Origin of the sequence: Sorangium sp. So ce131 (genome assembly GCF_051519095.1) — a bacterium.
In the GTDB taxonomy this organism is placed as follows: domain Bacteria; phylum Myxococcota_A; class Polyangia; order Polyangiales; family Polyangiaceae; genus Sorangium.
The window spans coordinates 2,535,819-2,593,489 of the sequence record NZ_CP150455.1; the positions used below are offsets into that span (position 1 = coordinate 2,535,819).

42 protein-coding genes (2 of these 42 cut by a window edge) are annotated in these 57,671 nt (G+C 71.7%); 11 read left to right on the forward strand and 31 right to left on the reverse strand.

From position 1 onward, the window contains the following. From WMF43_RS09365 to WMF43_RS09375, 3 genes are all read right to left on the reverse strand, one after another. Nucleotides 1-949, reverse strand: partial view of a GMC oxidoreductase gene (locus WMF43_RS09365; protein WP_437679137.1) — the 5' portion only. It extends 653 nt beyond the left edge of the window; only the first 949 of its 1,602 coding nucleotides appear in the window; the start codon lies at nt 947-949; the stop codon falls past the left edge of the window. A gap of 128 nt (nt 950-1,077) precedes the next feature. After that, a complete protein-coding gene (locus WMF43_RS09370; RefSeq protein WP_437679138.1) occupies nt 1,078-1,830 on the reverse strand; it encodes a hypothetical protein in 753 nt (250 codons plus the stop codon). 122 nt (nt 1,831-1,952) lie between these two features. Then, nucleotides 1,953-2,843 (reverse strand): hypothetical protein, encoded by an 891-nt coding sequence (locus WMF43_RS09375; RefSeq protein WP_437679139.1) that lies wholly within the window; start codon nt 2,841-2,843, stop codon nt 1,953-1,955. Nucleotides 2,844-3,014: 171 nt separating this feature from the next. On the opposite strand from WMF43_RS09375, the gene WMF43_RS09380 reads away from it, so the two are divergent. Further along, nucleotides 3,015-3,770, forward strand: a complete 756-nt coding sequence (locus WMF43_RS09380) for a ferritin-like domain-containing protein (RefSeq protein WP_437679140.1) — start codon at nt 3,015-3,017, stop codon at nt 3,768-3,770. Nucleotides 3,771-3,791: 21 nt separating this feature from the next. On the opposite strand, the gene WMF43_RS09385 is transcribed toward WMF43_RS09380, so the two are convergent. Then, nucleotides 3,792-5,036, reverse strand: coding sequence for a PAS domain-containing protein (locus tag WMF43_RS09385; RefSeq protein ID WP_437679141.1), 1,245 nt, complete (start codon nt 5,034-5,036; stop codon nt 3,792-3,794). Nucleotides 5,037-5,333: 297 nt separating this feature from the next. On the opposite strand from WMF43_RS09385, the gene WMF43_RS09390 reads away from it, so the two are divergent. Further along, complete coding sequence (locus WMF43_RS09390; RefSeq protein ID WP_437679142.1) at nt 5,334-5,717, forward strand: hypothetical protein; 384 nt, start codon at nt 5,334-5,336, stop codon at nt 5,715-5,717. A 171-nt stretch (nt 5,718-5,888) separates the two neighbouring features. Here the strand turns inward: WMF43_RS09390 and WMF43_RS09395 are convergent, their stop codons facing one another. The 9 genes from WMF43_RS09395 to WMF43_RS09435 all read right to left on the reverse strand — a co-directional run bounded on the left by WMF43_RS09395 (nt 5,889) and on the right by WMF43_RS09435 (nt 18,797). Further along, nucleotides 5,889-9,920, reverse strand: coding sequence for a serine/threonine-protein kinase (locus WMF43_RS09395; protein ID WP_437679143.1), 4,032 nt, complete (start codon nt 9,918-9,920; stop codon nt 5,889-5,891). Between the two features lie 7 nt (nt 9,921-9,927). Next, nucleotides 9,928-10,815, reverse strand: a complete 888-nt coding sequence (locus WMF43_RS09400; protein ID WP_437679144.1) for a hypothetical protein — start codon at nt 10,813-10,815, stop codon at nt 9,928-9,930. A 330-nt stretch (nt 10,816-11,145) separates the two neighbouring features. Continuing rightward, nucleotides 11,146-11,292 (reverse strand): hypothetical protein, encoded by a 147-nt coding sequence (locus WMF43_RS09405; RefSeq protein ID WP_437679145.1) that lies wholly within the window; start codon nt 11,290-11,292, stop codon nt 11,146-11,148. A gap of 72 nt (nt 11,293-11,364) precedes the next feature. Beyond that, nucleotides 11,365-12,339 (reverse strand): leucine-rich repeat domain-containing protein, encoded by a 975-nt coding sequence (locus WMF43_RS09410; protein ID WP_437679146.1) that lies wholly within the window; start codon nt 12,337-12,339, stop codon nt 11,365-11,367. 406 nt (nt 12,340-12,745) lie between these two features. Then, the gene (locus WMF43_RS09415) at nt 12,746-13,717 is read right to left on the reverse strand and encodes a leucine-rich repeat domain-containing protein (RefSeq protein WP_437679147.1); all 972 of its coding nucleotides are present in this window, start codon (nt 13,715-13,717) and stop codon (nt 12,746-12,748) included. 406 nt (nt 13,718-14,123) lie between these two features. Then, nucleotides 14,124-15,320 carry a leucine-rich repeat domain-containing protein gene (locus tag WMF43_RS09420; protein ID WP_437679148.1) on the reverse strand — a complete coding sequence of 399 codons (1,197 nt, stop codon included), beginning with the start codon at nt 15,318-15,320 and terminating at the stop codon, nt 14,124-14,126. A gap of 93 nt (nt 15,321-15,413) precedes the next feature. After that, on the reverse strand, nt 15,414-16,475 hold the full coding sequence (locus tag WMF43_RS09425; protein WP_437679149.1) for a leucine-rich repeat domain-containing protein: 1,062 nt from the start codon (nt 16,473-16,475) through the stop codon (nt 15,414-15,416). A 350-nt stretch (nt 16,476-16,825) separates the two neighbouring features. Next, nucleotides 16,826-18,289 (reverse strand): hypothetical protein, encoded by a 1,464-nt coding sequence (locus WMF43_RS09430; RefSeq protein ID WP_437679150.1) that lies wholly within the window; start codon nt 18,287-18,289, stop codon nt 16,826-16,828. Between the two features lie 181 nt (nt 18,290-18,470). Next, the gene (locus tag WMF43_RS09435) at nt 18,471-18,797 is read right to left on the reverse strand and encodes a hypothetical protein (RefSeq protein ID WP_437679151.1); all 327 of its coding nucleotides are present in this window, start codon (nt 18,795-18,797) and stop codon (nt 18,471-18,473) included. Nucleotides 18,798-18,869: 72 nt separating this feature from the next. Between WMF43_RS09435 and WMF43_RS09440 the strand changes: the two genes are divergently transcribed. Further along, on the forward strand, nt 18,870-19,652 hold the full coding sequence (locus tag WMF43_RS09440; protein ID WP_437679152.1) for a phosphotransferase enzyme family protein: 783 nt from the start codon (nt 18,870-18,872) through the stop codon (nt 19,650-19,652). Nucleotides 19,653-20,199: 547 nt separating this feature from the next. After that, entirely contained in the window at nt 20,200-25,731 is a 5,532-nt protein-coding gene (locus WMF43_RS09445) for a DUF4215 domain-containing protein (RefSeq protein WP_437679153.1), read from the forward strand. A 297-nt stretch (nt 25,732-26,028) separates the two neighbouring features. Here the strand turns inward: WMF43_RS09445 and WMF43_RS09450 are convergent, their stop codons facing one another. The 4 genes from WMF43_RS09450 to WMF43_RS09465 all read right to left on the reverse strand — a co-directional run bounded on the left by WMF43_RS09450 (nt 26,029) and on the right by WMF43_RS09465 (nt 29,542). Then, the gene (locus WMF43_RS09450) at nt 26,029-27,192 is read right to left on the reverse strand and encodes a M20 metallopeptidase family protein (RefSeq protein WP_437679154.1); all 1,164 of its coding nucleotides are present in this window, start codon (nt 27,190-27,192) and stop codon (nt 26,029-26,031) included. A 37-nt stretch (nt 27,193-27,229) separates the two neighbouring features. Further along, nucleotides 27,230-28,021, reverse strand: a complete 792-nt coding sequence (gene ribA, locus WMF43_RS09455) for a GTP cyclohydrolase II (protein WP_437679155.1) — start codon at nt 28,019-28,021, stop codon at nt 27,230-27,232. 273 nt (nt 28,022-28,294) lie between these two features. Continuing rightward, a complete protein-coding gene (locus tag WMF43_RS09460) occupies nt 28,295-29,086 on the reverse strand; it encodes a VOC family protein (protein ID WP_437679156.1) in 792 nt (263 codons plus the stop codon). A gap of 102 nt (nt 29,087-29,188) precedes the next feature. Next, entirely contained in the window at nt 29,189-29,542 is a 354-nt protein-coding gene (locus tag WMF43_RS09465) for an ArsR/SmtB family transcription factor (RefSeq protein ID WP_437679157.1), read from the reverse strand. 339 nt (nt 29,543-29,881) lie between these two features. Between WMF43_RS09465 and WMF43_RS09470 the strand changes: the two genes are divergently transcribed. After that, the gene (locus WMF43_RS09470) at nt 29,882-31,483 is read left to right on the forward strand and encodes a DUF1592 domain-containing protein (RefSeq protein ID WP_437679158.1); all 1,602 of its coding nucleotides are present in this window, start codon (nt 29,882-29,884) and stop codon (nt 31,481-31,483) included. Nucleotides 31,484-31,559: 76 nt separating this feature from the next. Continuing rightward, on the forward strand, nt 31,560-33,137 hold the full coding sequence (locus WMF43_RS09475) for a DUF1552 domain-containing protein (protein WP_437679159.1): 1,578 nt from the start codon (nt 31,560-31,562) through the stop codon (nt 33,135-33,137). Nucleotides 33,138-33,200: 63 nt separating this feature from the next. Here the strand turns inward: WMF43_RS09475 and WMF43_RS09480 are convergent, their stop codons facing one another. After that, nucleotides 33,201-34,283, reverse strand: coding sequence for a hypothetical protein (locus WMF43_RS09480; protein WP_437679160.1), 1,083 nt, complete (start codon nt 34,281-34,283; stop codon nt 33,201-33,203). Between the two features lie 120 nt (nt 34,284-34,403). Here WMF43_RS09480 and WMF43_RS09485 point away from each other — a divergent pair, with 120 nt between their 5' ends. The 5 genes from WMF43_RS09485 to WMF43_RS09505 all read left to right on the forward strand — a co-directional run bounded on the left by WMF43_RS09485 (nt 34,404) and on the right by WMF43_RS09505 (nt 40,041). Next, nucleotides 34,404-35,423, forward strand: a complete 1,020-nt coding sequence (locus WMF43_RS09485; protein WP_437679161.1) for an AraC family transcriptional regulator ligand-binding domain-containing protein — start codon at nt 34,404-34,406, stop codon at nt 35,421-35,423. Between the two features lie 80 nt (nt 35,424-35,503). Further along, nucleotides 35,504-36,754, forward strand: coding sequence for an AAA family ATPase (locus tag WMF43_RS09490; protein ID WP_437679162.1), 1,251 nt, complete (start codon nt 35,504-35,506; stop codon nt 36,752-36,754). 5 nt (nt 36,755-36,759) lie between these two features. Beyond that, on the forward strand, nt 36,760-37,461 hold the full coding sequence (locus WMF43_RS09495) for a hypothetical protein (RefSeq protein ID WP_437679163.1): 702 nt from the start codon (nt 36,760-36,762) through the stop codon (nt 37,459-37,461). A 142-nt stretch (nt 37,462-37,603) separates the two neighbouring features. Continuing rightward, a complete protein-coding gene (locus tag WMF43_RS09500) occupies nt 37,604-38,938 on the forward strand; it encodes a cytochrome P450 (RefSeq protein WP_437679164.1) in 1,335 nt (444 codons plus the stop codon). Between the two features lie 167 nt (nt 38,939-39,105). Then, entirely contained in the window at nt 39,106-40,041 is a 936-nt protein-coding gene (locus WMF43_RS09505) for a DUF808 domain-containing protein (RefSeq protein ID WP_437679165.1), read from the forward strand. Between the two features lie 488 nt (nt 40,042-40,529). Here the strand turns inward: WMF43_RS09505 and WMF43_RS09510 are convergent, their stop codons facing one another. From WMF43_RS09510 to WMF43_RS09570, 13 genes are all read right to left on the reverse strand, one after another. Continuing rightward, nucleotides 40,530-41,948, reverse strand: a complete 1,419-nt coding sequence (locus tag WMF43_RS09510; RefSeq protein ID WP_437679166.1) for an MFS transporter — start codon at nt 41,946-41,948, stop codon at nt 40,530-40,532. After that, nucleotides 41,945-43,483, reverse strand: a complete 1,539-nt coding sequence (gene pqqE / locus WMF43_RS09515) for a pyrroloquinoline quinone biosynthesis protein PqqE (protein ID WP_437679167.1) — start codon at nt 43,481-43,483, stop codon at nt 41,945-41,947. The genes WMF43_RS09510 and pqqE overlap by 4 nt, the downstream gene beginning before the upstream one ends. A 7-nt stretch (nt 43,484-43,490) precedes the next feature. Next, nucleotides 43,491-44,192: a pyrroloquinoline-quinone synthase PqqC gene (gene pqqC / locus WMF43_RS09520; protein ID WP_437679168.1), complete on the reverse strand. Its 702-nt coding sequence runs from the start codon at nt 44,190-44,192 to the stop codon at nt 43,491-43,493. Next, nucleotides 44,189-45,106, reverse strand: a complete 918-nt coding sequence (pqqB, locus tag WMF43_RS09525) for a pyrroloquinoline quinone biosynthesis protein PqqB (protein ID WP_437679169.1) — start codon at nt 45,104-45,106, stop codon at nt 44,189-44,191. Before pqqB ends, pqqC begins: the two co-directional genes overlap by 4 nt. 22 nt (nt 45,107-45,128) lie before the next feature. Continuing rightward, nucleotides 45,129-45,269, reverse strand: a complete 141-nt coding sequence (locus WMF43_RS09530; protein ID WP_437679170.1) for a hypothetical protein — start codon at nt 45,267-45,269, stop codon at nt 45,129-45,131. A gap of 227 nt (nt 45,270-45,496) precedes the next feature. After that, nucleotides 45,497-46,846, reverse strand: a complete 1,350-nt coding sequence (locus WMF43_RS09535) for an MBL fold metallo-hydrolase (protein ID WP_437679171.1) — start codon at nt 46,844-46,846, stop codon at nt 45,497-45,499. 70 nt (nt 46,847-46,916) lie between these two features. Continuing rightward, nucleotides 46,917-47,759 carry a carbohydrate ABC transporter permease gene (locus WMF43_RS09540; protein WP_437679172.1) on the reverse strand — a complete coding sequence of 281 codons (843 nt, stop codon included), beginning with the start codon at nt 47,757-47,759 and terminating at the stop codon, nt 46,917-46,919. Further along, nucleotides 47,752-48,750, reverse strand: coding sequence for a carbohydrate ABC transporter permease (locus WMF43_RS09545; protein WP_437679173.1), 999 nt, complete (start codon nt 48,748-48,750; stop codon nt 47,752-47,754). Before WMF43_RS09545 ends, WMF43_RS09540 begins: the two co-directional genes overlap by 8 nt. Next, nucleotides 48,750-50,132, reverse strand: coding sequence for an ABC transporter substrate-binding protein (locus WMF43_RS09550; RefSeq protein ID WP_437679174.1), 1,383 nt, complete (start codon nt 50,130-50,132; stop codon nt 48,750-48,752). Before WMF43_RS09550 ends, WMF43_RS09545 begins: the two co-directional genes overlap by 1 nt. A gap of 353 nt (nt 50,133-50,485) precedes the next feature. Then, entirely contained in the window at nt 50,486-55,834 is a 5,349-nt protein-coding gene (locus tag WMF43_RS09555; RefSeq protein ID WP_437679175.1) for an AAA family ATPase, read from the reverse strand. A gap of 72 nt (nt 55,835-55,906) precedes the next feature. Then, on the reverse strand, nt 55,907-56,260 hold the full coding sequence (locus WMF43_RS09560; RefSeq protein ID WP_437679176.1) for a hypothetical protein: 354 nt from the start codon (nt 56,258-56,260) through the stop codon (nt 55,907-55,909). Continuing rightward, complete coding sequence (locus tag WMF43_RS09565; RefSeq protein ID WP_437679177.1) at nt 56,253-56,606, reverse strand: hypothetical protein; 354 nt, start codon at nt 56,604-56,606, stop codon at nt 56,253-56,255. The genes WMF43_RS09560 and WMF43_RS09565 overlap by 8 nt, the downstream gene beginning before the upstream one ends. A 546-nt stretch (nt 56,607-57,152) precedes the next feature. Next, a protein-coding gene (locus WMF43_RS09570) for an alpha/beta fold hydrolase (RefSeq protein WP_437679178.1) crosses the window boundary here: on the reverse strand, nt 57,153-57,671 show its 3' portion. 324 nt of this gene lie beyond the right edge of the window; the window shows 519 of its 843 coding nt (coding positions 325-843); the start codon falls outside the window, past its right edge; the stop codon is at nt 57,153-57,155.

A 57,671-nucleotide genomic window follows, 5' to 3' on the forward strand; every position in this document is an offset into this window, starting at 1 on the left:
GCGAGTAGTCCACCCGATCGTCCCTGGCCGTGACCCCGAGGATGACCTCGCTGTTCGTGCGCACATAGTTGCCCAGCTGCCGCGACAGCCGGGGCAGCCGGCCCTCCGCCCTCGCGGCGAGCAGGAGCTTCACCGTGCCGAGCACGCCGGCGCTGAGCACAACCCCCCGCGCCCGGAGCTTGCGGCGCCGCTTCCTCCAGAGCGCGGTCGAGCGCTCCAGGGTGAGCTCGTACCCTCCGCCCGGCAGCGCGTCGATGGCGGTGACCATCGTCTCGGGCTGGATGGTGCAGCCCTTCTTCTCGGCCAGGTAAAGGTAGTTGAGGTCGAGCGTGTTCTTGGCGCCGAAGCGGCAGCCCACCATGCAGCCGCCGCAATGCACACACGTCGCGCGCTCCGGGCCCTCGCCGCCGAAGAACGGGTCGGGCACGCGCTGGCCCTCCTCTTCGCCCTCCTTCGCGAAGAGCACGGCCACGTTCGTGACGTGAAACGTGTCCCCGCGGCCCATCTCGTCGGCGATCTGCCGGAGCTGCCGATCCGCCGGCCAGAGCTTCGGGTTCGCGGTCACGCCGAGCATGCGCCTCGCGATCTCGTAGAACGGCATCAGCTCGTCGCGCCAGCTCCTGCCGGCCGGCCAGCCCGGGCTGGTGAACGCCTCGGGCGGGGGAACCAAGAGGGTGCTGGCATACACCAGCGAGCCGCCGCCCACGCCCGCGCCCGAGAGGATGAGCGTATCCCGGAGCAAGGTCAGCCGCTGGATCCCGTGACAGAGCAGCCTGGGCGCCCAGAGGAACTTCCGTACATTCCAGTTGGTCTTCGGGAAATCCTCCTTCTGCCAGCGCTTGCCGCACTCGAGCACGGTGACCTTGTAGCCCTTCTCGGTCAGGCGCAGCGCGGACACGCTGCCCCCGAAGCCCGAGCCCACGATGGCGAAGTCGACGTCGAACTCCATGTGCACCTGCTCCTCGAGGAGGAGTATGGCGCAGCGCTCCTCGGGAGCACACCGCCGCGCGGGGCCCGCGCGCGCCGGGCCCCGGCGCTGCACGCCGCTGCGCCCGCGCCCCGAGCGCGGGCCGGCGCTCAGGGCGTCCGCGCGGCGCTGACGATGTACTCGACCGAGAGGCCGAAGTTGCAGGCGCCGCCGAGGTTGTACTTCTCGATGTAGAAGTCGTTGGTGACGGTCAGCTCGCCGACCTCGGCGCTCTCTCCGTGGGCGATCGAGACCGTGGGCCCTCCGTCCGCCGCCACGGTCATCGCGAGCTCCTCGGTGCCGCAGGCGCCATAATCGTTGTAACACTCGGGCTCGCCCTGGCCGATGGTGAGGCCGATGGGCTCGTTCTCGCCCACGGCGACCACGAGCTCTCCGCCCCGCTCGACGCGGAGATGGCCGATCGTCTCTCCCCAATCGAACTTCTTCTCGGTGGAGAAGTCGACGTCGAGGAGGTCGCCGACGGCGACAGCGCTGGACGCGAAGCCCGGGGCCGCGAGGCCCAGGGTGAGCGCGTTCCCGGTCGCGTCGGCGAGGTCGATCATCACCCCAGGCGCGGCGCGTCCGAGCCTGTACCGGTAATTGCTGTCACCCGCGCAAGGCTCCTCCGCGCCGGGCGGGCGCACGGCCGTCACCGTCCCGGAGAACGCGAGCGCCCACGGCGCGCTCGTGTCCTCCTCCTCCGGAAGGTCCCGGTAGGCGCACGCGAAGACCTTGTGCTCATGCGCTTCGCAGGCAGGCCCGCCGGGGTCGTCGCCGCCGCCGCCGTCGTCTTTGCACGCGGAGAGGGCGACGAGGAACGTCAGGAGTGTCGCAAGGAGAGGTAAGCTGGTTCGTTGGTGCATTGCTTCATCCGAGGCACAGCGTGTGCCAGGTAATAGGGGGTGCCGTCACGCTGCCTGTTTCTTGCCGTACAAGGTCAAGAACAACGCTCCCGAGCGCCCGCGCGCCGGCGGCGGGCCGGCGCTCAGAGCGTGGGCACGGCGCCGACGATGTACTCGACCGAGAGGCCGAAGTTGCAGGCGCCGCTGATGTCGTAGTGCTTGATATAACGGTCGTTGGTGACGGTCAGGTCGCCGACCTCGGCGCTCTCGCCGTTCTCGATCGAGACGGCGGGCTCGCCTCCCGCCGCCACGGTCATCGCGAGCTCCTCGGTGCCGCAGAAGCTATCGTACTCGCTGTAACAAGCGCTCTCGCCCTGGCCGATGGTGAGCCCGATAGGATCGTTCTCGCCCGCGGCGACAACGAGCTCTCCGTCCCGCTCGAGGCGGAGATGGATGAGCTTCTCTCCCCACTCGAACTGCTCGTCGGAGGTGAAGTCCACGTCGAGGGCGTCGCCCACGGCGACAGCGCTGGACGCGAAGCCCGGGATGGCGAAGCCCACGGTGAGCGTCTTCCCGTCCGCGTCGGCGAGGTCGATCATGACCTCGGGCTCGGCGCGCCCGACCTGGTACCGGTAATTGCTGTCGCCCGCGCAGGGCTCCTCCGCGGCGGGCGCTCGTACGGCCGTCACGGTCCCGGAGAACGCGAACGTCTGCGGCCTGCTCGCGCCGTCCGCCGGCACATCCCGGTAGGCACACGCGAAGACGCTGGGCTCCCGCGCTTCGCAGGTTATCCCTTCGACGGGGGGCCCGCCGCCCACGCCGCCGCCGTTCGTGCTGCTCGTGCTGGTGCTGCCGCCGCCGGTGCCGGTAGCGCCAGTGCCGCCGGTGCCGGTGCCGCCACCGCCAGTGGCACCGGTGCCATCGCCGCCAGCGCCGGTGCCGCCGCCGTCGTTGATGGTGACGTTGCACGCGGACGCGGTGACGAGGAACGTCAGGAGTGTCGCAAGGAGAGGTAAGCTGGTTCGATGGTGCATTTCTTCACCTGGAGCACAGCCTGTGCCAGCCCGGACGGTGTGCCGTCACGTTGGCCCTGTCCTTGCCATGCAGAGCCAAAAACAGCGCCGGGAACCGCGTGGCTCCACGGCGCCGGCCAGGGTCGATCTGTGCCATATTGAGCAACCTGACACACCCCGCGAAGGTAGAGCATGCCCCCGACGCCGACCGACTCCGCCATCGATTTCGCCGCCCTCGACGTGGGCGTGTTGCCGCCCGCGCTCGTCGAGCAGGCGCGCCTCGTCTGGGCCGACCGCGTGCGCACCGAGTACCAGTCCATCCAGATCGCGGCGCGTTTCCTCGGCGAGTGCCTCGCGGCGGGCGAGCCGCTCGACGTCTCCCGCGCGGTCGCGGAGACGATCGACGAGGAGGTCCGCCACGCGGAGCTCTGCGGCCGCATGTGCGCGGCGCTCGGGGGGCGCGTCCCCGCGCCGCGCGAGGTGGCCGCGCCGCTCGCGGATCTGCGCGAGGTGCCGCTCGACGAGCGCGTGCTCGCGAGCGCCATCTCGCTCTTCCTGGTCGCCGAGGCGTTCTCGGTCGGCTACCTCCTGGACCTCGAGGCCCGCGCGGATCACCCGGTCACGCGCGCCGTGCTCGGCGCGATCGCGGGCGACGAGGCGGAGCACGAGGCCTTCGGCCCCGAGCTCGTCGCGCGCAAGCTCCGCGATCTCCCCCCGGCCAAGCGGTCCGCCTGGCGCGGGTTCACGGGGCGGATCGTGCGCGGGCACCTCGACCGCGCCGAGCAGGTCCTCTCGCGCCTCCCGGCCGAGGACCGGTCGCTCGACCGCTGGCCCGAGCCCGAGCGGGCCACGCTCGGGCTGCTCGGCGAGGCCCGGCTCGCGCTGCTGTGCCAGCGGACCTACAAGGAGCGGCTCGCGCCCACGCTGGAGAAGCTCGGCCTCGGCTGAAGGGCCGCGCGCGCCCGCGCCTCACTTCGCCGGCGCGCCGCCGGCCCCGCCCGTCGCGGCCATGCGCCGCATGCAGAGCTTGAGTCCGGCGCGGAGGTTGCCCACCGTCGTGACGCCGGAGAGGTCGACCCCGAGCGCGATCATCGTCTGGGCGACGTTCGACCGGATCCCCGTGACAATCCCCTCCGCGCCGAGGAGCCGGATGGCGTCGATCATCTCGATGAGGTGCCGGGCCGTCTCCGTATCGACCGCATCGACGCCGGTGAGATCGAGGATGGCATACCGCGCGTCCTTGTTCACGATCGCCGAGAGCAGGTTGTCCATCATCTCGGAGAGCCGCAGGCTGTCCACCACGCCCACCACGGGGAGGGTCAGCACCTTGTCCCACACCTCGATGATGGGCGTCGAGAGATCGCGGATGACCTTCTGCTGCTTCTCGATGAGCTGGAGCTTCGCCCGGAGCTCGATCTCCCTCTGCCTCGCCTCGGTGGCGTTCAGGGTGATGCTGATCGCGCCGTCGGGCTCCCCGCGCGCGTCGCGCACCGGGAGATACCATGTCTCCCAGCTCGCGCCCTGCACGTCGGAGACGTCTCGCGCGGCTTCCCCTGCGAGCGCGCGGCGCATTCCCCACGAGGCCTCCATGTCGCTGCCGTAGAGCTCGAGGATGTTCGCGCCGAGGAGCTGCCCCGGCCTGACGCCGGCGGCCTCCGTCCCCTTGCCGTCATGGAACGTGAAGACACCCTCGCGATCGTACTTGCACACGACGATCGGCAAATGGTCGAGGATGGCCCGGAGGAGCTCCTGCACCACCCCGGGCTCCGCCCCGGCCGGGGCCCGCGCCGAGGTGTCCTGTCCGACGTGACGCTCAACGTGACGCTCGATGTGACGCTCGACGTAGCGCCCCACGTAGATCGCGCGCGCCGGCTGCCCGGACCCGTCGCGGAGGGGATGCTGGGCCCACGCGACGACGACCTCGCTCCCGTCCTTCCGCGCGCTCTCGCAGGGGTGCGGCGCGCCGCTCTCGTCCTCGGCGAGGCGCCGGAATGCCTCCCGTCCGCCGGGGCCCGACAGCGTGCCGAGCAGGCTCCGCCCGAGGACCTCCTCCGCCGTGTACCCGAAGAGGCGCTCTGCGCCTTCGCTCCATCCGGCGATCACCGGATCGCGGAGATCGCCAGAGGCCTCGATGATCGCGAGCGGCGCCGCCTCCCCGTGCGCGGCGCGGAGCTCCGCCCGAGCCGCCTCGACCGGCTTCTCATCCCCCGTCATGAGACCTTTCTACCGCGCGCGCGCGCCGCGCGTCGAGGGTTAGATCAACCTTACCGCGAGGCAGGGTGAGCCACGAGGGCCATGGGCCCACATCCCAGAAGAGCTCGCCTGAACGCCTCGTGCGCGGCCTCTCGGCGAGGGCGGCAGTCTTGCCGTCGCCGCTCGGACCGCGCGCCTCGCGAGGGGAGCGCGTGAAGCGCGCGAGGCGAGCGCGTGAAGCGGCTCACCCGCGCGGGGGCCCGCGCCGCGGGAGCGCCTGAGCTTGCGGGGGCCGGCCGGCCCCCATAGGCTCTCGTCGTGAAGTACTGTCCTTATCGCGCCTGCCCGCACCGGCAGCGCGTCGGCGCGCCCGCGGAGTTCATGGAACACGTGTCGACCTGCAGCGACTGCAAGACGCCGCTGGTCGACTCCGAGCGTGAGGCGATCGAGGGCATCGCCTCCGCGTCCGGCGATCCTTATCGAGGTTCGGCCGAGCGCACGGAGGCCGCGTCCGGCCGGCGGGAGAGACCCGGCCGGAGCGACCTCGCGATCGGCGCCGCCCTCCTGCTCGTCGGCCTCTGGCTCACCGGCTTCACGTACATGTACCGGCCCAGCCAGGGGACGTACATCGTCGCCCTGGGGCCGATGATCTACGGCGCGATCCGCCTCTTCCGCGGGCTCCGCGCAAGAAGCGCAGGCTGAGCCCGCCCGGTCCGCCGGCGCAAAGGCGCAAAGCGGGCAAGAGGGGCAAGGGGGTTCAAGAGGGCAAAAATACACAAGAAATTCTGGTTTGCGCCTTTGCGCCTTTGCGCCTTTGCGTTGAAATCTCTCTTCTCTCTCCGCGATCCCTGCCAAGGCTCCTGACAGCCGGAACTAGGCCCCTCGCTGCCGCTCGAGCCGCCCCCGCATCACGTTGGGGATCCTCCCCGCCGCCTCGATCGCCCTCGCGAGCGCCTCCTTCGCCGCCGCCTCGAGGCCACGCCGGGCGCGCGCCCGCGCCCGCGCCTCGATGACCTCGATCTGCTCCTGGCCGACCGAGTGGAGGGCGGACCGCGCCTCGAGCTCGTCCCACGCCGCGTCGCTCGCCTCGCACGTCGCGAGGTCGATCATCGACCACTGCACCTCCTCGGCGGGCGCCATCGCCGCGCCCTCGCGCCCCGCGGCGGCGGCCCGCGCCTGCTGGACCCGGATCGCCTCGATGATCTCCCGCGCCCGCTCCTCCTCGCCCCGGTAGAGCAGCAGCCTCGCCAGCAGGAGCTGCACCACCGGCCGCGCGTCCTCCCCGCGCTGCTGGCGCTCCAGCGACATGGCCCGCTCCACGTGCGGCGCGGCCGCGGGGAGGTCGCCCATCAGGTAGAGGTACTCTCCCAGGTTGAACTCGCCCACGAGCTCCAGCATCCCGAGGCCCAGCTCGCGCGCGATCGCGAGCAGCCGACGCAGGTCCGAGACCATCCCCGGGCTGTCCCCGAGGCAGGCCCGGAGCAGCGCCCGGCCGTTGATCGCCGGCCCGAGGTGCAGCAGGTCGCCGCGCTCCTCGCACATGCGGATCGCCCGGTCGAGCGCCGCGCCCGCCTCGTTCAGCTTCCCGAGCCCCGGGTAGATGAAGCCGAGCAGGAGCAGCGAGACCACCAGCGTCTCGTACCCCTCGTCGCCCAGACCCTCGGCCTGCGCCGCCGCGCGCTCGAACTCCCGCGCCGCCTCCTCCTCGCGGCTCTCGCGGTGCAGCGAGCGCGCGACCGCCATCGACAGGCGCGCCGAGACCGGAGGCGGCAGCTCGCCGCGCGCGAGCGCCCGCGCCTCCTCCACCCGCCGCTTCGATCGCCCGTAGTCGTCCATCCAGTCGAGCGCCGTGGACTCGTCGAGCAGGATCTCGATCTGCTCGATCACCGAGCCCTCCTCGATCGCCATCACCCGCGCGCGATCGAGATCCCCGAGCGCGTCGTGGTACCGGCCGAGCCGGTAGCGCATCAGCCCCCGGCCGCGGTACGCCGCCCTCCGCCGCGGGCCGCGCGCCGCGATCGGCTGCGCGAGCGCGCGGCTGTAGTGGAGCTCCGCCTCGACGTAGGCGTGCCGCGCCCGCGCCCGCTCCGCGAGCTCCAGGTAGGCCTCCTCCGCCACCGCCGCGAGGCCCGCCTCGTCCGCGTGGTAGGCGATCTTGAACCGCCGCTGCTCCCGGCCCTCGCCGGCCGCCTCGCGGTGGTGCTCGTACGCCGCCAGGTGGATCCGCCGCCGCTCGGCCTGGGCGACCCCCTGCGCGATCGCCTCCCGCACGAGCGCGTGCCGGAAGCCGAGCCGCCCCCGCCGATCGCCGACGAGAACGCCCGCCTCGAGGAGCCGCTCGGTCCCGACCCGCGCGTCGAGCGGATACGCCCCGCCGCGGCCGCGCTGGTCCAGGTGGCGCAGCACGCCCGCGATCTCGTCGATCGACACCTCGGCGCCGAGCAGCGCGACGAGCCGCGCGTGGGCGGCGAGCGCCGGCCCGAGCGACGAGAGCTCGGCCCGCGCCAGCGGCTCGATGAGCGGCAGCGCGGGGAGGCGGTCGAGCTCGTCGGTCGCCAGGTACCACGCGTCGCCGCGCCGGTGCCGGCGCAGGATCCCCTCGCGCTTGAGCCCGTGCACGAGCTCCACGAGCAGGAGCGGCACCCGCTGCGAGCGCTCGAGCAGCCGATCCAGCGCCGGCTCCGGCACGTCCCGCGCCGGCAGGAGCAGCCGCCGGCACAGCGCCCGCGCGCTCTCGGCGTCGAGCGGCCCGAGCTGCACGGCCTCGCGCCGCGCCGCCCGCTCGCCCCAGGAGGGGTGCGCCTCGGCGAAGGCGGGGCGCCCCATCGCGCAGATCCAGAGCGGCGCCGCCCCGTCCGCGAGCGCCGCGTACTCGAGCGCCGCGAGCGTCGCGTCGTGGGCGAAGTGCGCGTCGTCGAGCAGCACGACGACGGGCGCGTCCGCCGCGCGCCGGCGCAGGCACTCGCCCGCGGCCCGCACGCGCGCCGAGCGGAGCGCGCCGGGCGCGGCCTTCCGCGCCTCGAGCCCGGGGAACGCCTCGACGCCCGTCCGCTCGTCCACCCACCCGAGCGCCATCGCCAGCCCGGAGCCGTGCTCCTCCTCGAGCGCGGGGCCGAGCCGCTCCGCGAGCGCGGCGCGCGCCCCGCTCTCCGGGGGCGCGTCGGGCACGCCGAGCGCCTCGCGCACGATCTCGTGGAGCGTCGCGTCCAGGGCGCCGCTCGTCGGCTCCTGCGCGTGCAGCTCGATGATCCGGGCCTCTGGCAGCCGCGCGCGCAGCCGCCTGCCGAGCTCGGCGAAGAGGCGGCTCTTGCCGTAGCCGGGCTCGCCGATGACGGAGACGACCGTGGGCTCGCTCCGGCAGAGCGCCCGCTCGGCGCCGCCGAGCAGCTGCTCGAGGATCTCGCGGCGGCCGACGAACGCGCCGGCGCCCGCCGCGCCCGCCGTGTCCTCCGCGTCGGCGCCGGCGCCCGCCGCTGCCGGGCGCCCGCGCCCGGGCGCCGGGCGCGGCGCCTCCACGGGCAGCGCCGCGGAGGCCTCCGGCGTGAGGAACGGCCCCGGCGGCCCGGAGGCGGGCGGCCACCGCTCGGCGCGGGAGAAGAGCGCGCTCAGGAACCGCCGCGCCCCGCCCGGGCGGGGCTGGATCGACACGGGCGCGAGGTCGATGAGGACCCGCGCGCACAGGCCGGCGCGCAGGAGCTCGTCGGCCGCGCGCCGCGCGCTGCGCGCGGGGTTCGCCGCGCCCTCGTGGGCGAAGGCGGCCACGTACCGCGAGCCGGACGCGTACGCGAGCTCGCCGCCGAGCGCCGCGAGCTTGCGCTGCACGACCATCCGATCGGCCGCGCCCTCGAAGAACAGGAGCCCCACCGCGCGGCGCTCGAGGCCGCCGAGGGAGCGCGGGGGCTCGCGCTCGGTCGCGGTGAGCTCGTCCCCGAGCGCGCGCTCGAGCGCCGCGCGGAGCTCGGTCGCGCTCGCGAACCGCTCGGCGCGATCCTTGGCGAGGCACCGGTGCACCACCTCCTCGACCGCCCGCGGCACGGCCACGCGCGCCGACAGCCGCGGGGGCCGCCGGCTCCGGTGGTCCTCCAGCACGGCCGCGCGCGGCCCCCAGAACGGGGGCCGGCCGGCGAAGAGCTCGTACAGGAGGACGCCCATCGCGTAGATGTCCGCGCGCGCGTCGAGATCCGCCGCGCCGTCGGACTGCTCCGGGGCCATGTACTCCGCCGTCCCCAGGGCCGCATCCTCGGCCTCCGCGCCGCGCCGTCGGCCGACGACGCGCGCGATGCCGAGGTCGATGAGCGTCGCCCCCGCGGCGTCGACGAGCAGGTTCTCGGGCTTCAGGTCGCAGTGCACGTAGCCGCGGGCGTGCACGGCCTCGAGGGCCGAGAGCGCGGCGAGGCCGATCCGGGAGGCCTCCTCGAGCCGCGGCGCGGGGCGCGCGGCGAGGCGCGCGGCGAGCGTGGGCGCGGCGATGCGCTCGAGCACGGCGTAGGGCGAGCCGTCGTCGAGCGCCCCCCACGCGTGCACGGCCGGCACGTGGGGCGGGCCGACGGCGGAGAGCGCCTCGACCTCCGCCTTGAGGCGCTCGCCTGCGCCGCGCCGGTCGGCGCGCGCGAGCTTGATGGCGACCGGCGCCCCGCCGCGCTCGGGCGCGGCCTCGAACACGAAGCCGAAGCCGCCCCGCCCGAGCGTCCTCTGGACGGCGTAGCCCGGGAAGCGCGGCAGCGACGCGGCGACGACCTCCGTCACGTCCGTCGCGTCCGACGAGCGCGCCGCCTCGGCCGGCGGCGCGTGCGGCGGCCTGCACTCGGGGCACGACCCCTGGTTCCTGCGCCCGCAGGACGGGCAGCGACAGGCCTCCGGGGACGCGCCGTCGGGATCCTGGGCTCGCGAGGCGTCCGGGCGCATCGAGCTCCTAGCGGGTCAGGTAGGACGTGATCACCACGTCCGTGCGCACCCAGGGCGAGCTCAAGGGGTCGTCGAGGCAGTTCGAGTAATAGCCGCCGTTCATGTCCACCCGGGTGCAGAGATCGTCGCACGATCCCGCGATCAGGATGGGGCCACACGGCTCCACGATCTTGGCGCCGGTCGCGGGATCGACCTCGACGTGCCCGGCCGCGCAGTCGCGCTGCGCCTTGCGCGCGTGGTCGACGCCCTGCGGCGCGTAGCAGGCGCGGGCGTACGGCGTCTCGCCGAACAGGTTCCCCCAGAACGCGCCCTCCCTCACCGGGAAGATCGCGCGCTCCATGTCCTGCGAGCCGAGCGGCGTCTCTCCGTTGCGCAGGGAGATCATGACCGAGACACCGTACCAGTTCGCCCGCGCGGCGATGCAGGCCGTGATCAAGCGCTGGTGATGTCCGTCCCCGAGGCCGTCGGTGGCCCACCAGGGCGCGAGGCCGAGCTCACCGCGGTACGTCTCGCGGTGGATGAGCCCTCTGCCCTCGATCCACGAGAACGAGAACGTCTGGTCCGGCTGGAGCGCACAGCCCACGATGTACCGCAGGAGCTCCCGCGCCAGGTCGCCGCGCTCTCCCGGGTTCTTGATGACCGCGAGCGCGCCCGGGCTGAGGGCGCCCGGGCTGAGGGCGTTGGGGCTGAGGGCGCTCGGGCTGAGGGCGTTGGGGCTGAGGGCGTTGGGGCTGAGGGCGTTGGCCAGGTAGCCGTTCGTCGTCTGGACGGTGTTCCCGGACGTGTCGACCTCATCCTCCGGCGCCTCGTCGACCTCGGCGCCGATACAGCCCGTGGTGGCCAGAGATCCCGCGAGGAGCGCAACGAACCACACGCAGCGACGATGCATCATCATCCCCCTTCCGGCGCCCGATCCCTGCTTCGGCGTCGAGTGGTGGCAAGTCTAATTATTCGATCGATGATGCCCTCCTCTACGGATCTGATCAAGCCAATACTTCTCTCGCGGGACCACAAACCACGCTCGAGCGAGGGTGATTTATCGCTCGATCGGCAAAACACGCCGGCAGTGCAATTGGTGTGCCGTGTTACAAACCTCGTGCCAGTCGGCGCCGGGGCGGCCGGTCGTCTACCTGGCCGCGCTGGCCGGCCAGCGCGGCGCGGCGGGGGCCGGCGTCAGCGACGGCGAAGCCGCTCCTGCGGGAGCCTCCGTCGGCCGGCTGTCCGGCTACGGGAGCCCGAGCGCTTCCCTCATCACGCTGTCGTCGACCAGCGGCGCGAGCTCGGCGCGGGTGCGCGGGGTGCGGCCGGTCTGCGCGGCGACCCAGGGCTCTTCTTCCTCGAGTTCCTCGAGCACGTCCAGGATGTCGGGCACCAGCGTGCCCGCGGTCTCGGCTGGCCCGGGCCGACGGTCATCGGCGCTGCGCTGCGGACCGTGGCCTCAGGGCTAGAAGGTCGCCCATGGTAGTTGCACGCAGTCGACGGTGACCTGGGCGCCACGCCGCCTGAGCGCCGCGAGGTTGAACCTCTGGAAGGTGCAGTTGATCGGGTTGCCGGCCAGGGACACGGAGTCTCTCAGGCTGATGCCCGGGTTGGAGACGAGGGGAGAGAGGTCGCGGATACGGTTGTCGTCGAGGACCACCCATCTCAAGCTGGTCATGGTCGACAGGGCTGAGATCTCGGTGAGCTCCGCGTTGCTCGCCACAAGGACGTCGAGCTTCGAAAGGCCCGAGAGCGGCGCGAGCGTCGCGACGGACGTGCTGTTGAGGTACAGCTGATCGAGCTCGACCAGCCCGCCGAGCGGACTGACGTCGGTGATCGGGTTGAGGCTGAGCGCCAGGTAATACAGGTTGGTCAGCGAGCCGAGGGGGGTGACGTCCGAGATGGCGTTCACCTTCAGATCCAGCTCTTCCAGCTGGACGAGCGAGGACAGCGGTCCGACGTCGACGATCCGGTTGACCGACGCGTCCAGGCCGCGCAGCTCCGTGAGCGAGGACAGCGGCGAGAGATCCGCCACGAGGTTGTGGCCCATGTACAGCTGCCTGAGCGAGGTGATGCACTCGATGCCGGAGAGCGATTCGATGCCACGGCTGCCGACATTGATGTAATCGAGCGAGGAGAAGTCGTCGGGGTAGAGCGGGCCGGTCGGCTTCCCCGCGGCCTCGCGCAGCGCAGCCTCGAGCGCCGGGTCCGCGATCTGGAGCGCTCCTGTGCACGCCGCGGCGTCGATGCCGTCGGCGCCGCCGGTCTCCTGCGCCTGCCCGGGATCCGACGGCGCGGCCGCGCCGTCCGCGAGCGGGGAGACATGGGCTCCGGTCGCGTCGAGCTCCGGGTCCAGGGCGGCGAGCTCGCACCCGGTGCCCGTCGCCCCTGCCAGGAGCGCGATTCCAAACCATCGGCTGATGCTGTTTGCGTTGCGCATATACCCTCGTGTCATCAAAGATGAAAGACAACGTGCCTTCTTGGAACAGGACTTGTTGACAAGCAAGATGTGGGTGGAGGAAGAGCAGCTCTCCCACACATGAGGCCTAGCAGGAGGGATGCCAGGGACGTCCGTGGCTTTGTTGCGCTCCGGGCCCGGTCCCACGATGGCTCGGACGTGGGGAATCGCGCGTGGCACCCGGGCGTGCCAGCGTGCCAGCGTGCCGCGATGTCGCGGACCGCGGGGGCGAAGGCGCCGGCGGCCGCGGGGCTCTCGGCGTTACGGGCAGCCCGTGGCGACGTGGACGCCGCGCGCCCTGAGCGCCGCGATGTTGCGCGCCTGGGCGGCGCGGTTGATCGGGTTGTCGACCACGGTCACGGAGTCTGCAGCGCCGATATTCGGGTCCTCAGGGCAACCAGGGTAGTTCCACGCAGTCGCCGCTGACCTGGACGCCACGCCTCCTGAGCGTCTCGATCTTGAACCTCTCGGAGGTGCATAAGAGCGGGTTACCGTACACGAACACGGAGTCTCCCAGGCCGATGCCCGGGTTGGAGACGAGGGGAGAGAGGTCGCGGATACGATTGTCGCGGAGGACCACCCATCTCAAGCTGGTCATGGTCGACAGGGACGAGATATCGGCGATCTTCGCGTTGCTCGCCATGAGGGCGTCGAGCTTCGAAAGGCCCGAGAGCGGCGCGAGCGTCGTGACGGACGTGTCGCTGAGGTACAGCTGATCGAGCTCGACCAGCGCGCCGAGCGGGCTGATGTCGGTGATCGGATTCAGGCTGAGCGCCAGGTAAAACAGGTTGGTCAGCGAGGCGAGGGGGGTGACGTCCGAGATGGCGTTCACCTTCAGATCCAGCTCTTCCAGCTGGACGAGCGAGGACAGCGGTCCGACGTCGACGATCTGGTTGCTCCCCGCGTCCAGGCCGCGCAGCTCCGTGAGCGAGGACAGCGGCGAGAGATCCGCCACGAGGTTGTGGCCCATGTACAGCTGCCTGAGCGAGGTGATGCACTCGATGCCGGAGAGCGATTCGATGCCACGGCCGCTGACATCGACGTAATCGAGCGAGGCGAAGTCGTCGGGGTAGAGCGGGCCGGTCGGCTTCCCCGCGGCCTCGCGCAGCCCAGCCTCGAGCGCCGGGTCCGCGATCTGGAGCGCTCCTGTGCACGCCGCGGCGCCGATGCCGTCGGCGCCGCCGGTCTCCTGCGCCTGCCCGGGATCCGTCGGCGCGGCCGCGCCGACGTCGAGCGCGGAGCCATGGGCCCCGAGCGCGTCGAGCTCCGGGTCCAGGGCGGCGAGCTCGCACCCGGTGCCCGTCGCCCCTGCCAGGAGCGCGATTCCAAACCATCGGCCGATGCTGTTTGCGTTGCGCATATACCCTCGTGTCATCGAAGAGAAGGACAGCGTGTTTTTCGCTTGGAACCCCACACATGAGGCCTGGAGCGACAAACGGGTTGAACCAGCCTGAAACGAGCAGGATTCGAAGCGCCAAGGACGCCAAGGCGCCAAGGACGCCAAGAAGAAGAGAATATCTTGGCGTCCTTGGCGCCTTGGCGTCCTTGGCGCTTGATTTCTCGCTCGATCAACATGATTGCTGCCCTAGCAGGATGGATGCCAGGGATGTCCGTGGCCTCGTTGCGCCCCGGGCCCGGTCCCACGATGGCTCGGACGTGGGGAATCGCGCGTGGCACCCGGGCGTGCCAGCGTGCCAGCGTGCCAGCGTGCCGCGATGTCGTGGACCGCGGGGGCGAAGGCGCCGGCGGCCGCGGGGCTCTCGGCGTTACGGGCAGTCCGTGGCGACGTAGGCGCCGCGCGCCCTGAGCGCCGCGATGTTGCGCGCCTGGGCGGCGCAGTTGATCGGGTTGTCGAGCACGGTCACGGAGTCTGCAGCGCCGATGTTCGTGTTGGCGACGAGGGGCGACAGGTCGGACACCGCGTTGTTCGTGAGCACGACGTCGGACAGGTTAGGGAGGTTCGCGAGGGGGGACAGGTCGGAGAAGAGGTTGTCCCTGAGGACCACGTAACGCAGGCTGGTCATGGTCGAGAGGGCCGAGATGTCGGTGATGCCCGCGTCGCTCGCCACGAGGACGTCGAGCGCCGAGAGGCCCGAGAGCGGCGCGAGCGTCGGGATGGACGTGCCGCCGAGGTACAGCTGATCGAGCTCGACCAGCGCGCGGAGCGGGCTGACGTCGGCGACCGGGTTCAGGTTGAGCGCCAGGTACTCCAGCTGGGTCAGCGAGCCGAGGGCGGTGACGTCCTCGATGGCGTTGTTGTTCAAGGCCAGATGCTCCAGCTTGACGAGCGAGGACAGCGGCGAGACGTCGGCGATCCGGTTGTCCGTCGCGTTCAGGAGGCGCAGCTCCGTGAGCGAGGACAGCGGCGTGAGATCCGTCACGCGATTGCCGTTGATGAGCAGCGCCGGGAGCGGGGTGGCGCACTCGATGCCGGAGAGCGATTCGATACGACGGTGACTGGCGTCGACGTAATCGACCGAGGCGAAGTCGGCGGGGAAGAGCGGGCCGTTCAGCTTCCCCGCCGCCTTGCGCAGCGCATCCTCGAGCGCCGGGTCCGCGATCTGGAGCGGTCCTGTGCACAGCACGGTGTCACTGCCGCCGGTGCTGCCGGTGCTGCTGGCGGCGCCGGTGCCGCCGGTGCTGCCGGTGCTGCCGGCGGCGCCGGTGCTGCCGGTGCTGCTGGCGGCGCCAGTGCCGCCGGTGCTGCCGGTGCTGCCGGCGGCGCCAGTGCCGCCGATGCCGCCGGTGCCGCCGGTGCCGCCGATGCCGCCGGTGCCGCCGGTGCTGCTGGCGCCGCCGATGCCGCCTGTCGCCGCACCCTGCCCGGGTTCCGTCGACCCGCCCACACCGCCGCCACCCGGGGAGCCAGGGGAATGCCCGGTTCCGGTCGAGCCGAGCTCCGGATCGATGACGACGATTCCGCATCCGGTGCACGCCGCTCCTGCCAGGAGCGCGATCCTCAACCATTCGCTGATGCTGCTTGCGTTGCGCATATCCCCTCGGCTGTCAAAGAGACGGACAGAGCGCGTCCCGCTCGGGACCGGAGTGTCTCGGCGTTACGGGCAGTCGGTGGTCACGTAGGTGCCGCGCGCCCTGAGCGCCGCGATGTTGCTCGCCTGGGCGGCGCAGTCGATCGGGTTACCGAGCACGGTCACGGAGTCCCCCGGGCCGATGTCCGGGTTGGCGACCAGGGGCGACAGGTCGGATATCGCGTTGTTCGCGAGCTCGAGGCCGGACACGTTAGGATGGCTCGCGAGGGGAGACAGGTCGGAGAAAGGGTTGTCCGTGAGGGCCACGTAACGCAGGCTGGTCATGGTGGACAGGGCCGAGATGTCGGCGATCCCCACGTCGATCGCCACGAGGACGTCGAGCGCCGAGAGGCCCGACAGCGGCGCGAGCGTCTCGATGGACGTGCCGCCGAGGTACAGCGTCTGGAGCTCGACCAGCGCTCCGAGCGGGCTGATGTCGTCGATCGGGTTCAGGGCGAGCGACAGGTGATATAGCTGGGTCAGCGAGCCGAGGGCGGTGACGTCCGAGATGGCGTTGATCTTCACGTCCAGAAACTCCAGCTGGACGAGCGAGGACAGCGGCGAGACGTCGACGATCTGGTTTTGTGGCGCGTCCAGGAAGCGCAGCTCCGTGAGCGAGGACAGCGGCGTGAGATCCGTCACGAGGTTGCCGCCGATGCTCAGGCTCGTGAGCGAGGTGATGCACTCGATGCCGGAGAGCGACTCGATGCCACGGCGGTCGGCCGCGAGGTGGTCGATCGAGGTGAAGTCGGCGGGGAAGAGCGGGCCGGTCGGCTTCCCCGCGGCCTCGCGCAGCGCAGCCTCGAGCGCCGGGTCCGCGATCTGGAGCGGTCCTGTGCACTGTGCGGCGTCACCTCCGCCGGTGCCGCCGGTGCCGCCGGTGCCGCCGGTGCCGCCGGTGCCGCCGGTGCCGCCGGTGCCGCCGGTGCCGCCTGTCGCCGCATCCTGCGCGGGGTCCGTTGACCCGCCCACGCCGCCCCCGGTCGGGGAACCAGGGGGATTCCCGGCTCCGCTCGAGCCGAGCTCCGGATCGACGAAGACGACTCCGCACCCCGTGCACGCCGCTCCTGCCAGGAGTGCGATCCCCAACCATCGGCCGATGCTGTTTGCGTTGCGCATATCCCTCGTGTTGTCAAAGAGACGGGAAGAGCGTCTTCCGTTCGGAACAGGAAGTGTCGTCAAGCAAGAATGTAGGTGAAGGAAGCGTGGCTCTCGTAGCACGAGGGGTGCCATGCATGTCTGCTGTCCAATCGACCCTGGGCCGGGTCCCACCGAGCGCGCTCGGGCGTCGAACATCGCGCGTGCCAGCGTGCCAGCGTGCCAGCGTGCCAGCGTGCCAGCGTGCCAGCGTGCCAGCACGTCGCCTGGCCGAGCGCCGGCTTGCCGGTCGCGCGCTCGCTCGCGCGCAGGCGCACGCGCAGGCGCAGGCTCGCGTGTGGTTACGGCGCAGCGACCGCGGTGATCTCGCCGGTCGTGTACAGCGCGGAGGTGTCCCAGGCGAGCCCGGGCGCGATCGGCAACGTGATCTCGACGGCGGCGAACGCGCCCGAGAGCTCGCCGCTCCAGCCGAGCAAGGCGACGGTATCGCCTTCTTGAAACGGCGTCGCTCCGTCCGCCGCTCGGACCTCCAGCGCGCCGTCGAGGTCCACGTCGCCGTCCACGTCGAGGAGCGGCGCGGCGCCCGGACCCGCGACCGCAATGCGCAGCGCGGCGTCCGGGCCCTGCCGGTAGCTCCCCGCGACGGCGGTCGCCGGGTGGCTCCCGCCCACGAGCAGCGCGCCGCGCTGCGTGTTGACGAGGTCGCCCGCGAAGCTGCCGGTGCTCAGGCGCCCGCCGGCGAAGTCGAGATCGCCCTCGTCGACCTCGATCGCGCCGGCGATCAGGTCGCCGCGCACGAGGCGCACGGAAGGTCCCAGGTACGGAGAGCTCCCGCCCTCGACCAGCGGCGCGGTCCGGAGGAGGCCCCCGATGTGGACCAGGCCGCCCCGGTCGACGAGCAGCGACGGAGAGGAAGAGAGCGACGCGAGCACCGCGACGTCGCCGCGGTTGATCCAGGACGCGTACGGCGCGTTCACCTGGACGAAGGACGCGCCGAGCTCCGAGCGGATCACGACCTCGTCCGTCACGAGCGCGCCGTACGCGCCGACGCTGAGGCCGGCGAAGCTGCCGGCCCCGACGCGCAGGAGCCCCTGGTTGGTCCAGGCGGCGCCCCAGCCGCTCACGCTCACCTGCGCGACCGGATCCAGCCAGTCGCCGCGGGGGGACCCGAGCGCCGCGCCCACGGTGGTGAGCTCGGCGCCGTCGCGCACGACCAGCGCCCCGCGCACGCCGACGACGAAGTCCCCCGTGCTGATCCACCTCGTGTGGGCGCCGGCGGCGGTCGCCGAGCCCCCGCAGACGGGGCAGTCGCCGATGTAGACATGGTTCGAGAAGAAGCTCGCGCCCTGCCGGACCTCGAGCGCGCTGAGCGCCTCCGAGCGGCCGATGCGGGCGTTCGTGCGGCTCGTCAACGTGGCGTCGTAGCCCTCGACCAGCACGCGGCCCTCGGCCACGTAGCCGCGGGCGCCGACCACGAGATCGTCCGTGGTGACCCGCGCGCCCCTGCGCACGACGAGCGCGCCGCTGCTGCCGGCGCCCAGGGCGAGCTCGAGAGGGCCGTTGTTGATCCACGAGGAGCCGTACCCGATGACCTCCACCGTCCCCGTGCCCTGGTCGTACCCCACCCGGGCCCCGGCGCTGACCAGCCGCCCCCGGTTCGTGACGAGCACCTGCCCGACCTGCTCGATCCCCGCGCCCACCACCAGCGTGTCGGAGGGGGAAGGATCCGCGGGCGACACGCTGCCCACGAAGGTGACATCCGCATACGCCGGCCGCGCCGCGCTCATCAGCGCTGTTGCGAGCACGGCCCATGAAACGCGTCGAGATTGCTGGTTCATGCATCACTCCCGCGGTGTGAACCCGCCCAGAGCAGGGTCCTCGATGGGTTGTAGAAGAGGCGCCTGGCGCTCGATATCGGGCAGATCCCGCTCGTCGCGGATGGACAGGTCCCCCCGGCGCGGCACGTCGCCATGCCGAGGTCGCACCTCACGTCGGCGGAGGTGTACCTCGGCTCATCGCGACGTCGCCCGTGACGTCGCCCATCGAGCCGCCGACGTCCGACGTCGGTTCTCCGCTCTCCTGCATCGGTTCTTCGATGTCCCGCATCGGTTTTTCGATGAGGCGCGTCGATTCTTCGGTGTCCCCCATCGGTTTTTCGATGTCCCCCATCGGTTTTTCGATGTCCCCCATCGGTTTTTCGATGTCCCCCATCGGTTTTTCGATGATGCACGTCGATTCTTCGATGGGCGCCCTTGACAGAGGCGCCGGCGTGGCGCTCCTGGGAACGCCGATCCGGCGGGCGATCCGCCTCACCAGGCTGCTCCGGCTGCAAAAGTGAACACGACCGGCGGTCGTGGGACGACAACCTCGAGACGAGGGCGCGACATGGTCGAAGAGACGGTACTCCACGGCGGCGTGAACACCGTGCGCCGGCGCGGCGACAGGGTGCACCGCCCCGCGACGGCGGCGTCGCCGGCGATCCACCGGCTGCTGCAACACCTGCGGGCGGCGGGCTTCGACGCGGCGCCGGAGCCGATCGGGTACGACGACGAGGGGAACGAGGTGCTGTCGTACCTCGACGGCGACGTGCACAACCCGCTCCCGGCCGCGCTGCGCACGCCCGAGCTGCTGACGTCTGCCGCGGTCTTGCTACGCCGCTTCCACGACGCGAGCGCCACGTTCGTGCGCTCGCCGGAAGACCGATGGCAGCTGCCGGCCCGGTCGCCGGCCGAGGTGATCTGCCACGGCGACCTCGCGCCCTACAACTGTGTCGTCCGCGACGGCCGGGTGGTCGGCTTCATCGACTTCGACACCGCCCACCCGGCGCCGCGCGTCTGGGACCTGGCCTATGCCGTGTACCGGTTCGCGCCGCTGCACGCGCCGACGAACCCGGACAGCGCCGGCAGCCCGGAGGAGCAGGGGCTGCGCGCAGCCCGGTTCTGCCGCGATTACGGCCTCGCCCCGGGGGCCTTCTTGCTCGACGCCATCGCCGACCGGCTGACGGCGCTCGTCGCCTCCATGCGCGAGCGGGCCGAGGCGGGCGAGGCCGCGTTCCAGGCGCACATCGCGGCCGGCCACCCCGCGCTGTACGAAGAGGACATTCGCTACGTGCGGGGCGAGCGCGAGCGGCTGCTGCGCGCCTTCGCCGCGGCGGCGCGCGCCGGGTAACACGGCCGATCCAGGAGGCGACGCCGCGCAATCACCACGTCGCGCCGCGCGGCCGCGCCGCCCTCCGGCCGCCGCCGGGCGCGCCTCGGGGCCGCGCCGCGCCGGCGCGGGATCGTTTGGACCCAAAACATCTCGAGACCCCGCCAAGGAGCCCGAATGTCAAGGCCCTGTGGGGGCGCGACGCCCGGCCCTCGCCGGGCGGACACCCGCGCTGACTCGGAGCTGCCGAGTTCGCCCTTCGCCGCGTCGCGCTACGCGCGTCAATCGCGCGTTGTCCGCAGAAAGCGCGCGTCCGTCTCCCGGAGGGCTCAGGAGAGCTTTCGCGGAATCCGCAGCAAACGGACTCCATGGTCGCGAGTGTCCACCCGCGGCGGCCAGCGGCGGTCACGTAGAGGCGGCGTGGCGCAGGATGGAGTCATTTTCGTCTAGAGGTGCGATGGGCGGCTGATCTACCCTGGAACAAGGGTCGTCGGCCTTTCTGCGCGAGCGCATCCGCTCGTGCTCGTCGAGGTGTGTCGTGAGGGTGAGAGCGTCTTATTTGGCTTTGATGGTGGGGCTACTCCAAGTCGCCGCCGCCTGCGGAGGGGGGTCGCCGTCTACAGGCGAGACCGGCTCAGGCGGCGCGGGGAGCGGCGCGGGGGCCGGTCCAGGGGCCGGCACCGGCGGAGACGACGGCTGGGGCCTGGGCGGCGGCCCCGGCTTCGGCGGGCAGGGCGGCGGCGAGCCGGACCCCTGCGACGTCGACGACCCGCCCCCCGAGTGTGAGTTTCCGCAGGAACCTGCCTGCGGCGACGGCGAGATCAACCAGGCCAGCGAGGCGTGCGACGACGGCAACACCCTGCCGGGCGACTGCTGTTCCGGGCTGTGCGAGATCGAGCCCTACTGCGAGTGTCCCACGCCCGGCGCGCCGTGCGTGTTGACCATCGCGTGCGGCGACGGCGTGCTCGATCCGGGCGAGTTCTGCGACGACGGCAACACCACGAACGGCGACGGCTGTAGCGAGGACTGCTACTACGTCGATCCCGCGTACGTCTGTCCCGTGCCGGGCCAGCCCTGCAGGCTGCTCTACGACTGCGGCGACGGGCGCGTGAACGGCGACGAGCGGTGCGACGACCGCAACAAGGTGTCCGGCGACGGCTGTAGCGCGACGTGTATGCCCGAGGAGGGCTTCGCGTGCGCGCGGCCCGGGCAGCCCTGCTCGCGGCTGGCCGTCTGCGGCAACGGCGAGGAGGAGAGCGGCGAGCAGTGCGACGACGGCAACACGGCGAGCGGCGACGGCTGCTCGAGCCTGTGCCGGCAGGAGTCCTTCTACGTCTGCGACACCCCGGGTGAGCCCTGCGAGCTCACGATCCGGTGCGGCGACGGCGCCGTCGACCCCGGCGAGCTCTGCGACGACGGCAACACGAACAACGGAGACGGCTGTAGCGCCGACTGCCGGGTGGTGGACCCGGTCTACGTGTGCCCCCAGCCGGGCGAGCCGTGCATCCGCCTGTTCCGGTGCGGCGACGGCCGCGTGAACGGCGGCGAGCAGTGCGAGGACGGCGACGACCCGCCCGTGTCCGGCGACGGCTGCAGCGCGACCTGCACGCGCGAGCCGGGCTTCGTGTGCGCGCGGCCCGGACAGCCCTGCTCGCTCCTGCCGGTCTGCGGCAACGGGAACCACGAGAGCGGCGAGCAGTGCGACGACGGCAACACGGAGAGCGGCGACGGCTGCTCCAGCCTCTGCCGGCAGGAGTCCTTCTACACCTGCCCGGTCCCGGGGGTGCCCTGCGAGATCACGATCCGGTGCGGCGACGGGGCGCTCGATCCGGGCGAGACCTGCGACGACGGCAACACGGCGAGCGGGGACGGCTGCAGCGCCGACTGCAGCGCGGTGGAGACGCCGTATGTGTGCCTCGAGCCGGGTGAGCCCTGCGTGCTCCTTCACCGGTGCGGCGACGGCCGCGTGAACGGCTCGGAGGAGTGCGAGGACGGCGACGATCCGCCCGCGTCCGGCGACGGGTGCAGCGCGACCTGCACGCGCGAGCCGGGCTTCGTGTGCTCGCGGCCCGGGCAGCCCTGCACGCGCCTGCCGGTCTGCGGCAACGGGCTCCGCGAGACGGGCGAGCAGTGCGACGACGGCAACACGGCGAGCGGCGACGGCTGCTCCAGCCTCTGCCGGCAGGAGGCCTTCTATACCTGCACGACCCCGGGGCGGCCCTGCGTGAGCTCGATCCGGTGCGGCGACGGCGCCGTGAACCCGGGCGAGGTCTGCGACGACGGCAACGCCGTGGGCGGCGACGGCTGCAGCGCCGACTGCACCGCGATCGACGCGTCCTACGCGTGCCTCGATCCGGGCGAGCCCTGCGTGCTCCTCTACCGGTGCGGCGACCACCGCGTGAACGGCTCGGAGGAGTGCGACGACAACGACGATCCGCCGGCGTCCGGCGACGGCTGCTCCGCGGACTGCCGGCTCGAGGCGGGCTGGATCTGCAGGCCGGGCCAGGCGTGCACGCGGCGGACGTACTGCGGCGACGGCGTGCTCCAGGCGGGCGAGCAGTGCGACGACGGCGGCGGCGAGAGCCCCGTCGGCGGCGACGGCTGCACGTCGCAGTGCCGGCTCGAGCTCGGCTGGACGTGCCCGCCGGGCGGCGGCGCCTGCACCCCGCCCCCGGAGCCCGTCTGCGGCGACGGGGTGATCGGCGGCACCGAGGTCTGCGACGACGGCCAGGAGCCGGCCGACGACGACGGCTGCAGCGCCGACTGCGAGCTCATCGAGGACGGGTGGGATTGCTCGCGCGTCGGGTTCCCCTGCAAGACGATCTGCGGCGACGGCATCAGGAACGGCGCCGAGCAGTGCGACGACGGCGACCTCTTCCCCGGCGACGGCTGCGATGAGACCTGCAGGATCGAGCCGGGTCACGTCTGCGACAACCGCGAGCCCCAGGACTGCAGAGCCCTCTCCGTGTGCGGCAACCGCATCCGCGAGGGCACCGAGGCCTGCGACGACGGCAACGGCAACTGGCGCGACGGCTGCACGCCGGACTGCAAGCGCGAGCCGTCCTGCGCCGCCGGCGCGTGCTCCTCGATCTGCGGTGACGGCATCCTCCTGCCCGGCGATCCGCTCGAGCAGTGCGACGACGGCAACACCGAGGACGGCGACGGCTGCTCCGCCGAGTGCAGGACCGAGCCGGGCTACACCTGCACGACGACGCCCACGGAGATGCGGCTGCCGATGGTCATCCGCGACTTCATCGGCTGGTGCCCGGACACCTATACCTCCTCCAGCACGACCAACGGCACCTGCGACGCCAACCAGGCGGACGGCATCATCGGCCACTTCGACTTCGAGATCAGCCCGAGCGGAAACCAGACCGACAACACCGTCGAGCTGACGCTCGACGCCGACGGCAAGCCGGTGAACAGGTACAACCCCGGCACCCGCACCCCCGAGCCGAGCGACGCGAACGGCTGGACCACGGGGCAGAGCAACTTCCGGTGGTGGTACCGGGACAACCCGAACTACAACCGGACGCTCCTCACCACCATCGATCTCCGCGAGACCACGCCGGGCACCTTCGTGTACGAGCGGACCCCGTTCTGGCCCGTGGACTCGCCGCCGCCCATGGGGGAGCCCGCGCTCAACAGCCTGGTCGCCTCCGGCCTGGAGCGGACGCGGGACGCCGGGCACAACTTCTACTTCACGAGCGAGGTCCGTTACTGGTTCCAGTTCACCCCGAACGGGGCCGCGCCGGACCCCGTGCTCAACTTCTTCGGGGACGATGACGTGTGGGTGTTCATCAAGAACACCCTGACCGCGGACATCGGCGGCATCCACGAGCGCCTCGAGGAGAGCGTCACCATCCTCGACGACGGCGACGCCCTCGTGACCCCCTGCACCAACGCCCGCTGCCCGACGCGCGCCCCTTACCGCGTCGATCTCAACCTCGAGCCCGGCAAGGTCTACGAGATCGTGGTGTTCCAGGCCGAGCGCCACGTCACCGGCTCGAACTACCGGCTGTCCCTCGCGGGCTTCAGCGCCGGCACCTCGGTGTGCGAGCCCGAGTGCGGGGGCGAGACGCCGGTCGTGACGCCGGGGGAGGAGTGCGACGACGGCCTCGAGAACGGGTCGGGCTACGGCCAGTGCAACAACTGCCAGCTCGGGCCGTACTGCGGCGACGGCGTGCGCAACGGCCCCGAGGCGTGCGACAACGGCGTCAACAACAGCACGTACGCCAACGCCTCCGGCGCCTGCGCGCCCGGGTGCGTGACCCCGCCCCGGTGCGGCGACGGCCAGGTCAACACGCCGTACGAGGCGTGCGACCTCGGCTCCAGCAACACGGCGAGCGGCTACGGCGGCTGCACGACCTCGTGCGAGATCGGTCCGTTCTGCGGCGACGGCATCAGGAACGGCACCGAGGCGTGCGACGACGGCATCAACGACGGCAGCTACGGGACGTGCACCCCGACCTGCACGCAGGCCCCGCGGTGCGGCGACCGCCGCGTGGACGTGGAGTGGGGCGAGGAGTGCGACAGCGCCGACCCGAACTGCGTACGCTGCCGGCTCGGCGACCTGTGCGGCGACGGCATCGTCCAGGCGGACCAGGGCGAGGAGTGCGACGACGGCGCGAACGACGGCGGGTACGACCAGTGCGCCCGCTCGTGCGTGTACGGGCCGCGCTGCGGCGACGGCATCGTCCAGGCCGGCGAGGAGCAGTGCGACCTCGGCGACGGGATGAACACCGGCGCCTACGGCGGGTGCACGGCGACCTGCCAGTACGCCCCGTACTGCGGCGACGGCATCAGGAACGGCACCGAGGCGTGCGACGACGGCGTGAACGACGGCGCGTACGGGACGTGCAACCCGACCTGCACGGCGGCCCCGAAGTGCGGCGACGGCCGCGTGGACACGGACTGGGGCGAGGACTGCGACAGCACGACCGACCGGACCTGCGTGAGCTGCAAGCGCGTCTCGCTCTGCGGCGACGGCAGGATCCAGGCGGACCAGGGCGAGGAGTGCGACGACGGCATCAATGACGGCGGGTACGGCCAGTGCGGCCGCTCGTGCCTGCTCGGGCCGCGCTGCGGCGACGGCATCGTCCAGCCCGAGCTGGAGCAGTGCGACCTCGGCGCCGGGATGAACAACGGCGCGTACGGCGGGTGCACGTCGACCTGCCAGTACGCTCCGTACTGCGGCGACGGCGTGCGCAACGGCCCCGAGTCGTGCGACGACGGCGTGAACGACGGCACGTACGGCACGTGCGCGCCGGGCTGCACGCCGGCCCCGCAGTGCGGCGACAACGTCATCGACAGGGACTGGGGCGAGGAGTGCGACGACGCGGACGACCTGAACTGCGCGAACTGCCGGTTCGCCTCGCACTGCGGCGACGGCGTGGTGCAGGCGGTGTTCGGCGAGGAGTGCGACGACGGCATCAACGACGGCGGGTACGACCAGTGCTACCCCTCGTGCCACTACGGGCCGCGCTGCGGCGACGGCATCGTCCAGCCCGAGGAGGAGCAGTGCGACCTCGGCGAGGACAGGAACAACGGCGCGTACGGCGGGTGCAACAGGCGCTGCGAGTACGGGCCGTACTGCGGCGACGGCGTCATCAACGGCGGCGAGACCTGCGACGACGGCGTGAACGACGGCCTCTACGGCAGCTGCCTCACCAACTGCACGCCGGCGCCCAGGTGCAATGACGGCCACGTCGACGAGGAGTGGGGCGAGCAGTGCGATCCGCCGAACGCGGCGACGGGCTGCAGCGACACCTGCCGCTACGGCGCCCAGTGCGGCGACGGCGTGGTCCAGGCCGGCGAGGACTGCGACGACGGCATCAACGACGGCGGCTACGGCCAGTGCGGGCCGCGCTGCGTGTACGGGCCGCGCTGCGGCGACGGCATCCGCAACGGCAACGAGCAGTGCGACGACGGCGACGGCAACAACACCGGCGGGTACGGCAAGTGCGCGCCGGGGTGCGTGTACGGGCCGCACTGCGGCGACGGCACGGTGCAGACGGCGTACGAGGCCTGCGACGACGGCAACACCATGAGCAACGACGGCTGCAGCTCGACCTGCCAGCGCGACAACATCCCGCGGTAGCGCGGGCAGCGGGCGCGCGGGGCGCAGGCGTCATCCGACGCCTGGCCCCGCGGGCCGGCCGACCCTCCCTCGACAACACGAGACACTGAGAGCGGCCCGTCCCGCGGCGGGCTCCCTCGCCGGGGGCTTCCCTCCGTCCTGCGCGCCGCGCGGCGGGCTCCCTCGCCGGGGGCTTCCCTCCGTCCTGCGCGCCGCGCGGCGGGCTCCCCTCGCCGGGGGCTTACCTATGTCGCGGGGACCCGGGCAGCACGGGGGCCTGCCGAGCTCACGGGGACCCGGGCAGCGCCGGGCAGGGGATCACTGCGGCGCGAGGGACGAGAGCGCGGCGCGGGTGAAGATCTCGGCGACGAGGGAGATGGCGCGCTCGTCGATGTCGAAGGCGTAGTGGTGGTGCGGCGCCGCGGTCGGGCCGCCTGCGCCCACGGTGAAGAGGCAGCCCGGGACGCGGCTCGTGAACTCCGAGAAGTCCTCGCTGACCGTGAGGGCGCCGGGATCGGTCACGGCGGCGCGCTCCGTCGCGCGCGTGGCGGCGGCGATCAGGTCCACGGGGCCGGGGGCGTTGGCCGTCACGGGGGAGCTCGACAGGACCCTGAACTCGCACGAGGCGCGCAGGGCCGAGCAGACGCCGGCGGCGATGCCCTGGATGCGGCCGAGCGCGTGCTCCCGGCTCTGCTGCGAGAACCAGCGCACGGTGCCCTGGAGCGACACGCGCTCCACGACGACGTTGGCCGCGCTCCCGCCGGAGATCGCCGAGACGCTCACGACCACCGGCTCCCCGGGCTTCGTCTCGCGCGAGACGATCGACTGGAGCGCGGTGACGACCTGCGCCGCCGCGTAGACGGGATCGACGGACATGTGCGGCAGGCCGCCGTGACCCGCCTTCCCGATCACGACGACCTCGAACGCGTCGATCCCCGCGAAGAACGGCCCGGAGCGCGTCGCCACCACGCCGAAGGGGAAGGGGGTGAGCACGTGCGCGCCGAGCGCCTGATCGACGCCGTCGAGCGCGCCCTCCTCGATCATCCGCAGCGCGCCGCCGGCGAGCTCCTCCGCGGGCTGGAACAGGAACCGGACCCGGCCGGCGATCCGGTCCCTGCGCGCCGAGAGCAGCGTGGCCGCGCCGAGCAGCGCGCTCACGTGCGCGTCGTGGCCGCACGCGTGCATCACGCCCCTCGCCTCGGACGGGAAATCGTGGCCGGAGCGCTCCTCCACGGGGAGCGCGTCCATGTCGGCGCGCAGCAGCAAGGTGGCGCCGGGGCGCTCCCCCTCGAGATCGGCGATGACGCCCGTCTTCGCCACGCCGGTGCGCACCGAGAGGCCGAGCTTGCGCAGGTGCTCGGCGACGAGCTGCGACGTGCGCACCTCGGCGTAGCCGAGCTCGGGGTGCCGGTGCAGGTCGCGCCGCACGGCGATCAGATCGCGATCGAGGAGCTGGATGTCCCTGCTGATGTCGTCGGCCATGCGCGAGAGGCTAGCACCCCGCGCGGCGGCGCGTTCGTCACGAGCTGAGCGGCCCCCGGCGCGCGGGCCTCGCGCTCGACGGCGGCGGCTCGGACGCGGGCGAGGGCATGCCGTCGACCACGACCGGGTCGCTCTGCTCGGCGAGGTGCGGCTTGCCCCACATGTCGATGTAATGGCCCGACCGCTTCGCCTTCGTCTCCAGGTAGAACCGGTTGTGATCGTTCGGCGGGATCACGTGCGGGATGCGGCCGACCACGGACACCCCGTGTTGCTTCAGCTGCTGGACCTTGTTCGGGTTGTTCGTGATGAGCTCGACCGACCTCACGTTCAGGCTGTGCAGCATGTGCGCGGCGACCGCGTAGTCGCGCTCGTCGTCCCGGAAGCCGAGCGCCAGGTTCGCCTCCACCGTGTCGAGCCCCTGGTCCTGCAGCGCATAGGCGCGGACCTTGTTGATGAGCCCGATGCCGCGGCCCTCCTGGCGCAGGTACAAGAGGATGCCCCGCTCCATGCTCTGGATCTTCTTCAGCCCTTCGAGGAGCTGATCGCGGCAGTCGCACCGCAGCGAGCCCATGACGTCGCCCGTCAGGCACTCGGAGTGGAGCCTCGTCGGCACGTTCGACGCGCCGACGACATCGCCGTGCACCATCGCGATGTGCTCCTTGGCGTCGCGGTTGTTCCAGAACGCGACGATGCGGAAGGGGCCGGCGCGCGTCGGCAGCTCGGCGACGCCGACCACCCGCACGCAGACGTTCACATGTCCATATCCCTCGCAGTCGTGTTCCTCGTCGCGCGCGACGAGCGAGAGCAGCGGATCCATCGAGTCGGTCATTGTCCTGCCTCCGCGAGGAGCCGCCTCGCGCGCCGATTTCCCGGACGTCGTCCTGGGTAAAGGCGCGTACTTCTTACCAGAACACGACGCGCAGGCAACGCCTCGCTGCCGCGCCTCGCACGCCCTCGCCGCGCCCTCGCGCGCCCTCGCCGAGGTCGAGCGCGCGAGCCCGCCTTCGATCCGCGGGGCGCCCCGCGGCGCCCTGGGCCCGCGCGGGTGGAGCCGGCCGCGCGGCGCGCCCTCGATCGCGCGGCCATGCTCGGCGTTACGTGCTCACGGAGCCGCCTCGCTCGGGGGCTGCCGCGGCGTCATGAGGGTGAAGACCGCTCCCCAGGGGTCGGTGACGACCGACTGCCGGCCATAGGGCGTGTCGAAGGGCGGCACTTGCACCTTGCCGCCCAGCTCCGCGAGCCGCGCGTTGGAGGCTTCGACGTCGGCGACGGCGAAATACACCATCCAGTGCGGCGGCACGTCGGCCGGCCACTGCGCGTTCATCTGGAGCACGCCGCCGAGCGTCTTCGACCCCTTGTGGAGCGTCATGTAGTCGATCCCGGGCGCCTGCAGCTTGCGCGCCTCGAGGCCGAAGACGCCGGCGTAGAAGTCCGCTGCCTTCTTGTGATCGCGCGTGTTGACCTCGTGCCAGAGCATCGCGCCGGGCTCCTCGACGACCTCGGCGCCGGTGTGGTTCTTCGGCTGCCACACCCCGAACACGGCGCCGGTCGGGTCGGACGCGACGAGCATGCGGCCGAAGTCCATCACGTCCATCGGCCCCATCATGACCTGCCCGCCCCTCGCGCGGATGAGCTCGGCGCTCTGCTCGGCGTCCTCGGCGTCGAAGTAGACGGTCCACACCGAGGGGAACGTGTCGCCCTCGGGCTGCTTGCCGATGCCGGCCGCGCGGCGCCCGCCCGCCCTGCACGTCGTGTAGTGGTGGAGCTCCGGCGGGCCGACCTCGAAGGTCCAGCCGAAGAGGCCGCCATAGAACTTCAGCGCGCCATCGAGATCGGGTGTCATCAGATCGACCCATGACGGGGTGCCCGGGGTATGCCGCTCGATCGTGCTCATCGGTTGTCCTCCCTGGTAGCCGTGTAAACGGCGGCGGACCCTATCACAGCCCTCCCCGGATCGAAGCGGAACCTTCGAGGCCGTCGTGGACGTCGCGGCGAGTCACGGTGTGCGGCCGTGTTTCTTCTCCTTCTCTTGCAGCTCGCTCAGGTACTCATCGAGCCGATTGAAGCGCTCCTCCCAGAAGCGGCGGTAACCCTCCGCCCACGCGGCGACCTCCTTGATCGGGACCGCCTCGAGCCGACAGGGACGCCGCTGCGCGTCGCGACCTCGCGAGATCAGCCCCGCGCGCTCCAGCACCTTGAGGTGCTTGGAGATGGCGGGAAGGCTCATGTCGAAGGGCTCGGCCAGCTCCATGACCGAGGCCTCGCCCTGGGCGAGGCGCGCGAGGATCGCGCGCCGGGTCGGATCGGCGAGGGCAGCGAAGGTGGCGTCGAGGCGATCGGGCGACAACATGGGCGAACCTTTTCCAACCTTGCAGTTAATTTACCTTATGGTTAAGTAGAGCCCGCGGTGCGCGCTGTCAAGCGCTCGGCGGCGCGCGCGGACGCGGCAGCTGCGTGATGATCCGGTCCCGTCGATCGGGGCGTCCGCTTGCCGCGCCGGGCCAGGGGCGAAACGACGCGCGCCGGGGGCGATCGGCGCAGATCGCCGGGGAGATGCGCTAGAGTCGCGCCACGTTTCACCATGCCCGTCACGGGACGGGGCGGCTCCGGTCAAGAGGCCTCGCCGCCTGGGCGGGATGGAGCCGCACTCATGGCGTGGAGCTGCCGACTCCACGGGCGGGAGCCGACGATGATGTTCAGACGCGACCGACTCACCCCCCTGCACCGGCTCGCCGCCGGGGCATGCCTCCTCGGCCTCTCGTGCGGCGAACCCTTCGGATCCGGCGATGAGCCGGCGCAGGGCGCCGCCGATCCGGGCGGCATGCCGCTGCACCACATGACGGCGGCGGAGTACAACACCACCGTCGCCCACCTCCTCGGGACGCGCCTGCGCCCGGCGGACGGGTTCCCGGCCTCCGGCGCAAAGGGCTTCGACGCGAACGCGGGGGCGCTCGCGAGCCTCTCGCCCGCCCTCGTCCAGGGGTACTACGGCGCGGCCAGGAGGCTCGCCGAGGAGGCGCTCGCGGACGAGGCGCAACGCGCCGAGATCCTGGTGTGCGACCCGGAGGACAGCGCAGACGCCGGGTGCCCGCGCGACATCATCGAGCGCTTCGGGCTGCGCGCCTTCCGGCGCCCGCTCGAGGCGGAGGAGGTCGCGCGTTACGTGGCGCAGTACGAACACGCGCTCACCGACCTCGAGATGTCCCCGGTCGAGGCGGTGGAGCTCGTGGTCCGCACGCTGCTGACGTCGCCGAGCTTCCTCCTGCGGGCCGAGCTCGGCCCCGACTCGCGGCGAGCGCCGGGCGCCCTCGGCGGGTACGAGATCGCGTCGCGCCTCTCGTACCTGCTCTGGAGCTCGCTCCCGGACGAGGCGCTGTTCGACGCGGCGGGGCGCGACGCGCTGGCCACCGAGGGCGAGCTCGCGGCGCAGGTGGACCGCATGCTGGCCGACCCGAAGAGCGCCGCGTTCTACCGGAACTTCTTCGGGCAGTGGCTCGGGATCCGCGCGCTCCCCAGCCACAACGTCGACGCGTCGCTGTTCCCGGTCTTTCGCGGCGACATGAAGGGCGGGATGATCGCCCAGGCCGACGTGTACCTCTCCGGCTTCACGACCGGCGGGCGGCGGTGGTCCGAGCTCCTCACGGCGCCTCACCCGGAGAGCCCCGAGCTCGCGCCGCTCTACGCGGGTGATCCGGAGGGCGCGCGCCGCGGGTTCCTCACGCTCCCCGCGTTCCTCACGCTGTCGTCACACGACGATCGGACCTCCCCCACGTCCCGCGCGAAGACGATCCTGGTGCAGCTCTTCTGCGTCGATATCGCGCCGCCCGCCGACATGGTCATCCCCGAGCTCGGCGCCGCGGGCGGCGACGAGATCCCGGCCGAGAACGTCCGCAAGAAGCTGGAGAAACACCGCGAGTCGCCCGACTGCGCGGTCTGCCACAACGCGCTCGACCCCATCGGGCTGAGCCTGGAGCACTTCGACGCGATCGGCGCCTACCGCACGACGTACCCGAACGGCGACGAGGTCGACGCGTCGGGCACGTACGGAGGTGTGGAGTTCCAGGACCTGACAGGCCTCTTGCCAGAGCTCCGGAAGGACGCCCGGCTCGGGACCTGCCCTCCCAGGCAGCTCTTCGCCTACGCGCTGCGCCGCAGCCCGGCCGGCGAGGACACGGCCGTCATCCAGGAGATCGCCGCGCGCTGGGGCGGCGGGACGATCGGGGACCTGGTGAAGCAGGTGGTGACGAGCGACACGTTCCGGCTGCGGCGCGCGAAGCGGGGGGCGCCGTGAGGCGGCGCGCGCTGCCTGCCCACGAGTCTGCGCGCGAGGTCGGGCGCGAGCTCAGGCACGAAGGAGCGATGTGCACATGAAACGCTGGATCACACGCAGGAACCTGCTCAGGGGCGCGGGGGTGTGCCTGGCGCTGCCGTGGCTCGAGAGCCTGTCGCCGCGGAGCGCCCGCGCGGGGGACCCCGGCACCCCGAAGCGCTTCTTGCTCTGCACCTTCCCGAACGGGGCGCCCCACCACTGGTGGGAGGCGGCCCCCGCCTTCGGCAAGACGCTGACGGGCGCCGACTTCAAGCTGCCGACGGTGCTCGAGTACTTCGCGCCGGTGAAGTCGAAGATGCTGATGGTGAGCCGGCTCGGCAACTACACGTGGAACAAGGACCTGAGCCCTTACGTCGAGCCGTCCCACTCGCGCCTCACGGCCGCGCTCTCGACGTGCGTCGACGCCGATCGGCTGGGGAGGGAAGCGGGGCAGGACCTCGGCGCGTGGGTGGGCAACGGCGTCTCGGTCGATCAGCGCATCGTGCAGCAGGTCGGCCCGGAGCAGGCGACGCGCATCCCGTCGCTGCAGACGGGGCTCGGGGTCAAACCCGGCTATTTCGACGAGCGGAGTTATGCTTACAACCAGGCGATCTCCTGGAAGAGCGCGCGCGAGCCGCTGAAGCGCTCGGTCAACCCGAGGGCGGTGTTCGACGCGCTGGTCGGCGCGGGCGCGGCGAGCGCGGCGCCCGTCCCCGGGCAGACCGCCGAGCAGGCCAGGATCGAGGCGGCGCGCCGCGCCGCGGCCGAGAAGAGCGTGATCGACGCCGTGCTCGCGGACGCGAACGCGCTGAAGGGCCGGGTCGGGGCGGAAGACCGCAGGATCGTGGAGCAATACCTCGATTCGCTGCGGGAGATCGAGAAGAACGCGACCCGCGTCGCGGCGACGATGGGCGCGGCGAACCTCGGCTGCGCGCCGATCCCCGAGCCCGGCGTCGTGCCCGAGCCGCCGGGCCAGGCGGAGGGGCTCAACGAGAACGACAGCACCGAGGCCGGCGAGTACCGGCACGAAGATCACGCGAACGTGATGACTGACCTGCTCGTCATGGCCATCCAGTGCGACGTGACGCGCGTCGTCACCCACATGCTCGACGACGCGCGCTCCGAGTTCGAGTACCGGTGTATCCCGGAGGAGGTCCGCGCGAAGGTCGGCCTCGAGTACCGGGCGGAGAGCAGCCTTCATTTCCACGCCTCCCAGCACGGCGCCGGCAACCTGGACCGCGCGATCGAGGACGGCCGTTACCGGATCATCGAGCCGAGCAACCCGGAGTTCTCGGCGATAAGCTGCTGGCTCGGCCAGAAGGCAGCGCAGCTCGCGCAGCGGCTCGACGCGATCCCCGAGGGCGACGGGACGGTGCTCGATCACTCGGTCATGGTCTACATGAGCGAGATGCGCACACACGACCACGACGCGTACGATCTGCCCATCGTGCTCCTGGGCGGCGGCGGCGTGTTCCTGAACGACGCCCACGTCGCGTACGGCGCCATCGGCGGCGACCGCCAGCTGCGCGATCTCTGGTTCACGATCATGAACCAGTATCACGGCCTGGAGGTCGCGTCGTTCGGCGACGACGTGCGCGGCGAGCCGAACGCGCTGCTCGAGGAGATCTTGCGGTAACCCGGCGGGGCGGAGGCCGGAGGTGAGCCCTGGAGTCGGGGAGGGGCGGGGGCGGGCGGCGCGTTACTCGATGGTGGAGCTCGTGATCTGCGGATCTCCGCTCGCGAGCACGAAGATCCCGGGGTAGCCGGCGGTCTCGAAGCCTGCGCTCGGGTTGCGGCGGAGCGTGGAGCTCGAGATGAGGAGCGAGCCCGTGCGGTCGTTGCTGACGAAAAAGATGGCGCCGCCGCCCTCGTTGGCGGTGTTGTCCGTCATCGTCACCCCGCACAGGTCGAGCGTGAACGTGTTGCCGTCGTTGTAGATGGCCCCGCCGCTCCCGCCGCCGGGCGTCCCGGGCTCGGCGGGGTTCGCGCCGTCGCCGATCGCGCGGTTGTGGCTGAACAGGCTGTCGATCACCGTGTGGGAGACGCCGATGCTGCTGAGCGCTCCGCCGTTGGAGCACACGTTGCCGCGGCCCTCCTCGCCGCCGAACGTGCTCTTCACGACGTACACCGGGAGCCCCTCGTGCTGGTCGAGCACGCGGATCGCGCCGCCGCCGACGTCCGGCCCTACGTCGTCGCAGACGTTGTTGAAGAAGCGGGAGTTCACCACCTTGAACCGCCCACCCCGGACGAAGATGGCGCCGCCGCCGTCGGCTTCGCCCTTCGCGTTCCCGTCGACGAAGGTCAGGTTCTGCACGGTGAGCCGCGGGTGATCCTGGTTGTTGCAGTGGGGTGTGGTCCACACCTGCGCCTCGTCGCAGGTGTTCTGGTAGAGGATCCGGACGTCGCCCCCGCCGCTCAGGGTGACCTTGCCGCCGCCGTCGATGACGATGCGAGGTCCGGTGTCGTTGACGATCTTCGCCGTCCGATCGAGCGTGATGGTCACCGGGTCGGGCCCGCAGTCGAACGTGATGACGCCGCCCTTCGCGACCGCGTCGACGAAGGCGTCCGCGGTGCAGCTCTCGGGGGTGCCGCTCCCCACCACGTGGTCGGGCGCGGAGGTGTCCTCGGCCTGCGCCTCGGGCGGGATCGGGCAGCCCCCGCCCGGATCGCCGGCGGGCGGGCCGCCCCCCGGGCCGCCCGGGAGCGGCGCGTCTGCGCAGCCCAGCGCCGAGGCCGCCGACCCGATCGCTGCGCCCACCATCCATGATCGAAGCACGCTCATGTTCAGGTCCTCCACGCGGAAGCGCTCATCGAAGCTCAGGGAGCGCTCGGCGGTCTCCTGTACGTACCCCGAGCGCCCGGGTTCGGCTCGAGCAATCGTGCGTTATCCTCGGGTCACGCCATGCCCGACGACGAGCTCGTCTTCGCCTCCATGCCCGCCGCGCTCATCACCTTCGCCTGCTCGCGCGGCGTCTCGCAGGACGATCTGCTCCGCGCCGCCGGCGTCTCGCTCGAGGCGCTCGCCGCGCCCGACGAGCTCGTGCCGTACGGGTCGCTGCTCGGGCTCTGGGAGCTCTTGCTCCAGCGCCTCCCGGGCGAGCCGCTCGGGCTGATGTACGCGCGGTGGATCCCGGTGTCGGTCGTCGGCATCGTGGGGCTCGCCGTCCGCCACAGCGAGACGTTGCGGCAGGGGGTCGCGGTCTATGCCCGCTTCTGCCGGCTCATGGACCCGCACCTCCGCCTCGCCGTGGAGGAGCGCGGCGACGTCGTGCACCTCGCGCTCGAGCACGAGCCGCGCGTCGTCGCCATGGCCGAGCCGATCGAGATGATGATCGCGGCGCTCGCGCGCTTCATCGCGCTCTACCTCGACGGCGGCGCGCGGCCGACCGAGGCCCGGTTCCGCCACCTCCGCCGGCACCCGCCGGCGCTCTACGAGGAGGCGATCGGCGCCCCGGTCCGCTTCGAGGCGGCCTCCACCTGCCTCGTCTACGACGCGCGGTTGCTCGACGCGCCCGTCGTCGGAGCGGACCCGTCGGTGCACGACTACCTCGTGCGCCACGCCGAGCGGCTCCTCGCCGCGCGCGCGGCCCCGGCCGGCGCCGCGCCGCTCGACGCCCGCGTGCGCGCCCGCATCGACGAGCGGATCGCGCGCGGCGAGGTGGACCAGGAGCAGATCGCGCGCGCGCTCGGCATGAGCACGCGCTCGCTCCAGCGCGCCCTCAAGGAGCTCGGCACGTCGTTCACGGCCCAGCTCGACGAGGTCCGGCGGACCAGGGCGCTCGAGCTCGTCCGCCGCCGCGACGTGACGCTCCAGGAGATCGCGTTCCTGCTCGGCTACGGGGAGCCGCGCCACTTCTACCGGAGCTTCCGCCGCTGGACCGGGAGCACGCCGGGCGAGTACCGGCGCGTCCACGTGCGGTAACGTCGGCCGCGCGATGTCTCCCGGGAGGGGGCGCCGCGATCGGCGTTCGGCGGCGCGCTCGTTGCGGTAAGCTCGGCCCCATGCTTCGCAGGGTCCACATCCGGGGGTTCAAGACCGCGATCGACGCGGTGCTGGACCTCGGGCGGCTCAACGTCTTCGTGGGGGCGAACGGGGCGGGCAAGAGCAACCTCCTCGAGGCGATCGCGGTGCTCGGCTGCGCCGCCTCCGGCGCCGTGAACTACGATACCTTCGGGGCGCGGGGGATCCGGCCCGGGACACCTGGTCTGTTCAAGACCGCGCTGGGCTCCGAGAAGCGGGCGACCCGCAGCATCCTGCTGGAGGCGGCGTCCGACAACGCGCGTTATCAGGTCGCCCTCGGCGATCCGGCGCTCGGGCGCGCAGCCGCCACGGACAGCGCGGCGTGGCGGTTCGACAAGGAGATCTTCTTCGAGGGCGAGAAGGAAGTCGGCTCCCGCTCGAAGCGCGAGGGCCGCCTCGTCCACACGGACGGGATGAAGCAGGGGATCTCGGCGCCGCACGACCAGGGGATAGGCGTGATGGTGACCACGACGCGCGGGGACGGCGAGATCACGTCGCTGCTCCGCGCCCTCGGGAAGTTCGCGATCTACGCGCCGCTGCCGCCGATGCTGCGCGCTCAGATCGCGGACCCCGCGCAGAAGCACCCGATCGGCCTCATGGGTGGCGGGCTGGCCAGAGGCCTGTTCGATTTGCAGCGAGGCGGCACCAGGAACGCGGCGCTGCGACGCCGGCTCGACCAGGAGCTCAAGGACCTCGTCGACTGGGCGGAGAGGGTGTCGTTCAAGGCCGAGAGCGGCTATCCGGGCGTGTCGAACGGCGCGGGGAGGAACGGCGATCCGCACCTCACCTTGCTGCTGCAGGATCGTTATCTCCGGACCGAGATGAACTGGCTTTCCGCGGTCGAGGTGAACGAAGGGACGCTCTACGCCCTGTTCCTGCTCACGATGCTCTACCACCCGGCGGCGCCGCAGGTGCTCGCGATCGACAACGTCGATCAGTACCTGAACCCGCAGCTCGCGCGTTACCTCATCGACCGCGTGCAGACCATCGTGCTCGCCGAGCCGAAGCGGCCGCAGCTGCTCGTGACCACGCACAACCCGCTCGCCCTCGACGCGCTGAACCTGAAGGACGACAGGGTCCGCCTCTTCATCGTGAAGCGCGACAAGAAGACCGGCGCGACCCTCGTCGAGCGAATGCACCACTCCGAGGCCCTCGAGCGGGCGAAGGAGCGCAACATGACGCTGTCGCGCCTGTGGCTCTCCGGCGCGCTGGGCGGGATGCCGGAGGTCTGAGCGACGTGATCATCGGGATCGTGTGCGAGGGCAGCTCCGACTTCCCTGTCCTGAAGGCGGTGGTCGAGGCCGTGCTCGGGGACGGTCACGAGGTGCGCCCTCTGTGGCCCGAGACCGACAAGCTCTCCAGGCCCGCCGGATGGACCGGGGTCAAGGCGTGGTGCGAGGCTCAGGGGAGCTGGCTGTCGACGTTCATGGAGCTCGGCAACATCGATCTGCTGATCATCCATGTCGACGCCGACATCCGCCACAAAGTGAGCGGGCGGAAGAGCAAGGGGAGAGAGCCCACGACGCAGGATCTCTGCGACACGATCAAGGGTTGGCTCGGCCTCGCTCAGGGCGTGAGGGGCAGGCGGGTGCTCATCGTGATCCCGGCGCAAGCCACGGAGGCCTGGCTCGTGGCGGCGCAGGGGTCCCCGACGCGGGATCTCGAGAACGAGGCGGAGCCGATCAAGAAGCTCATCAAGCGAAAGCTCGTGCGCACGACCGGGGGGAGGCCCGACAAGAGCCCCGCCGTGTACAGGGAGCTCGCAGAGCCGCTCAGGAGCCGCGCGTCCGAGCTGCGAGGCGTGCTCCGGGAGCTGGATCACTTCATGGGAAAGCTGGAGGCGCAGCGGGAACGCACGGGGGCGAAGAGGAGCGCGCCGTGGCGCCGCCCGCCGCCGCCGGCGCCGGCGCTCCCTCCTGGCAGCGCGGGCGCGGTGTAGTGGCTCTGCCGGACGGCTCGCCTGGCGCGATCCGTCGCAACGTTGGCGCCCGCCGCCGCTGCCGCGGCGCCGCGCCGGACCCATCGTTGGCATCGGTCCCGGCGCCGCGCGCGCCGGGATCGAGCTCCTGACGAGGTGTGCCATGAGCCATTTGCCCCGAGGCCCGCAGGGCCGACTGCTGACGACTTACCAGTTCATCGCCCGTCCGTACGAGTTCCTGCACCGCTGCGCCGCCACCTACGGCGGCGTGTTCAACGTCCCGATGTACAACCGCGACGTCGTGATGGCCGGCAGCCCCGCGTCGGTGCAGGACGTGATGACCGCGCCGCCGGAGACGTTCGTGGCGTACTCGACCCAGTCGATCGGCCTCCTCCTGGGGTCGCACTCGCTCCTGATGCTCTCGGGCGAGCGCCACCGGCGGGAGCGGAAGCTGCTGACGCCGCCGTTCCACGGCGACCGCATGCGCGCCTATGCCGCGGCGATGGCGGAGATCGCCGCCCGCCGCTTCGCCGAGGCGGCGCGCGCGCCCCGCGCCGTCGCGCAGGAGGTCGCGCAGGCGATCTCGCTCGACGTCATCCTCCGCGCCGTCTTCGGGGTGGAGGAGCCGGCGCGCATGCGCGCGTTCGCGCGCGCGGTCGTGGCCATGGGCGACGCGGTGACCCCGGCGATGGCCTTCCTGCCGTTCCTGCAGCGGGAATTCGGCGGCTTCGGCCCGTACGCGCGTTTCCGCCGGCGCGTCGCCGACCTGGAGGCGCTGATGCGCGAGCAGATCGAGCGGGCGCGCGCGGCGCCGGGGGACGACATCCTGAGCCTGCTGGTCTCGGCCCGCTACGACGACGGGTCGGCCATGAGCGAGCAGGCCATCTTCGACGAGCTCCGGACGCTGCTCTTCGCCGGGCACGAGACCACGGCGATCGCCCTCGCGTGGGCCCTGGATCACGTCCACCGCGATCCCGGCGTGCTCGCGCGGCTGCAGGGCGAGATCGACGCCCTCGGCCCGGATCCGGATCCGGAGCGCCTCGCCGCGCTGCCGTACCTGGACGCGGTGTGCAAGGAGGCGCTGCGCATCTACCCGGTCGCGACCGAGGTCCCGCGCCTCGTGGCGCAGCCGTTCCGCCTCGGCGAGCACGAGCTCCAGCCGGGGACGGGGGTCGCGCCCTGCGTCCTGCTCGTGCACCACCTGCCCGAGCTCTACCCCGAGCCGTCCCGGTTCCGGCCCGAGCGCTTCCTGGAGCGCAAGTTCTCGCCGTTCGAGTACCTGCCGTTCGGCGGCGGCGCTCGCCGCTGCATCGGCGCGGCGTTCGCGCTGTTCGAGATGAAGATCGTGCTCGGCACGGCGCTGTCCGCGTGGCAGGTCCGCCTGCTCGACGAGCGGGCGCCCCGGCCCGTGCGGCGCAACGTCACGTTCGGCCCGTCGGGCGGCGTCCCGCTCGCCCTGCGCGCCCGCGCCCGCGGCGCCCACCGCGCCGCCGCCTAGCCGCCTAGCCGCCGGGCCCCGCGGCGCGGGGCAGGCGCGTGGAGCGGCGAGCACGTGCAGATCTTCGACGGCGCCGGCCGGCGCCCGCTACGATGGCGTCCGCGACGGCTGCCAGCGGCGCCGCCGCGGACGCGATCGACCCCCATCATCTCGACGAGGATCTCTTCATGGCCGGAAGCAGCCTGCTCGCCCTGATCGACGACATCGCCACCGTGCTGGACGACGTGGCCATCCTGACGAAGGTGGCCGCCAAGAAGACGGCCGGCGTGCTGGGCGACGACCTGGCGCTCAACGCGCAGCAGGTGACCGGCGTCACCGCCGAGCGCGAGCTTCCCGTCGTGTTCGCGGTGGCCAAGGGCTCGATGCTGAACAAGGTGATCCTGGTGCCGGCGGCGCTCGGGATCAGCGCGTTGATCCCCTGGGCGATCACGCCGCTGCTCATGATCGGCGGGGCCTTCCTGTGTTACGAGGGCTTCGAGAAGGTCGCCCACAAGCTGATGCACAGCCGGGAGGAGGACGAGGCCCACCGCGCCGAGCTGGTGCAGGCGCTGTCGAACCCGCAGATCGACCTCGTGGCCTACGAGAAGGACAAGATCAAGGGGGCGGTGCGCACCGATTTCATCCTGTCGGCCGAGATCATCGCGATCACGCTGGGCACGGTGGCGGGGTCGGCGTTCGGCACGCAGGTGGCCGTGCTGAGCGGCATCGCGGTGCTCATGACGGTGGGCGTGTACGGGGTCGTGGCGGGCATCGTGAAGCTCGACGATGCGGGGCTGTACCTGAGCCGGCAGAGCGGGGGGATGCAGCGGTCGGTGGGGAGTGGAATTTTGAAGGCGGCGCCCTGGCTGATGAAGGGGCTGTCGGTCGCGGGGACGGCGGCGATGTTCCTGGTGGGAGGGGGGATCCTCACGCACGGGGTTCCGGCGCTGCATCATGGGATCGAGCACCTTGCGCACAGCGCGGGGCCGGTGCTCGGCGGGATCCTGGGGCCCCTGGCCGATGCGGTGCTGGGGATCGTGGCGGGGGCGGTGGTGCTGGGGATCGTGACCGCGGTGAAGAGAGCCGTGGGTGGCTCCAAGGGAACGGAGAAGGGCGCCCACTGAGCCGGCCGCGGCGGCGAGGGCGCAGCGGTCGGCTCTCGTCCCCAGTCTTTCGTCCTCCGTCTTTTGTCCCCCGTCTTTCGTCCTCCGTCTTTTGTCCCCCGTCTTTCGTCCCTCGTCTTTCGTCCCTCGTCTTTCGTCCCCCGTCTTTCGTCCCCCGTCTTTCGTCCCTCGTCTTTCGTCCCTCGTCTTTCGTCCCCCGTCTTTCGTCCTCGTGCTCGTCCTCGTGATCGTGATCGTGATCGTGATCGTGATCGTGATCGCTCCCGAACGAGCCGTTCGCACTGTCTGCGGGTGATCGCATGGCTGCACGACCGCACACGTGAGACACGCACGTGGAATCGATCACGATCACGATCACGAGGACGAGCACGAAAGACGAAAGACGAAAGACGAAAGACGGGGGACGAAAGACGAAAGACGGGGGACGAAAGACGGGGGACGGGAGACGGGAGACGAACGGCAGTGCCAAGCGGCTCCGCGCCGGCGGGTTACCGCGGGGGGGCGGCGGGCGCTGTCTCCGCGCGGGGGGGCGCGGCGCTCGCGAGGACTCCCAGCGCCGCCAGGACCGAGGCGGCGAGGATCGTGCCCTGAAACGCCGCGCCGAACGCGCCTCCTGCCTCGCCCGGCCTTCCCCCTCCGAGCGCGGCGAACACCGCCCCCGACGCCGCGACCCCGCACAACATCCCCACGTTGCGCGCCTCCGCGAGCAGGCCGGCGGCGGTCCCCTGCTGATCGCGCGGCGCAGCGCCCATGATGCGGCTGTTGTTCGGCGACGTGAATAGCCCCGAGCCGAGCCCCACCAGCGACAGCGCCGCGAGCACGCTCGCGCGCGACGGCGTGGGGCCGAGCAGGGCCACGCTCGCCAGACCGACCGCGAGCACCGCGATGCCAGCGACCGCCGGCCCGCGCGTGCCGACCCGATCCGAGAGCCACCCGCTCGCGAAGGTGACGAGCGCCATCGCCGCGGGCTGCACCGTCATCACGGCGCCCGCCTCCGCCGCGCTCATCGCGAGCGGACCCTGCAGGTAAAACGGCAGGAGGAACATCAGCATGTACACCGCCGCGTACTGGACGAACGCCGCGGCGAGACCGCTCGCGAACGCCGGCTCCCCGAGGAGCGCGGCCGACAGCAGCGGCGCGGGGCTCCTCCGCTCCACCCGCACGAACGCCGCCGCGAGGACCGCGCCGAGGACGAACAGGAAGACGACCCGGGGGCTCCGAAACCCCCAGCTCTGGCCGCGCGTCAACGCGACGAGCAACGCGCTGAGCGCCGGGCCGAACAGGAGCGCGCTCGCCCACGGGAAGGGGCGCGCGCGGCCGGCGGCGAGGGGCGCGCCGGCCGCGCCGCCCCACACGAGCGACCGCGCGAGCAGCACGCCGGCGACGGAGATCGGCACGTTGACCCAGAAGACCGCGTGCCAGCCGGCCGCCTGCGCGAGCCAGCCGCCGATCGACGGGCCCAGGGACAGGCCGAGGTACGTCGCCGTCGCCTGCAGGCCGAGCGCGCGGCCGCGCTGCGCCGGCGGGAAGGCGGCGGTGGTGAGCGCCGGGCCGTTCGCCATCAGCATCGCCGCCCCGGCGCCCTGGAACGCGCGCGCCGCGACGAGCGCCGCGAGCGTGGGCGCGAGGGCCGAGAGCGCCGAGCCCAAGCCGAAGACCCCGAAGCCCACCGCGTACACCCTGCCCTTGCCGTGACGGTCGCCGACGCGGCCGAAGGGCAGGAGCAGCGCGCTCACGGAGAGCGAGTAGGACGCGAGCACCCAGCTCGCGGCGCCGATGTCGGCCCCGAGATCCCGGCGCACGAGCGGCACCGCGACGTTGATCAGGCTGCTGCCGAGCGCGGCCATCAACGTGCCGACCGCGACCACGGCGAGCACGGCGTACGGCCTCGTCGCGGGGGAGCTCACCTCGGGGCGCTGCGGTAGAGGTAACGCGGCTCGGCCTTCGCCGCGGACGCGGCGCGGAGCCGGGCCTCCTCGACGAGCCCGTGCGCCGGCGCGAGCGAGCAGGCCGGATCCGTCGCGGCGGCGTCGCCGGTGAGGTGGTAGGCCTGGCAGCGGCAGCCGCCGAAGTCGATCCCGCGGCGCTCGCAGCCCTGGCAGGGCGGCGCCATCCACGCGTCGCCGCGGAAGTGGTTCATGCTCGGCGCCTCGCGCCAGATCCAGGCGAGCGAGCGCTCTTGCACGCTCTCGAAGCGGAGCCCCGGGATCGTGTGCGCGGCGTGGCACGGCAGCACCAGGCCGCCCGGCGCGATGTGGAGGTAGCGGCGCGCCCAGCCGTCCATGCACGCCCGCGGCCACGCCGCGTAGTAGTCCGGCGTGACGAAGACCATCTCCATCTGGCCGAGCAGCCGCTCGCGCGCCGCCGAGGCGATCGCGAACGCCCGCTCGAGCTGATCCCGCGTCGGCAGCAGCGCCTCGCGGTTCGCGAGCGCCCAGCCGAGGTACTGCGTGTTGGCGAGCTCGAGCCGGTCGGCCCCGAGCCGCTCGGCGAACTCGATGATCGCCGGGACGTGCTCGATGTTCGCCCGGTGCAGCACCACGTTGACCGTGAGCGGCAAACCCTCGGCCTTCACCCACGCGGCCACCTCGAGCTTGTGGCCGTACGCGGCGTAGCCGGCGATCCGGTCGGCGCGCTCCGCGTCGGCGTCCTGGACGCTGAGCTGCAGGTTGTCGAGCCCCGCCTCCCGCAGCGCCGCGAGGCGCTCCCGCGCGAGCGGGATCCCAGAGGTGATCAGGTTCGTGTACAGCCCGACCTCCCGCGCGCGGCGGACGAGCTCCTCAAGGTCGCGCCGGGCGAGCGGCTCGCCGCCGGTGAGGTGGAGCTGCATCACCCCGAGCTCGGCCGCCTCGGCGAAGACGCGGCACCACACCTCCGTCGAGAGCTCGCCGGCCGCGCCCGCGAGCTCGGTCGGGTTCGAGCAGTACGGGCAGCGCAGCGGGCAGCGGTAGGTGAGCTCCGCGATCAGCGTGTAGGGGTGGTGCGAGGCCGCGCCCGCCGCCGCGCCGGGGGCGGGCGAGGGCGGGGCGCTTGCGGCGGCGGGCGGCGCGCCGGGGGCGACCGAGGGCGCGGCAGGCGCGGCCCCGGCCGAGGGCGCGGCAGGCGCGGCCCCGGGCGAGGGCGCGGCAGGCGCGGCCCCGGCCGAGGGCGCGTCCGCCGCCGCGCCGCGCTCGAGCAGCCCGCGCGCGGCGAGCGCCTCCAGGAAGGCGATCACGTCGCGCTCCACCTCGCCGGGCGGGGCGGCGGCGAAGGCGGCCGCGACCTCGGCGGCGATCGCGGCCACGGTGCGCGTCCCGTCGAGGCGCGCGGCCACCGCCGCCGCCACCGGGTTCAGCGCGAGGCCGCGCTCCGGGTAGAGCAGGATCTCCCGGCCCGAGACGCGGTCGCGCACGAGCCGCGCCTTGCCCGCGAGGATCAGCCGGTCGCCGGGCGCGATGGTCATCCCCGCGTCACGCCCCGGGCGGGTAGGCCGCCGCGATGGCCTCGAGCATCGCCCACAGGATGTCGCACTTCGTGATGAGCGCCGCGACGCACGCCTCCTGCGCGGCCCGCGTCGTCGCGTGCTCCGTCACGTAGTCGATCGCCTCGGTCGAGTCGACCCGGGCGCGCGTCACCCGCGAGCGGAAATAGTCGAGCGTCGCCTTGTCGACCCAGGGGTAGTGCTGCTCCCAGGCGACGACGCGCCGGGACATGAGGTCCGGCGCGAAGAACTCCGTGAGCGACGAGGCCACCGCCTCGAGCAGGCTGCGCTCGCGCACCAGCGTCACGTAGGCGTCGCAGGCGAAGCGCACCGCGGGCAGCACCTTCGTCAGGCCCGCGACCTCGCCGCGGTCGAGCCCCACGCCCTCGGCGAGCCGCAGCCACAGCGAGAGCCCGCCCTCGCCCTCGCGCGCGCCGTCGTGGTCGACGATGCGGTGGATCCAGCGCCGCCGGAACGACGGGTCGTCGCTCTTCGCGAGGATCAGCGCGTCCTTGATGGGGATCCGCGTCTGGTAATAGTAGCGGTTCAGCACCCAGCCCTGGATCTCGCGCCGCGAGAGCTCGCCGCGGTGCATCCGCTGGTGGAAGGAATGGTGATCGTGGTAACGCCGGGCGCCCTCGTCGCGCAGCCGCGCGACGAACGCCTCCCGCGAGAGCGGCTCGTCGTTCACAGGTCGATTTCCAGGCCGTCCACGGCCACTTCCCAGCCCGCCGCCTCGACGGCGCGCCGCTCGGGCGAGCCCTCGACCAGGATCGGGTTGGTGTTGTTGATGTGGGTGTAGATCTTCCGTCGCACGGCGACGTTCGCGAGCAGCGAGAGGCTGCCGCCGTCGCCGCCGATCGGCAGGTGCGCCATGTCCTCCGCGCGCGCCTTGCCGAGCCCGAGGCGCACGAGCTCGTCGCTCGACCAGAAGGTGCCGTCGAAGAAGCAGACGTCCGCCCCGTCGAGGCGCGGGACGTAGGCGCCGGCCGCCCCGACGGCCGTCGCGACGGCGGCGACGCGCCCGCTCGCGCCGTCCTGGATCCAGAGGCCGATGTTGTCCTCCGGCGACGGCGGGGCGAGGCCCTCGAGGTGCTTCGGCACCTTGCCCGGCAGCGCGACCGGGACGACCGTCACGCCCGTGGGCGCGCCGTCCGGCCCGGCGAGCTCCGCCGGCTTCTCCAGCTCCAGGCGCCGCCACGTCGTCTGCCCGGGGAAGCGCTGGAGCGTGCGGAAGACGGTGTTGCCCTCGGCGAGGCCGCGGTACACCGCCTCGGTCGCGTAGATCGCGAGCGGCGTGTTCTCGCGCAGCGAGAAGAGGCCCAGCGTGTGGTCGAGGTCGCCGTTCGTGAGGATCACCCCCGCGATCGGCGTGGCCCGCCCGGCCCGCGGTTGCAGCGGCGGGAAGGCCTCGATCTGCCGGTGCACGTCGGGGGACGCGTTGATGAGGAACCAGCCGCCCCCGTCCACCCCGAGCGCGAGCGCGTCCTGGGTGCGGGGGCGGACACGCGCCGAGCCGCGGCGCGCCTCGACGCAGTTCGCACAGGCGCAGTTCCATTGCGGGAGCCCGCCGCCGGCGGACGAGCCCAGGACGCAGAGGCGCATTCCGCCGGTCGCTCCCGAGCGCCTACTCGGCCCCGCTCGTGTCCTCGGCGCGCTCCGCCGGCGCCGGGTTCACGAACAGCGGCACCGGATCGAAGTCGCTCTGGTAAGAGCCGATCTCCGCATCCATCTTGATCTCGAAGAAGTCAGGCTTTTCGTAGCGCATCGTTGTCTCCTGCCTTTCCTGCTGCCAGCAAGGTATAGCTCGGTCGAGTGTAGACGCCACGCCGTCGCACCACAAACCATTTGACCTGAATGCGCACTGTCGGGGGTTTCCATCAGGAACCCCCCGTAGTGGGGTCCCTGCGACAGGGTAAGCGGTTCAGCGCGCGGCATCTCCCTGCGTGAGCAGCGCGTCGCTCTGGTCGCGTGCTCCTTATTCATTCTCGTGATTCACGACCGCGCGGCGGACGCGCGGCGGACGCGCGTCGCGAGCCAGGTGACGCCGGCCGCGCAGCCGAGCAGCGCGCTCGCGATCAGGGAGATCCGGATCAGCGCGGCGCGATCTTTTTCGGGTCTGTGATCGGGCAGATAAGGCCGGACCGAGCGCGGCAGCACCCACGCGTCGCTCCCGGGGCCGCCGCCGCCGATCGCGCACACCGCGCGGGCGGCGCGGCTATCGGGGTTCAGGCGGCCTTTCACCCACGGGATGAACCGGGCCATGGGGACGTGGCCGGGGGCCTGCCGCTCCATCCAGGCGATGGCGCGCTGGAGCTCGGCGGCCGCCGCGGCCGCGCTGCCGTCGCCGTCGAGGCGCTTCCATTCGCCGTGGCCGGGCAGCACCCACACGAAGCGGAGGTGGCCGGCCTCGGCGAGGGCGGCCAGGCGGCGCACGGAGGTGATCTGACGATCCCAGTCGTCCCAGCACTGGAGCCGGAACGCCGCGATCTGGCCGAGGCGGCGGGAGTAGGCGAGGTGGTCGCCGGTGAACAGGAATCGGCCCCGGTAAAGCAGGCACATCGAGCCGGCGGTGTGGCCGGGCTGGGGGAGCACGGCGAGCTCGGCGGCGGCGAGCTCGGCGGCGGCGAGGGGCGCGCCGTCCAGGGTCATCGGCCCGAGGCCGTCGAGCTTGAGCTCCACGTCGGATGTGTCGGTCTGCGGCCCGGAGCCGCGCGGGGTCACGTCCGCGGCGCCGAGGACGCGGCGGCTCCCGGGGAAGCGGGCCGCGAACTCGACGTGGTGCGCGACGTGGTCGCGGTGCGTGAGGAAGATCCACCGGACGCCGCCGCGCTGCTCGAGGAAGCGGAAGATTGCGTCGCTCGGCTCGGGCAAATCGATGAGCACGCCGCCGCCGGGGCGCTCGATGAAGTAGGCGGTGGCGCTGACGTTGTCGCGCGAGGGGTGGCCGAGGACCCAGACGTCGTCCTCGAGGCGCCGCGGCCAGGTGCTGAACGGCGCGCCGAGCGCGCCGGGGCGCACGCCCGCGGCGGGGCGCGTGAGGCGCAGGGCGTTCACGGGACAGGAGCCCACGGCCGAGCGCGCCGCCGCGAGGTCGACCAGACTCTGCGGTTGGCGCAGCACGCCCGTGAAGGACCCCTCGTCGTAGGTGCCTTCCAGCACGGCGGGGCCACGGCGCTGGACGTCGCCGTCGAGCGGCGCCCAGTGCGCGGGCGCGACCTCGCCGAGGAGCTCAGGAGCGAAGTTCCTGCAGACCCCCGCGCCACAGCAGGCGCGCGTGACGCGCAGCCGTCCCCAGTCTTCCTTGTCGCCGTTCTCGGCGCCTTCGTCGTGTGTGGTACCCATCGAGGGTACCTACCATGCCACCTGAGCGCAGGCCTGTGCACCAGGGCGCCACGTGCGGTGTCTTTCGCTGTCAGGATTTCACTGCGCCCGCGGTGAGCCCCTGGACGAGGTAGCGCTGGAGTACGAGAAACCCGGTGACCACGGGCACGCTGACGACGACCGAGGCTGCCATCACCTGGTTCCAGTAGATGTTCGACTGGGTGGCATACCCCTGCAGCCCCACGGCGAGGGTGCGCCCGTCGTCGTCCGTGAGCACGGAGGCGAACAGGACCTCTCCCCACGCGGTCATGAAGGCGTAGATCGCGACCGCGACGACGCCCGGCTTGGCCACCGGGAGCACGACGCGGACGAGCGCCGTGAGCGGCCTGGCGCCGTCCACCAGCGCGGCCTCGTCGAGCTCGCGCGGGATGGTGTCGAAATACCCCGCGATGAGCCAGATGGAGAACGGCAGCGAGAAGGTCAGGTACGTGATGATGAGGCCGAGGCGCGTCCCGTGGAGCTCCAGCCCGAGGGTCCGCTCGACCTGCACGAAGATCAGGAACAGGGGGAGCAGGAACAGGATCCCGGGGAACATCTGCGTGGACAGCACGGTGGTGAGGAACGCGCGCCGGCCCCAGAAGCGGTACCTGCTCACCGCGTACCCCGCGAGGATCGCGAGGGCCACCGAGAACACCGTCGAGGCGGCGGCGACGACCGCGCTGTTCACGAAGTAACGCGCGAGCGGCACGGTCCGCCACATGTCGACGAACGGCTGGAGCGTGACCTCGGTCGGCAGCCACGTGAAGGGCCCCTGGACGTCGCGCAGCGGCTTGAGCGCCGAGGTCACCATCACGTAGAGCGGCACCACGGTGAAGACGGCGAGGGCCGCGAGCACGGCGCGCCGCAGCCAGGCGATCCAGGCGGCCTCACGCATGGCGCGCGCTCCTGCCGGAGATCAGGAGATAACTCGTGGTCACGAGGAGGAGGAAGCCGACGAGGAGCACCGACATCGCCGAGCCCAGCCCGAAGTTCCACGTGATGAACGACGCCTGATAGACGTGGATCGCGATGACGCCCGCCTCCGGCGGCGCCGAGCGCCCGAAGAGCGTGTAGGGCGTCGTGAAGTCGTTGAAGCTCCACAGGAAGAGGACGAGCAGCAGCACCTGGTTGACCGGCCGGAGCATCGGGAGCGTGATCGACCGGAAGCGCGTCCACGGGCCGGCGCCGTCGACGCTCGCCGCCTCGTAGAGGTCCGAGGGGATCGCCTGGAGGCCCGCCGTGATCGTGAGGAAGGCGAACGGCCAGGTCCGCCAGATCGCCACGACCAAGAGGCTCGCGAAGCTGTTCGGGCCGAGCAGCCAGAACGGGCGCTCGTCGACGAGGCCCAGCTGGTCGACGAGCACCGTGTTCACGATGCCCGTGTCGCGCTGCAGCATGAAGCTCCAGGTGATGACGCCGGTGAAGATCGGCATCGCGAACGGGACGAGGAACAACGTCCGGAGCGCCGTGCGGCCGGGGAACGGCTTCTGCAGCGCGAGCGCGGCCGCCGTCCCGAGCAGCCACGAGCCGGCGACCACGAGCACGCTGAAGGCGACCGTGATGAAGAACGAGCGGAGGAGGTTCTCGCCGACCGGCGAGCTCACGTCGATGGCGACGCGGTAGTTGGCGAGCCCCACGACCGGCGCCTTGGACCAGTTGCGGATGAAGCGCTGCGTGAGCTGGAGGAAGCTCATCCCCGCCCCGACGAACATCGGGACGAGGTGGACGGCGAGCTCGGCGACCAGCGCGGGGAGCAGGAACACGTACGGGAGGACCCGGCTCTGCCAGCGCCGCCGCGAGGCCCTCCGCGGCCTCGCGGCGGCGGGCGCCCCGGCGAGGGGAGGCGCGCCTCGCCCGGCGCCCTCCGTGCTGGCGCCGCCGAGCATTATTTCGCGCTCGCCATCTGCTGATTGGCCGCGGTCAGCTTGCCGCGGATCGAGGCGTCGGTGACCGCCTTGCCGGCCGCGGCCTCGGCGATGAGATCCCTCATGGCCGTGCCCACGAGCGTCTCGAACTGCGCCGTCTCCTCGATCATCGGCATCGACTCCGCCGTCTCGGCCAGCACCTTCTGGAACACCTGGGTGTTCGCGCTCTTGAAGCGCTCGTCGGCGTAGGCCTCCGACACGACCGGGAGGCTGCCGAAGGCGCCGTTCAGGATCTTCTGCTCCTCGGGGCTCGTCATGAACGCGACGAACTTGAGCGCCGCGTCCCGGTTCTTGCTCTCCTCGAACACGGCGATGTTGATGCCGGCCACGTGGCTGTTCACCGCCTTGCCGCCCGCGGGCAGCGGGTCGGGCATCGGGATCGGCGCCACGCCGTAGGCGTCGCGGGCCATGCCGTTCTGCTCGATCGGCGCCTGGGCGTAGCTCTGGATCATGAGCATCGCCGCCTTGCCCGAGGTGAACTCCTTCAGCATCTGCGTGTCGTTGACGTACTCCGCGTTGCTCGGGTTCACGACCTTGTGGACGCTGAGGAGATCGATGTACTGCTTGATTCCGGCGACCATCTCCGGGTCGTCGAACCGGGGCTGCTTGCCCTCGAAGATCTTGGCGCCGTGCTGCCGGCCGAACATGAACGCGAAGTGGGCGTTCTCGCTGTAGCTGGCGCCCATGATGGCGACGCCGTAACGGCCGTTCTTCGCGTCCGTCAGCTTCTTGGCGACGGTGATGAACTCGCCCCAGTTCGCCGGCGGCTTCTCGAGCCCGGCGTCGGCGAACATCTTCTTGTTGTAGAAGAGGCCGTAAGCGAGCCCGTAGAGCGGCACCGCGGCGGGCGGCTGGCCCGCCGCGCCGGTGGCCGACAGGGTCGTCGGGACGAACCGGTCCTTGCCGCCGATCTTGGCGAGCGCGGCGTCGTCGAACGGCAGGAACGCGCCCGTCGCCTGCAGCGACGCAGACCAGGAGTTGCCGATGTTGAGGACGTCAGGCCCCTTGCCGCTCGAGGTGGCGGCGAGGATCCGGTTGAGCAGGTCCGACCAGGGGATGACCTCGAGCTTGACCTTGATCCCGGTCTGCTTCTCGAACTTGTCGAGCTCGGGCTGGAGGATCTTCCGGTCGTCTTCCACGCTGGGCGCCTGGTTGCTCGCCCAGTACGTCAGCGTCACCGCCTCGGCGGCGGGCGCTCCCCGCGCTCCTTGTTCTCCTTGCGCTCCCTGCGCGGAGGACCCGGGCGACGCGGACGGCGCGTCGCCCCCGCTCTTGCCGCACGCGGCGGTCCCGAGGGCGAGCAGGGCACATGCGGCTACGGCGTCGAGGATGCGTGATTTCACGGTGGCTCTTTCTCCGTCGGCAGGTCCACAACATCGCGCAAATCGCGCAACGCCGCGCAGGCTACCCCCTGCGCGGCCAGGCTTGCAAGGACGTCAAGGCGAGCTGAGCGCTCACTCCGCCTGAAGGTGTACGAGCTGGTCTGTTGTCGCCGTCGCAGCGCGGCGCGCCGCACCTCCTGCGACATCGCCAGGTATGAACGGCGAGCTCGGTGAGTAGAACACTTAATCGGTTCAGTGTCCAGGGCCCTCGTGGGGCCTGGCCCGGACCGGCGGCGCGGCGGGGAGCGCGCGCCGGTGTCACGGACCGCGCCGGGTCGCACGCCCGATCCGACCCCTCCGCGACGCGCCAGCGCCTAGCCTGCGGCCCGCTGCCGCTCGGCCGGAGCGTAGCGGATGACCATCACCGTCACGTCGTCGCGGAGCTCTTGTCCTGCCATGGGGCCCACGATGCCCTTCACGATCGCGCCCGGCGACAGTCCTTGCGCCGCGAGCGCGTGGAATCGCTCCGACAACCCGCGCGTCTCCAGCATCCTCCCACCGGAGGTGACGGATTCCGTGATGCCGTCGGTGTACAGCAGCACCGCGTCCCCGGCTTCGAGTCGTATGACATCGTCCTGGAGCAGCGCCGTGATGTCGTCCTCGATCCCGATCCACATCCCGGTGGTCTCGACGAGCTCCAAGGTGTTGGAGGCCGCCCTGTGGATCACGATGTCCAGGTGGAGGCCGGCGTATCGGACCACGCCGCGGCCGAGCTCCAGGGCGACGATGGTCATGTACTGATCCGGGCTGATGCGGAGCAGGTTCTCACGGACCGCGCGGTTCACGCGGCTCAGCACGACCGCAGGCGTGAGGGGCTCGCCGCCGCGCTCCGACGCCGTGAGGACGGTCCGCACGGCGGTCTGCACCATCATCATGGTCAGACCGGCCGTGACCCCGTGACCCGACACGTCGCCGATGAGGACCCAGCTGCTCCCGTCCGTCTGGACCACGTCGTAGTAGTCGCCCCCGACGCTGTCGGCCGGCGTCATGACGGCGGCCATGTCGTAGTCCTTCAGGCGAGTTTGCTGCGGCAGGAGCACTGTCTGTATCTTGCGCGCGAGATCCATCTCGCTCCACAGCTCCGCCAGGAGCCGCCTGAGCTCCGCCGTCCGCTCCGCGACGAGCCGCTCGAGATCCTCGTTCGTGCGCCGGAGCTCCCGGGAGGCGGCGTCCAGCCGCCCGTAGAGCATGGCGTTCTCGAGGGATACCGCGGCTTGCGTCGCGAGGAACTGCAACAGTCCACATCGAGCCGGGCTGAACGCGTCCGCGGCGATGGTGTTCTCCAGGTACAGGACGCCGGTGACCGTTCCGCCCTGCAGCATCGGGGCGCACAGCGCCGACTTGGGCTGAGCCCGGGTGAAGTACCGGTCCGAGGCGAAGCGCGCGTCGCGGTGCGCGTCCGTCAAGACCGTCAGCTCGCGCGTGCGCGCCACGTACCGCACCAGCGCCTCCGGCACCTCGGAGCTGCCTTGCAGCGCCCGGGTGCCCACGTGCATGGCGTCGGGGTCGATGCTCATGCTCGCCTCCACGGCGAGCGCCCCGGCGCGATCGAGGATCAGGCATCCCCGCTGGGCGCCCGCGTTCTCGAGCAGCGTCCGCATCAGCCGCTCGAGCAGCCGATCGATCACGAGCTCCGTGGCGATCGCCTCCGTCGCGCGGATGGCCGCCGCGAGGTCGAGGCTCTCCCCCGATCGGACCGTGCTGGTCGACTGGCTGGTGGACCTCTGCGGGATCAGAGACTTCCCGTCCGGCGGCCTGAGGGTCGACGACGGCGCCTCGCCGCCCCGGAGCACGTGAGCGTATCTCGACTTCAGCTCCTCGACCTTGCATGTCGCGCCCCAGCGCTGATACCCGTAGACCGCCTCGGCGAGGTACACGCTCGCCACCTTGCTCCGGCGCTGGTCCAGGTGGAACCGGCCGGCCAGCTCGTTGCCGATGGCCGCGGCTTGCACGAAGCCGTGCTCCTCCGCGAGGGCGACGGCGCGGTCGTACAGGTCCAGCGCGCCCTCGGTGCGCCGCTCGATCCGCGCGATCTCCGCCTGCGCGAGCGCGGCGCGGTGCGCGTGGTTCTCGGGCGAGGACCGCGCCCAGGCCTCGAGCGTGGCGGCGTCGGCGCGCAGGCGATCCATCAGCACGGGTACCTCCTCCGGAGCCGCGGTGCGCGTCAGCTCGGCCAGGGTCAGAGCCCGGTAGAATACGAGCTCGGCGTGATAGAACAAGCCAGGGACGGGGTTGCAGCCGTCGCTGCTGGCCAGGGCGTCGCGGAAATGGCCTGCGAGGTACTGGATGATCGCCTTCTCGACCGCGTACATCGCCAGCGCCGGCAGCGGCGCAGAGGCCGTGAAGACGCCCTCATCGAAGCCCGCGTCCTCCAGGGTCGCGGGGTGCCGGGTTTGGCCGGTCAGCGCGCGGATCGTTTGCTGGCCGACCTTGCAAAAGGCCTGGTTGATCACGTCGCCCGTCCTCTCCGCGAGGTCGCGGGCGGTCGAGAGGCTGTCGTCCAGGTCATGCAAGCTCTCGCCCGCAGACATACGAAAATGCAGCATGATCCCGGCGCAGTAGGACGCGTAGATCGGATCGCCCATCTCGAGGCTGAGCTTCAGCCCTGACCGCAGCAGCTCCAGGCTGTACGAGACGTGTCGACACCAGTGAGCGATGAACCCCCCGAACAGGAAGTGGACCTTGCCCCCGCTGGCAGGGCTGCCGTCGCGGGTCGCCAGCTGGAGGCCCAGCAGGCCGAAGCGAAAGGCGTGCTCCCGATCCCCCGTGAGGATGAGGTGCGCGATCGCGTACTGCGCGTAGAAGAAGCCTGCGAGCGGCGCCGTGCCGCGACGGAGCAGCTGGACCGCCTTGAGCACGAGCAGGACGTGCAGCTCGGGCAGGGCCTGGAAGGCCGCCGGGACGCCGGCGGCCAGCACGTCGAGCAGCGCCAGCTCGCGGGCGTCGCGCAGCTCCGGCACCGCCCCCAGGGACTCGACGGCCGTGCCCGCGATGGCGGCTTGATACGCCCCGAGCTCGGCGCCGATCGCGGCGCCGAGCGCCGCCCTGTCCGAGAGAGGCGGCAAGCGCACGTCGAGGAGGCGCAGCGCGTCGACGGCCCTCTCGCACGCGACGTCGAGCCTGCCCGTGTTCGTGTTCAGCAGCACCTCGATGTTGCGCGCCTTGACACGATCCAGCGCGGCCCGCGCGTTGCGCTCCACGGCCTGGAGCGACGCGAACGCGGGGTCCAGGTTCCCGGTGAGGTACTCGCACTCCGCCATCATCAGGTGAGCGGCGCAGACGACGTCGTGCTCTTCGATCCACCCCGCCTCCCCGAGCACGTCGAGCGCCCCCTTCAGGTAGTAGCTCGCCGCGTCGGGCGCCGCCGCCGCGCGCGCCTTGCGGCCGGCGCTCAGGTTGAGCCGCGCGAGCCGGCGCTTCTCGGCTGGCTCGACCATCAGGCTCGCCCCGCGGTTCAGGTGATCCGCGATCGTGAACAGCTCACGGTCGCTCGGACCCGCGTCGCTGCGCTCCAGCAAGAGCCGACCGATGCGGAGATGCACGGACGCTCGCTCCTCGGGGTCGAGGAGGGAGTACGCCGCTTGCTGGACGCGATCGTGCTGGAACCGGAACGCAGCGTCGAGCGCGCCGTCGGCTGCCCCCGCCGGGGCGCGATCCGCCTCCGAACCGTAACGGTATTTGCCGTCCAGCGAGGCGATGAACCCTTGACGCAGCGGCTCCCAGAGGTGCTCGGCCACGTCGCCGTGCGGACGCTGAGACACGATGGCCAGCGTCTCCATGTCGAAGCTGTGCCCGATGCAAGCGGCGAAGTGCAGCATGTCCCGGCTCGCCTGCGGCAATCGGCGCAGCTCGGACAGGAGGAAGTCGACCACGTTGTCCGTCGCCAGCCGCCCCCACACCTGCGCCGTGTCCCATTTCCAGGCCAGGTCCTGGTGGTCGAAGCGCAGCAGGCCGTCACGGTGCAGCGCCGTCAAGAACTGGCCGAGAAAAAAGGGGTTCCCGCGCGTCTTGTCGAGCAAGGCACAGCTGAGGTCGGCCACCGCCTCGGAGGTGCACCCGAGCGTGTCGCCGAGCAGCTGCGCGACGTGGGATGACTCCAGCGGGCCGAGCGCGATCTCGCGCTTCTCGACGCCGGATTGGCGCAGCTCCCGGAGCGCCAGGCGCAGCGGGTGCGCGGCGTCGATCTCGTGATCTCGGTAGGCTCCGATCACCAGCACGTGGCGCACGTCGGCGGCCGTCAGCGCGTGCTGCAGCAGCCGGAGCGAGCTTCCGTCCGCCCATTGCAGATCATCCATGAAGAGCACGAGCGGGCGCTCCCGGGTGGCGAGCGCGCGGAGAAAGCTCACGAAGACGCGCTCGAAGCGGTGCTGCGACTCGCTCGGCCCCAGCTCCGGCACAGCGGGCTGCGGGCCGACCACGAGCGCGAGCTCGGGGACCAGATCCACGAGGAGCGCCGCGTTCGTGCCGGCGGCCTCGAGGATCGCACTTCGCCGCTGCTCCAGCACCTCCGCCGGCTCCGCGAGCACGGACATGACGAGAGCGCGGCAAGCGCGGGCGATCGGGGCGTAAGGGGCGCTCCGGGCCAGGTAGTCGAACTTGCCTGCCCCGAAGTACACCTCGCCGAGCAGCTCCTGGTGCAGCGCCTCCACGAGCGCGGATTTCCCGACGCCTGCTGGTCCGGCCAGCAGCACGAGCTCGCTCCCGCCCTCCCTGGCCCGGCCGAAGCTCTCCAGGAGGTCGGCCAGCTCGCGCTCGCGACCGTAGAGCTTCTCGGGGATCGCGAGCTCATCGGATCTGTCGCGTTCACCGAGCCCGAACACCTCCACCGCGCCCGACCGCTTGACCTGATCCAGGCATCGCTGCAGATCGTGCTGCAATCCATCGGCGGTCTGGTACCGCTGCTCTACTGTCTTGCTGAGCAGCTTGAGGATCAAATCCGACAGGATCGGCGGCAAGTCCGGGCGGCATGCCGCAGGCGCCCGCGGGCTGCGGGCGATATGGCTATGCACCAGCTCCAGCGGGTCGCTGGTGTCGAAGGGCAGGACGCCGGTGAAGAGCTCGTACAGAGTGACTCCGAGCGAGTACAGATCGGCTCGAAAGTCCACGCTCCGGTTCATCCGCCCCGTCTGCTCGGGGGCGATGTAAGCCAGCGTTCCCTCCAGCTGAGCGACCCCTGAGAGCGCGTCGATTTTTCGAGAGATACGCGTCGCGATCCCGAAATCGACCAGGATCAGCGAGCCGGTGTCGGCCTTGACGAAGAAGTGGTGGGGCTTGATGTCCTTGTGAATGACGTGCTTGCGGTGGACCGCCGCGAGCACGCGCGCCATGGCCAGCGCCAGCTCGAGCGAGCGCTGCAGATCCAGGTAGCCTGATCGGAGCAGCTTGTCGACGGAGACGTCCCCCGCGTCCTCCATGACCAAGGCGAGCCCATGCCCGTGGCGCTCCAGCCCGATGGGCCTCACGACTTCAGGTATGTCGAGCCACGTCAATAGCTCATATTCGTGGCGCAGGCGCCCCACCTCGATCGAGGTCGGGCGCTCGCTCCTGAGCAGCTTCACCAGCACGGGCGTCCCGTCGGCCGCGCGATAACCACGGTGGACCTCGGAGCTGGCGGTCTCGCGGATCTTCGTGCTGAGGGTGTACCGGTCGGACAGGGTGATCATGGTGGACTCGTGAGAGCCGGCTCTCGTCGCGCGATCGCGGTCAGGGGCGCATGGGTGAGGTGGCTCTTCAGATCACTGCACCTTCGTCCTCTTCAGGGTGCGCGCCAGGGCCGCCATGCAGTTGCGGTGAGCCCGTTGCCAGTCGTTGTCGCAGAAGACGACGAGCACGTACCGGCTGGTTTGATCCAGCAGCTTTATCAGGTCCACCAGCGGCTTCACCGTGGCCGAGTTCATGTAGTCGAGCTTGGTCAGGTCCACTGTGACATCGGTGTTCTTGAGCTTCGCCGACCAGTCCGCCAGGAACGGGTTGAGGAAGCTGGCGGGGCTGCGGATATCGCTGACGCCCGACCACTCGATGCGCGAGCGGTCGCCCTCGCGAGAGATGCGCACGACCAGCCCATCATGCTCAAACGACCATTCAGTCATGAATTCTCCTGGTGGCTGTCACGGTGACGACCTCGTTCGCGTACGTCGCGCCGAGCGTGAAGCCACCTTCCAGCGCGATCCTGTAGATCCCAAGGCTCGTGTTTTCGCTCGGGCCAGCGAGCAGCTCCTGGAGCCGCGCGACATAGAGGTCTTCCTTGTTCGCCGCGTCGCGCAGGGACTGCACGCAGCATAACAATCGCTTCGCCGAGCGCTGGTCGGTGCAGCCGTTGATGGCGACGATATGGATCGTGTCGCCGGTCAGGCCGAGCGTGAAGAGAATGGCGCGCGCGGCGGGCACCTCCTCGCCGTACTTGATGGCGTTCTCCAGCAGCTCGCAGGCCGTCATCTCCGCCGCGTCCACGACGGCGCTGGGGCACTGCGCCAGCGCTTCACGAACCGAGGTCCGAGTCGCGCGTAGATCGCTCCACACCGGGGGGATAGAGGTGTGCAAAAGTGGCCGCATCACTTACGCCGCGCCTGTCGCGCCCAGCGGCGGGGCAGCGGGGGCACATTGTATGGGTTGCGGCTTCATCAGGGGCTAGTTCCGTGCCTCACGAGCTTGGCCAGGGATCCCGAGAGATTTCAACGCAAAGGCGCAAACCAGAATTTTCTCTGAGATGTTGCGCATTTGCGCCTTTGCGTTGAAACATGTCTTCTCTCGCCGTGATCCCTGACAAGACTTCTGACAGGCCGAGCCAGAGCTCGGGGGGAGTGAATCCCGAGCTCGTCCGGAGGGGAGAATGAAATCGAAGTTGGCTCGCGGATGTCAAGCCTCAGCGGCGAGCCCTGCCCGAGGTCGACGGGATCTCCGTGTCTGTGATTCGGCTCCCGGGAGAGAGCGAGGGATCGCGGCGGTCCACCGCCTCGGAGCGCCGCCTTGGGCGACGATGTGCTAGGGCGCGCCCAGGAACGCCCGGATCGCGGCGAGCGCCTCCGCGCGCGCGTCGTCGAGCACGGCGTGCCCGGCGTTCGGGAAGCGCCTGGTCTGGACGAGCTCCGGGGGCAGCGCCGCCGCGAGATCGCGCGCGTCGTCGATCGTCGCGAACGGGTCGAGATCGCCGGAGAGGACGAGGGTAGGGCAGCGGACGCGCGCGAGCGCCGCGCGGAGGTCGTACGTCTGCATCTCGCCGGCCACGAAGTAGCCGCCCACGTCGAGGTGCACGACCGCGCGCTCGACCGCCCCTCGCTCCGGCGGGGACTGCCGGTAGAGCGGGAAGCAGACCTCGATGTACTCGGGGAACGTGGCCATCGGGTCCGCGAAGAAGCGGCGGGCCACGCCGGCCGCGCGCGCGCCCCCGAGCCGCTCGAACATCACCAGCATGCGGTCGAGGCGGAGCCGCGCCGTCGTGCTCACCAGGATGAGCTTCGCCGGGTGATCCGGGTGCCGCGCCGCGTAGGCCTGCGCCACCAT

Coding starts and splice junctions, on each gene's coding strand:
- WMF43_RS09370 (WP_437679138.1), bottom strand. CDS start 1,830: ATGCACCAACGAACCAGCTTACCTCTCCTTGCGACACTCCTGACGTTC.
- WMF43_RS09375 (WP_437679139.1), bottom strand. CDS start 2,843: ATGCACCATCGAACCAGCTTACCTCTCCTTGCGACACTCCTGACGTTC.
- WMF43_RS09380 (WP_437679140.1), top strand. CDS start 3,015: ATGCCCCCGACGCCGACCGACTCCGCCATCGATTTCGCCGCCCTCGAC.
- WMF43_RS09385 (WP_437679141.1), bottom strand. CDS start 5,036: ATGACGGGGGATGAGAAGCCGGTCGAGGCGGCTCGGGCGGAGCTCCGC.
- WMF43_RS09395 (WP_437679143.1), bottom strand. CDS start 9,920: ATGCGCCCGGACGCCTCGCGAGCCCAGGATCCCGACGGCGCGTCCCCG.
- WMF43_RS09400 (WP_437679144.1), bottom strand. CDS start 10,815: ATGATGATGCATCGTCGCTGCGTGTGGTTCGTTGCGCTCCTCGCGGGA.
- WMF43_RS09410 (WP_437679146.1), bottom strand. CDS start 12,339: ATGCGCAACGCAAACAGCATCAGCCGATGGTTTGGAATCGCGCTCCTG.
- WMF43_RS09415 (WP_437679147.1), bottom strand. CDS start 13,717: ATGCGCAACGCAAACAGCATCGGCCGATGGTTTGGAATCGCGCTCCTG.
- WMF43_RS09440 (WP_437679152.1), top strand. CDS start 18,870: ATGGTCGAAGAGACGGTACTCCACGGCGGCGTGAACACCGTGCGCCGG.
- WMF43_RS09445 (WP_437679153.1), top strand. CDS start 20,200: ATGGTGGGGCTACTCCAAGTCGCCGCCGCCTGCGGAGGGGGGTCGCCG.
- WMF43_RS09450 (WP_437679154.1), bottom strand. CDS start 27,192: ATGGCCGACGACATCAGCAGGGACATCCAGCTCCTCGATCGCGATCTG.
- ribA (WP_437679155.1), bottom strand. CDS start 28,021: ATGACCGACTCGATGGATCCGCTGCTCTCGCTCGTCGCGCGCGACGAG.
- WMF43_RS09460 (WP_437679156.1), bottom strand. CDS start 29,086: ATGAGCACGATCGAGCGGCATACCCCGGGCACCCCGTCATGGGTCGAT.
- WMF43_RS09465 (WP_437679157.1), bottom strand. CDS start 29,542: ATGTTGTCGCCCGATCGCCTCGACGCCACCTTCGCTGCCCTCGCCGAT.
- WMF43_RS09470 (WP_437679158.1), top strand. CDS start 29,882: ATGATGTTCAGACGCGACCGACTCACCCCCCTGCACCGGCTCGCCGCC.
- WMF43_RS09475 (WP_437679159.1), top strand. CDS start 31,560: ATGAAACGCTGGATCACACGCAGGAACCTGCTCAGGGGCGCGGGGGTG.
- WMF43_RS09480 (WP_437679160.1), bottom strand. CDS start 34,283: ATGAGCGTGCTTCGATCATGGATGGTGGGCGCAGCGATCGGGTCGGCG.
- WMF43_RS09485 (WP_437679161.1), top strand. CDS start 34,404: ATGCCCGACGACGAGCTCGTCTTCGCCTCCATGCCCGCCGCGCTCATC.
- WMF43_RS09490 (WP_437679162.1), top strand. CDS start 35,504: ATGCTTCGCAGGGTCCACATCCGGGGGTTCAAGACCGCGATCGACGCG.
- WMF43_RS09500 (WP_437679164.1), top strand. CDS start 37,604: ATGAGCCATTTGCCCCGAGGCCCGCAGGGCCGACTGCTGACGACTTAC.
- WMF43_RS09505 (WP_437679165.1), top strand. CDS start 39,106: ATGGCCGGAAGCAGCCTGCTCGCCCTGATCGACGACATCGCCACCGTG.
- pqqE (WP_437679167.1), bottom strand. CDS start 43,483: ATGACCATCGCGCCCGGCGACCGGCTGATCCTCGCGGGCAAGGCGCGG.
- pqqB (WP_437679169.1), bottom strand. CDS start 45,106: ATGCGCCTCTGCGTCCTGGGCTCGTCCGCCGGCGGCGGGCTCCCGCAA.
- WMF43_RS09530 (WP_437679170.1), bottom strand. CDS start 45,269: ATGCGCTACGAAAAGCCTGACTTCTTCGAGATCAAGATGGATGCGGAG.
- WMF43_RS09535 (WP_437679171.1), bottom strand. CDS start 46,846: ATGGGTACCACACACGACGAAGGCGCCGAGAACGGCGACAAGGAAGAC.
- WMF43_RS09540 (WP_437679172.1), bottom strand. CDS start 47,759: ATGCGTGAGGCCGCCTGGATCGCCTGGCTGCGGCGCGCCGTGCTCGCG.
- WMF43_RS09545 (WP_437679173.1), bottom strand. CDS start 48,750: ATGCTCGGCGGCGCCAGCACGGAGGGCGCCGGGCGAGGCGCGCCTCCC.
- WMF43_RS09555 (WP_437679175.1), bottom strand. CDS start 55,834: ATGATCACCCTGTCCGACCGGTACACCCTCAGCACGAAGATCCGCGAG.
- WMF43_RS09560 (WP_437679176.1), bottom strand. CDS start 56,260: ATGACTGAATGGTCGTTTGAGCATGATGGGCTGGTCGTGCGCATCTCT.
- WMF43_RS09565 (WP_437679177.1), bottom strand. CDS start 56,606: ATGACGGCCTGCGAGCTGCTGGAGAACGCCATCAAGTACGGCGAGGAG.